Below are 57,549 nucleotides of genomic sequence, written 5' to 3' on the forward strand. Positions count from 1 at the left end.
AGGTCGCTCAGGGTCTCGGCCTTCTGCTTTTGCTGGGCCTGGCGTTGGCGCTCGGCAGGGCTGATGTCGTCTTGCGGCACTTGCAGGCCGCATTGATTGGCAAGCTCCTGCACGGCCTCGACAAAGCCCATGCCGGCATGCTCCATCAGAAAGCCGATGGCGTTGCCGTTCTTGCCGCAGCCAAAGCAGTGAAAAAACTGCTTGCTGGGGCTGACAGTGAAGGAGGGCGACTTCTCGCTGTGGAACGGGCACAGGCCCATGAAGTTGGCGCCGCCCTTTTTGAGCTGCACATAGCGACCCACGATGTCGACCACGTCGACGCGGGACAGCAACTCTTGGATAAACGATTGGGGAATGGCCACCCGCGTATTTTGCCTTGATGAGCAATCCCCGGGCGGCAGGCAAAAAAAAGCCTGCACCCTTGGGTGCAGGCCTGGTCTCCGGTTGTCTGGATCTTGTCCAGACGCTCCTCTAAAACGTCTCCTCCTCCACACCATCCTGAGAGATTCAGGCCGGGCTCCGTGCGGGGAGGGAACCCGACATGTCTGCCTGTGCAGGCAGTCATCGTCTCAAGACATATGCGCATTCTAAGATTGATTCGCGGCTCTTTGCATTGCCATGTCAGATAAATGATGTCTTATAGATGACTTGCATGAAAAGAGAGCATGGATGCCTGCGAGGGTGAGCATGATCTTGTTCTCAAGCCTATGTTTTTAATGGATTTAATGCTTTTTCAGAAACTGCTGAAATGATTGCCGGTGAGCAATGCCCCTGTGGGGTACTTTGCTTTTGCCCGCGAGAGTGGAGCCGGCTCTCAGGGAATCAGAGGCTTGATGCAGATCAGTGACTTGCGCGCCTGTTCCGTGAACAACTGGGGAATCCGCTGGGTTGTAAGCCTGCTGTTCAGCAAACTGCGTTAGAAAAGCTGCAGGAGACAAATATGACGAGTTCTTACGACCTGCACCTGAACCCCAATACCGCCAACTATGCGGCACTGACCCCTTTGCATTTCATTGCGCGCACGGCCGAGGTCTATCCCGAGCGCCTAGCCATCGTCCATGGCGACCTGCGCCAGAGCTGGGGCCAGACCTATGTGCGCTGTCGCCAGCTGGCCAGCAGCCTGCAGAAAATCGGCATTGGCAAGAACGACACCGTGGCCGTGATGCTGCCCAACACGCCGCCCATGGTGGAGGCGCATTTTGGCGTACCCATGTCGGGTGCGGTGCTCAACACGCTCAATACCCGGCTGGATGCCGAAACCCTGGCCTTCATGCTGGATCACGGCGAAGCCAAGGCGCTGATCGTGGACCCGGAGTTCACGGCCGTGATGGCCAAGGCGTTGAAGCTGCGCAAGAGCGGCAAGACCATTCATGTGATTCAGGTCGAAGACGCCGTCTACGGCGCAGCCGCCGAGCAGATTGGAACCATCGACTACGAAAGCTTTGTGGCCCAGGGCGATGCAGATTTCGACTGGCAGCCGCCTGTCAACGAGTGGGATGCCATTGCGCTGAACTACACCAGCGGCACCACGGGCAACCCCAAGGGCGTGGTTTACCACCACCGCGGCGCGCACAACAATGCCATCAGCAATGTGCTGGAGTGGGACATGCCCAAGCATGCCGTCTATCTATGGACGCTGCCCATGTTCCATTGCAATGGCTGGTGCTTCCCCTGGACGGTGGCGGCGCGTGCAGCGGTGAACGTCTGCCTGCGCCGGGTGGATGCGCAGGCGATCTTTGACGCCATCCGCAATCATGGCGTGACGCATTACTGCGGTGCGCCCATCGTGCACAGCCTGCTGGTCAATGCGCCGGCTGCGATGAAGGAGGGGGTGCCCATGGGTGTCAAGGCCATGGTGGCGGGGGCCGCGCCACCGGCCTCGATGATCGAAGGCATGGAAGCCATGGGCTTTGACATCACCCATGTCTACGGCCTGACCGAGACCTATGGTCCGGCCACGGTCTGCGCCAAGCACGAGAGCTGGAATGCACTCGATATCGGCGAGCGCGCACGCCTCAATTCGCGTCAGGGCGTGCGCTACCATCTGCAGCGCTCGGCGGCGGTGCTGGACCCCGAGACCATGCAGCCCGTGCCGCACGACGGCCAGACCATGGGCGAGATCATGTTCCAGGGCAATATCGCCATGAAGGGCTATCTCAAGAACCCGCAGGCGACGGACGAGGCTTTCCGTGGCGGCTGGTTCCATAGCGGCGACCTGGCGGTGCAGCACCCCGATGGCTATATCCAGATCAAGGACCGCAGCAAGGACATCATCATCTCGGGCGGCGAAAACATTTCTTCCATCGAGGTTGAAGATGTGCTGTACCGCCATCCTGCAGTGCTGGCCGCTGCCGTGGTGGCCAAGCCCGACCTCAAGTGGGGCGAGACGCCTTGCGCTTTTGTGGAGCTCAAGGCCGGCGCCGAAACCACGGCAGAGGACATCATTGCCCACTGCAAAAAGCATCTGGCTGGCTACAAGGTGCCGCGCAATGTGGTGTTTGGCGAGCTGCCCAAGACCAGCACGGGCAAGATCCAGAAGTTCGAGCTGCGCAAACAGGCGGGTGAAAACTCGGCTCCTACCGTCTGAGCCGGACACTGTTTGCCCCATGAGAAGTCCGAGTCGTCAAGGCTTGGGCTTTTTATTTCATAGCTGCTTGCGCACATTATTCATAGAGTTTCAAGGGATTCATGGCCAAAATCTATGAATACCAAGCGCAAGCAGCTCTGCTTTGAATAGCGTATCAAACAGTGCCAGCCTGTTCAGGCTTTATGCGCTGCCAGCCTTCGGGCGTCACGCGCAGCACCTCGGCGCGGTGTATGTCTCCATCAATATGCCAGTCGCTGAGCACGATGCGCCACTGCTCGTTGCCCAGCGCATGGTCGGCAGGCTGATGAGTATGGCCATGAATCAGCCAGGGCGCTTGCGCCGCCTGCATCCAGGTGGCGCTCATCTGCGCATCGGCATCCGCGTAGGGCGTGTCGCTTTGCTTGCGTTGCTCGCTTTCGCTTCTGGCGGATTTGCCAATCGCGCGGCGTATGGTCAGTGGCTGGGCCAGCAACTGCTGCTGCCAGGCGGCCGAGCGTGAGACCGCGCGAAACTGCTGGTACTCCACATCGTCCAGGCACAGCGCATCGCCATGGCTGAGCAAGATGTTCGGGCCGGCCCAGTGCAGCACCGTCGGGTCGGACAAGCCTGTCATGCCGCTGCGGCGCAGAAATGCTTGACCGGCCAGAAAGTCGCGGTTGCCGACCATGAAGAACAGCGGGCGCTGCTGCGCCGCCTCGCGTAGCACAGCAGCGCATTCGGCTTCAAAGCTGCCGGACTCATCCAGAGCATCGTCACCCACCCAGACTTCAAACAGATCGCCGAGCATAAAGATGGCGTCGGCGCTGCTGCGCGCCAGATAGTCACGCCAGGCTTCAACCGTCTGTGGCTCCGAAGGCTGCAGATGCAGATCGGAAATAAAGTCGATAGCCCGCCAGTCGGGTGCGCCTTGCAACTGCGCCACCTGAGGGGCAGCCGTACGGGGATCTGAATGAACGGTGGATTCAGTCATTTGAAAAATAAGCGGCTTCTAAAACAACAACGGCCTCGTGCGAGAGACGGCAAGCAAGGGCCGCCCCGCAGCGAGGCCGTCGTCCCCCTCCGCGAAGCAGAGAGGGGGAAGGCGCGTTAGCGCCCCAGGGGGAGATTACAGGGCCACTGCCTTGTCGATCACCACGGCGTCGAAAGGCACGTCGTCATGGAAGCCCTTGCGCGTGGTGCGCACCTTCTTGATGGCGTCCACGACTTCCTCGCCCTTGACCACCTTGCCGAACACGGCATAGCCCCAGCCCTGGCCGGTGGGGGCGGTGTGGTTCAGGAAGCCGTTGTCCACGGTGTTGATGAAGAACTGGGCGGTGGCGCTGTGAGGATCGCTGGTACGAGCCATGGCAATGGTGTACTTGTCGTTCTTCAGGCCGTTCTTGGCTTCGTTTTCGATAGGAGCCTGGGTGTCCTTTTGCTTCATGTCAGCCGCAAAGCCGCCGCCCTGGATCATGAAATTCTTGATCACGCGGTGGAAGATGGTGCCGTTGTAGAAGCCGCTGTTCACATAGTTCAGGAAGTTCTCGGTGGACTTGGGGGCGTTCACGGCGTCCAGTTCCAGGGTGATCACGCCTTGAGTTGCGGTCTCGGCCACGTTGATGGTCACGTGCAGTTCGACTTGGGGGTTGCTCATGTCTGTACTTTCTTGAAGTGTGAGAGGGAGGGGGCGCTGTCATGCATTGCGGCGCCGCCATGGTGGAAGAGGGTTTACTTGACCTCGGTCGCCGAGATGATGGTCACGGGCGTCGTAGGCACATTTTGGTGCATGCCGCGGTTGCCCGTGGCGACAGCGCGGATTTTGTCCACCACATCCATGCCCTTGATGACCTTGCCGAATACGGCATAACCGTAGCCGTCAGGCTTGGGGGCGTTCAGCATGTCGTTGTTCACCACATTGATGAAGAACTGTGAAGTGGCCGAATTGGGGTTGCCGGTGCGTGCCATGGCAATCGTGCCGCGGTCGTTCTTCAGGCCGTTGCTGGCTTCGAGCGGGATGGGCGCGCGAGTGGTTTTTTCCTTCATGTCTGCATCCATGCCGCCGCCCTGGATCATGAAGCCATCGATGACGCGGTGGAACACCGTGCCGTCGTAGTGCTTGTCACGCACATATTGCAAGAAATTGGCCGTGCTCTTGGGCGCCTTGGCTTCATTGAGCTCGACCACGATGTCGCCCATGCTGGTCTTGAGCTGCACCTTGGACTGCGCCTGGGCAAAACTGGGGGCAGCAAAAATAGTAGCTGTCAGCGCAATGGCTGAAAGGGCTTTAAGGCTGTTTCGGCGAATTTTCAGCATGGTCTCATCCTTGTTGGGAAGCCTGGACATCCATGGAATTATGAAAGTGCAGGCTCGGAGCTGAGGGCGCCAGCCTGCTTTCGCAAGAGGCGTAACTAGAAATGAAAAGAAACGGAAGCGCAGAGAGCGGGGTTTAGTGCTGCGCAGGTGCTGCAGGTGCTAAAGGGGCTGGGGTGGGCGCCGCAGCTGTCGGCTGCAGCAACTCCTTGAGCTGCTTGAGCTTGGGGTTCAGGGCCGCAGGGCGGCCGCCCTTGGCCCGGGATTGGGCATAGGCCTGATAAGCCAGGCGCGCATAGATATCGCCCAGGTTTTCGTAGGCCACCGCGTAGTTCGGGTTGTTGCGCACCGCAGACTCCAGTGCTGCGCGGGCTTTGTCCAGCTCACCCTGGCGGGCATAGATCACGGCCAGGTTGTTATAGGGCTCGGGTAGCTCCGGATATTCCTCGGTCAGCTGGCGAAAGGCGGTGATGGCGTCTTCCGTCTTGTTGTCATTGGTCAGGGCAATAGCCCGCAAAAAGCGCATTTGCGGATCGCGGGAATTCTTGGCCAGATATTCGTCGGCTTTTTTCAGCGCCTGCGGTGCTTTGCCAGTTTTGAGCAGTTGGGAGACATCTGCGTAAGCATCGGCGTAGGCGCTACCGGCAGCCAGCATGACAGCAATTGCTGCCACCCGTGCTGCCGAACTCAACAAGTTGCGTACAGGCATGTAGGTGCTTTCTATATGCCGCAAGAGAGCTCTGCGGCACGGGCTTATACTGGCGGGAATTGTAGCTGAGGGGTGTATGGAGCCTGGGCGTCGGTAAGGGCCGTTGTGTGTCCGGATGCTTGTGCGCATTTTTCAGCCTCAGGGTATGGCAGGCACGGTTGATGCAAAGCAGCATGCCGGTGCGGCTGGTGGCCACCCTCTCTCCCTATTTCAAGATTCATGAGTTTGCGTATCTACAACACGCTGTCGCGTGCATTGGAATCGTTTTCGCCCATCGAACCGGGCCATGTGCGCATGTATGTATGCGGCATGACGGTGTACGACCTCTGCCATCTGGGTCATGCCAGATCCATGGTGGCTTTCGATGTGGTTCAGCGCTGGCTGCGTGCCAGCGGCTATCGCGTGACCTATGTGCGCAACATCACCGACATCGATGACAAGATCATCAGGCGTGCGGTGGAGAACGGCGAGACCATTCGCAGCCTGACCGATCGAATGATCGACGCGCTGCACCAGGATGCCGATGCACTGGGTATCGAGCGTCCCACGATGGAGCCACGCGCCACCGAATATGTGCCGCAGATGCTCTCCATGATTGGCATGCTGCAGACCAAGGGACTGGCCTATCAGGCCGGCAATGGCGACGTGAACTATGCTGTGCGCAAGTTCCCTGGTTACGGCAAGCTCTCGGGCAAGTCGCTGGACGAGCTCAACGCCGGCGAACGCGTAGCCGTGGCCGATGGCAAGCATGATCCGCTGGACTTTGTGCTGTGGAAATCCGCCAAGGCCGAGGAGCCTGCCGATGTGAAATGGCAAAGCCCGTTCGGCGAGGGGCGTCCCGGCTGGCATATCGAATGCTCGGCCATGGGCTGCGAGTTGCTGGGTGAGAGCTTTGACATCCACGGTGGCGGTGCGGACCTGCAGTTCCCCCATCATGAGAACGAGATTGCCCAGAGCGAAGGTGCTACCGGCAAACCGTTTGCTGCGACCTGGATGCACAACGGCTTCATCAACGTGGACAACGAGAAAATGTCCAAGTCGCTGGGCAACTTCTTCACCATCCGCGACGTGCTCAAGGAATACGACGCCGAGACCGTGCGTTTCTTCGTCGTGCGCAGCCATTACCGCAGCCCGCTCAACTATTCGAACGTGCACCTGGACGATGCTCGCAGTGCCTTGAAACGTCTGTACACGGCACTGAGTCTGGTGGCGGCTGATGAGGTGCAGGTGGATTGGAGCAATCCTTATGCGGCTCGCTTCAAGGCGGCCATGGACGAAGACTTCGGCACGCCCGAAGCGGTCGCCGTGCTGTTCGAGCTGGCTGCTGAAGTCAACCGCAGCAAGTCTCCTGCTGTGGCGGGTCTGCTCAAGGCGCTGGGCGCAAGCCTGGGTCTGCTGCAGGATGATCCGCAGAAGTTTCTGCAGGCTGGTACCGCAGGCGTGGATGCTGCCGCCGTTGAGGCGCAGATTGCCGCACGTGCTGCAGCCAAGGCTGACAAGAACTGGGCCGAGGCCGACCGCATCCGCAAGGAGCTGCTGGAGCAGGGCATCGTGCTCAAGGATTCGGCCTCCGGCACGACCTGGGAAGCGGCGGCCAAGGGTTGATCTTGATGCATAACCCTGTCAACCGTCGCTGCGGTGCTGGAGGCCTCGCATGAGCGCGGCCAAACACCTGGACACCATGGAGTACGAGCAGCTGCCGCTGGTGGCTGATCTGCCCGTGCTCGTCGGGCCCAAGGCTCCTCTGCCAGTGGCTCCGATGGGAGTTGCGGCGCACGTAGAAGCTCCTGCGGGGATGAGCAAGGACACGGCGCCTGCAAAAGCCATTGTGGCTGCCAAGCCGGCTGCTCCCAAGGTGCAACTGACATTGCCTGAGGGCGTTCCTGCTTACTGGGCAGAAGCCTGTCGCCAGCTGATGCGACGCGACCGCGTGCTCAAGCGGCTGATTCCTCTGCTCAGCAGTCAGGCGCTGCCGCCGCGCGAGCAGTGTCGGGATGAAGCCTTTGCCACGCTGGCACGTTCCATCGTGGGTCAGCAGATTGCCGTCAAATCGGCCAAGACGCTGTGGAACAAGTTTTCCAGGCTGCTGGCCGAGATAAAGCCCGAGCTAGTGCTCAAGCTCAAGGTGGACGATATGCGTGCTGCGGGGCTGTCGGCGCGCAAGGTGGACTATCTGGTCGATCTGGCGCTGCACTTCACGGAAAACCGTTTGCGCATGGACGAGTGGGAGCAGATGGGGGACGACGCCATCATTGCCGAGCTCATGGCCATCCGTGGTCTGAGCCGTTGGACGGCTGAAAATTTTCTGATCTACTACCTGGCGCGGCCCAATGTGCTGCCGCTCGATGATGCCGGTTTGATACAGGGCATCTCTCTCAATTATTTTTCGGGTGATCCTGTCAGTCGCAGTGATGCCCGAGAGGTTGCCGAGGCTTGGAAACCGTGGTGTACGGTTGCAACTTGGTATATTTGGCGCTCGCTCGAGGCGCAGCCTGTGGCTGGATGACATCTGTCCACTGGCCGATTGCAAGCGTTGCAACAGGCTGGCACAAGGAGAAATACGTTGGCGAAAAAGAACTTTCTGGATTTTGAGCAGCCCATCGCCGAGCTCGAATCCAAAATTGAAGAACTGCGTTATGTGCAAACGGAAAGCGCAGTCGATATCTCGGAAGAAATCGATCAGCTCAGCAAAAAAAGCCTGCAGCTGACTAAGGATATCTACAGCGATCTGACCCCCTGGCAGATCACCAAGATTGCCCGCCATATCGAGCGTCCCTACACGCTCGACTATTTGCGCGAGTGCTTTACCGACTTTGTCGAGATGCATGGCGATCGTCACTTTGCGGATGATCAGTCCATCGTCGGCGGTCTGGCTCGTTTCAACGGCCAGCCCTGCATGGTGATCGGCCATCAAAAGGGCCGCGATACCAAGGAGCGCACGCTGCGCAACTTCGGTATGACGCGCCCCGAAGGCTATCGCAAGGCCTTGCGTCTGATGAAGACGGCCGAGAAGTTCAAGCTGCCTGTGTTCACCTTTGTGGATACGCCCGGTGCCTTCCCCGGTATCGACGCCGAAGAGCGCGGTCAGTCCGAAGCCATTGGTCGCAACATCTATGAAATGTCGCAGCTGCAGACTCCCATCATCACCACCATCATCGGTGAGGGTGGCTCGGGCGGTGCACTGGCGATTGCCGTGGCTGACCAGGTTCTGATGCTGCAGTACTCCGTGTACTCGGTGATCAGCCCCGAAGGCTGCGCTTCCATTCTGTGGAAGACGGGCGAAAAGGCACAGGAAGCAGCGGATGCCATGGGCATCACCGCTCATCGCCTGAAGGCTCTGGGGCTGGTCGACAAGATAGTCAGCGAACCTGTAGGTGGTGCTCATCGCGATCCCAAGCAAATGGGTGCCTTCCTCAAGCGTGCGCTGGGCGATGCCTTGCGTCAGCTGTCGGATCTCAAGCCCAAGGAGCTGCAGGATCGCCGCTACGAGCGCATCCAGAGCTACGGCAAGTTTGCCGATACCAAGGCGGACAATCGCTGATCGCGGCGCTCTAATGCCCCTTGTACACAATGGCTCCTTAGGGAGCCATTTGTATTTGAGCAACGGCAAACCAGTCTGGCTTTCAATGAAAAAGGCCTCAAGCCCTTTGCTGAAAAGCGGTGATAGCTATGAAATGTGACTATTGAGGAGTGGTGGCGTATGTCAGGCAAATCTAAGGCGCTTGTGAATGTGGTGGATCAGGCCGTCGCGGCATTCGATCCTCCTTTGCCTCTGGCGATTGCCTTCAGCGGCGGAGCGGATTCGTCGGCTTTGCTGCTGGCCTGCCATGCGCGTTGGCCCGGGCTGGTGAGGGCCATTCATGTGCACCATGGCTTGCAGGAGGCAGCGGATGGCTTCCAGCTGCACTGCGAGCATCTTTGTGCTCAACATGCCATACCGCTCAAGGTCTGCAAGATTGATGCTCGTCACGAGCCGGGGCAAAGCCCCGAAGATGCGGCGCGGCAAGGACGTTATCAGGCGCTGATCGATGCGACGACCCAAAGCTGGGTGGATGACGAGGGGCGAGAGCTGGAGCCCGTGTGCTCCATCGCGCTGGCCCAGCATGCGGACGACCAGGTGGAGACCTTGCTGCTCGCGCTCTCGCGTGGTGCCGGTGTGGCGGGGTTGGCGGCCATGCCGTTTCAGTGGCAGAGGGCGGGACTGCAATGGTTCAGGCCTTTGCTGGCGGTGCCTGGCCAGGCATTGAGAGATTGGTTGGTGCAGAAAGAGGTGGCTTGGGTGGAAGACCCGTCCAATAACGACCAAGGCTATACCCGCAACCGCATTCGCGCCCAGTTGCTGCCGGTTCTGGAGCAGGTGTTTCCTCAATTTCGCAGCACCTTCGCACGCAGCAGTGCGAACTGTGCCCAGGCGGCTGATCTGCTGAGTGACCTGGCTGCATCAGACCTGCTGGCTGTGGGCGTGCCGCCGCGTATCCGCGACCTGCAGGCCTTGCCGCTGGCGCGTCAGTCCAATGTCCTGCGTCATTGGCTGCTCAGTGCATATCACACGACACCCACCGCGGCCCAGCTTGCGCAGCTCGTTGCGCAGGTCGGCGTTTGCACTACGCGAGGGCACCGCATCCATATCAAGGTGGGACGGGGTTTTGTGGAACGCCAGGGGGCAAGTCTCGGTTGGTACAATTCCTAGGTTTTGGTTTTTTTACCTGTACGAAAACCGCCGGCGCGCCAAAACCTTTGTGATCTGCGCCGTGGCTGCTGTTTCGTCACCCTTTAGTATCCAATGGCACTGATCGTTCATAAATACGGCGGCACCTCGATGGGCTCGACAGAGCGCATCCGCAACGTCGCCAAGCGCGTGGCCAAGTGGGCTCGGGCAGGTCACCAGATGGTGGTTGTGCCCAGCGCCATGAGTGGCGAAACCAACCGTTTGCTGGGTCTGGCCAGCGAGCTGGCACCCAGTCACGCACAGACTTCGTACTACCGTGAGCTGGACATGCTGGCCGCCACTGGCGAGCAGGCATCGTCTGCACTGCTGGCCATTGCGCTGCAGGGCGAAGGCGTGGAGTCGGTCAGCTACGCTGGCTGGCAAGTGCCGGTGCGCACCGACAGCAGCTACACCAAGGCGCGCATCGAATCGATTGACGACAAGCGCGTGCGTGCCGATCTCGAGGCCGGCCGTGTGGTCATCGTCACGGGCTTCCAGGGTATCGATCCTGACGGCAACATCACCACCCTGGGTCGAGGCGGCTCGGACACCTCTGCCGTGGCCGTGGCTGCTGCCATGAAGGCGGCTGAATGCCTGATCTATACCGATGTGGATGGCGTCTACACCACCGACCCTCGCGTGGTGCCCGCTGCCAAGCGCCTGGGTACGGTGAGCTTTGAAGAGATGCTGGAAATGGCCAGCCTCGGCTCCAAGGTGCTGCAGATCCGTTCCGTGGAATTTGCCGGCAAATACAAGGTGCCCATGCGCGTGCTCTCCAGCTTCACGCCCTGGGACATCGATCTGGAAGAAGAAGCCAAGTCCGGCACGCTGATTACTTTTGAGGAAGACGAAAAAATGGAAAAGGCTGTCGTATCCGGCATCGCTTTCAACCGCGGCGAAGCCAAGATCTCCGTGCTCGGCGTGCCCGACACCCCCGGCGTGGCTGCTGCCATCCTGGGCCCTGTGGCCGATGCCAACATCGAAGTCGATGTGATCATCCAGAACATCTCCAAGGATGGCAAGACAGACTTCTCCTTCACCGTCAGCCAAGGTGACTACCAGCGCGCTATGGATTTGCTGCGTGAAAAGGTTGTGCCTGCCCTGGGTGCTTCCGAAGTGGTGGGCAATCCCAATATCGCCAAGGTCAGCATCGTTGGCATCGGCATGCGCAGCCATGTGGGCGTGGCTTCCACCATGTTCCGCACGCTGAGCAAGGAAGGCGTGAACATCCAGATGATCTCCACCTCCGAGATCAAGACCTCTGTCGTGATCGACGAGAAGTACCTGGAACTGGCTGTACGTGCCTTGCACACGGCCTTCGGTTTGGATAAAAGCGAATAATTTTCGCGACTTTCCAAAAACAGCTCAAAAAGCTGTTTACAATAACGTCATTCCGGAAACGTGACCGAGTGGCCGAAGGTGCTCCCCTGCTAAGGGAGTATGGGGTGTAGAGCCTCATCGAGGGTTCGAATCCCTCCGTTTCCGCCAAATCAAAGAAAAAGCCGAAAGGCTTTTTCTTTTTGTCAAGGTCTCTTGGGTTTTGACAAAAGGTTTCAAAACTTTGGTTTGAGTACAGAAAACTGTGCTACAATGCAAGGCTTCGCTGATCGCAGCAAGCAACGGGATTTGAAATTGGTTTTGGCTGATTTTGTCTCGGTTCCTTAAAAAAATACAGCCGATAAGCGTGGGCGTTTGGTGGCAAGCAGCCAGTTCTACGGAACAAACTCTTCGGAGTTATCAAACGTTCACAAAAACAGTAATAAAGAAGATTTATCTTCTGATTTCCGTCAAGTGAATGAGCAGTCGAAAGACTTTAAATTCAAGATCGAACTATAGAGTTTGATCCTGGCTCAGATTGAACGCTGGCGGCATGCTTTACACATGCAAGTCGAACGGCAGCACGGACTTCGGTCTGGTGGCGAGTGGCGAACGGGTGAGTAATACATCGGAACGTGCCTAGTAGTGGGGGATAACTACTCGAAAGAGTGGCTAATACCGCATGAGATCTACGGATGAAAGCAGGGGACCTTCGGGCCTTGTGCTACTAGAGCGGCTGATGGCAGATTAGGTAGTTGGTGGGGTAAAGGCTTACCAAGCCTGCGATCTGTAGCTGGTCTGAGAGGACGACCAGCCACACTGGGACTGAGACACGGCCCAGACTCCTACGGGAGGCAGCAGTGGGGAATTTTGGACAATGGGCGCAAGCCTGATCCAGCAATGCCGCGTGCAGGATGAAGGCCCTCGGGTTGTAAACTGCTTTTGTACGGAACGAAAAGCCTGAGGCTAATATCCTCGGGTCATGACGGTACCGTAAGAATAAGCACCGGCTAACTACGTGCCAGCAGCCGCGGTAATACGTAGGGTGCAAGCGTTAATCGGAATTACTGGGCGTAAAGCGTGCGCAGGCGGTTTTGTAAGACAGTGGTGAAATCCCCGGGCTCAACCTGGGAACTGCCATTGTGACTGCAAGGCTAGAGTGCGGCAGAGGGGGATGGAATTCCGCGTGTAGCAGTGAAATGCGTAGATATGCGGAGGAACACCGATGGCGAAGGCAATCCCCTGGGCCTGCACTGACGCTCATGCACGAAAGCGTGGGGAGCAAACAGGATTAGATACCCTGGTAGTCCACGCCCTAAACGATGTCAACTGGTTGTTGGGTCTTAACTGACTCAGTAACGAAGCTAACGCGTGAAGTTGACCGCCTGGGGAGTACGGCCGCAAGGTTGAAACTCAAAGGAATTGACGGGGACCCGCACAAGCGGTGGATGATGTGGTTTAATTCGATGCAACGCGAAAAACCTTACCCACCTTTGACATGTACGGAAGTTACCAGAGATGGTTTCGTGCTCGAAAGAGAACCGTAACACAGGTGCTGCATGGCTGTCGTCAGCTCGTGTCGTGAGATGTTGGGTTAAGTCCCGCAACGAGCGCAACCCTTGCCATTAGTTGCTACATTCAGTTGAGCACTCTAATGGGACTGCCGGTGACAAACCGGAGGAAGGTGGGGATGACGTCAAGTCCTCATGGCCCTTATAGGTGGGGCTACACACGTCATACAATGGCTGGTACAAAGGGTTGCCAACCCGCGAGGGGGAGCTAATCCCATAAAGCCAGTCGTAGTCCGGATCGCAGTCTGCAACTCGACTGCGTGAAGTCGGAATCGCTAGTAATCGTGGATCAGAATGTCACGGTGAATACGTTCCCGGGTCTTGTACACACCGCCCGTCACACCATGGGAGCGGGTCTCGCCAGAAGTAGGTAGCCTAACCGCAAGGAGGGCGCTTACCACGGCGGGGTTCGTGACTGGGGTGAAGTCGTAACAAGGTAGCCGTATCGGAAGGTGCGGCTGGATCACCTCCTTTCTGGAAAAACGCTGCTTAAAATTGAACGTCCACACTTATCGGTTGTTGGAACAAGCCAAGGCCTGGCACTGATCGAAGCAATTCGAGAGGGGCGAGGAATTGGAATGGGTCTGTAGCTCAGCTGGTTAGAGCACTGTGTTGATAACGCAGGGGTCGTTGGTTCGAGCCCAACTAGACCCACCAAAAATTCCAATGTCTGGTGAGAAGGATCCCGGGGGATTAGCTCAGCTGGGAGAGCACCTGCTTTGCAAGCAGGGGGTCGTCGGTTCGATCCCGTCATCCTCCACCAAAAACGGCGCACTAAAAGTGCTACAATCGAAGGCTTCCCAATACAAAAGCAGTCTGCGTCAGACTGCTTTTGTATTGAGATACATCTCAATAGGCTGTTCTTTAAAAATTCATAGAGTCGAAATCAGCGTTGCTGGTGGAAAGCGAAATCGAAAGATATTCGCACCGTGCCGCCAGCAACATTTTGATTGCGTCAAAACAGATATTTTGCGAATGCGAAATTATCTAGTAATGACGAATATTCTCTAAGCTGCATTGAAAGATGCAGCCAAAGATATTCACATTACGGCATAACGCGTGAGGTGCAAGACCTCACCAGTCTTTGAAATCTAGAGCTTTGTGCTTCGCAAGAGGCATCAAAGTTATAGGGTCAAGTGACTAAGAGCATATGGTGGATGCCTTGGCGATGATAGGCGACGAAAGACGTGATAGCCTGCGATAAGCTTCGGGGAGCTGGCAAATAAGCTTTGATCCGGAGATTTCTGAATGGGGGAACCCACCTCGCAAGAGGTATCGCATACTGAATACATAGGTATGCGAAGCGAACCTGGAGAACTGAAACATCTAAGTACCCAGAGGAAAAGACATCAACCGAGATTCCGATAGTAGTGGCGAGCGAATTCGGAAGAGCCTTGCAGTGATAGTCGATCGGTTAACAAAACGGCATGGAAAGGCCGACCATAGTGGGTGATAGTCCCGTATGTGAAAACCGATCGGTGGTACTAGGCTGCAGACAAGTAGGGCGGGGCACGAGAAACCCTGTCTGAATATGGGGGGACCATCCTCCAAGGCTAAATACTCATCATCGACCGATAGTGAACCAGTACCGTGAGGGAAAGGCGAAAAGAACCCCGGGAGGGGAGTGAAATAGATCCTGAAACCGTATGCTTACAAAAAGTCGGAGCCCTTCGGGGTGACGGCGTACCTTTTGTATAATGGGTCAGCGACTTACATTCAGTGGCAAGCTTAACCGAATAGGGGAGGCGAAGAGAAATCGAGTCCGAATAGGGCGACTAGTCGCTGGGTGTAGACCCGAAACCAAGTGATCTATCCATGGCCAGGATGAAGGTGCCGTAACAGGTACTGGAGGTCCGAACCCACTAATGTTGCAAAATTAGGGGATGAGCTGTGGATAGGGGTGAAAGGCTAAACAAACTTGGAAATAGCTGGTTCTCTCCGAAAACTATTTAGGTAGTGCCTCAAGTATTACCGTCGGGGGTAGAGCACTGTTTAGGCTAGGGGGTCATGGCGACTTACCAAACCTATGCAAACTCCGAATACCGACGAGTACAGCTTGGGAGACAGAGCACCGGGTGCTAACGTCCGGACTCAAGAGGGAAACAACCCAGACCGCCAGCTAAGGTCCCTAAAATTGGCTAAGTGGGAAACGAAGTGGGAAGGCTAAAACAGTCAGGATGTTGGCTTAGAAGCAGCCATCATTTAAAGAAAGCGTAATAGCTCACTGATCGAGTCGTCCTGCGCGGAAGATGTAACGGGGCTAAGCCAGTTACCGAAGCTGCGGATGCACAGTTTACTGTGCGTGGTAGGAGAGCGTTCTGTAAGCCTGTGAAGGTGTCTGGTAACGGATGCTGGAGGTATCAGAAGTGCGAATGCTGACATGAGTAGCGTTAAAGGGGGTGAAAAGCCCCCTCGCCGTAAGCGCAAGGTTTCCTACGCAACGTTCATCGGCGTAGGGTGAGTCGGCCCCTAAGGCGAGGCAGAGATGCGTAGCTGATGGGAAACAGGTCAATATTCCTGTACCGATCAATAGTGCGATGTGGGGACGGAGAAGGTTAGCTCAGCCAACTGTTGGATATGTTGGTTCAAGCCTGTAGTCGTGCCTGGTAGGCAAATCCGCCAGGCTGAGATGAGGGGTGATAACGAGTCTGCTTGCAGACGAAGTGAGTGATACCCTGCTTCCAGGAAAAGCCACTAAGCTTCAGCTATTGACGACCGTACCGCAAACCGACACTGGTGCGCGAGATGAGTATTCTAAGGCGCTTGAGAGAACTCAGGAGAAGGAACTCGGCAAATTGACACCGTAACTTCGGGAGAAGGTGTACCCCAAGTCAGTGAAGTTGAACAAACGGAGCTAAAAGGGGTTGCAAAAAATTGGTGGCTGCGACTGTTTAATAAAAACACAGCACTCTGCAAACACGAAAGTGGACGTATAGGGTGTGACGCCTGCCCGGTGCTGGAAGATTAAATGATGGGGTGCAAGCTCTTGATTGAAGTCCCAGTAAACGGCGGCCGTAACTATAACGGTCCTAAGGTAGCGAAATTCCTTGTCGGGTAAGTTCCGACCTGCACGAATGGCGTAACGATGGCCACACTGTCTCCTCCTGAGACTCAGCGAAGTTGAAATGTTTGTGATGATGCAATCTCCCCGCGGAAAGACGGAAAGACCCCATGAACCTTTACTGTAGCTTTGTATTGGACTTTGAACGGATCTGTGTAGGATAGGTGGGAGGCTTTGAAGTGCGGTCGCTAGATCGCATGGAGCCAACGTTGAAATACCACCCTGGTGCGTTTGAGGTTCTAACCTAGGTCCATTATCTGGATCGGGGACAGTGCATGGTAGGCAGTTTGACTGGGGCGGTCTCCTCCCAAAGCGTAACGGAGGAGTTCGAAGGTACGCTAGTTACGGTCGGACATCGTGACGATAGTGCAATGGCATAAGCGTGCTTAACTGCGAGACTGACAAGTCGAGCAGATGCGAAAGCAGGACATAGTGATCCGGTGGTTCTGTATGGAAGGGCCATCGCTCAACGGATAAAAGGTACTCTGGGGATAACAGGCTGATACCGCCCAAGAGTTCATATCGACGGCGGTGTTTGGCACCTCGATGTCGGCTCATCTCATCCTGGGGCTGTAGTCGGTCCCAAGGGTATGGCTGTTCGCCATTTAAAGAGGTACGTGAGCTGGGTTTAAAACGTCGTGAGACAGTTTGGTCCCTATCTTCCGTGGGCGCTGCAGATTTGAGGAAGCCTGCTCCTAGTACGAGAGGACCGGAGTGGACACACCTCTGGTGTACCTGTTGTCACGCCAGTGGCATCGCAGGGTAGCTAAGTGTGGAAGAGATAACCGCTGAAAGCATCTAAGCGGGAAACTCGTTTCAAGATGAGATCTGCCGGGGCCTTGAGCCCCCTGAAGGGTCGTTGTAGACCACGACGTTGATAGGCTGGGTGTGGAAGCGCAGTAATGCGTTAAGCTAACCAGTACTAATTGCCCGTGCGGCTTGACCCTATAACTTTGGGTTGAAGCTCAGAAAATGAAGACGGAATGGATCGAAAGATCGTTCAAGTTATGCCAAGTGATGGCGCAATCGAAAAGCTGATAGAAGACTCTATGAATTCGTTGGAGAGAGAGTAAGGGATTAAGAAGTTAATGCCCAAGCGATCGATCCGACAAAAAGTTTATGCCTGATGACCATAGCGATTTGGTACCACTCCTTCCCATCCCGAACAGGACAGTGAAACGAATTTGCGCCGATGATAGTGCGGGTTCCCGTGTGAAAGTAGGTCATCGTCAGGCTCTTACAGAGAAAAACCCCGTAGTCATATGACTACGGGGTTTTTTATTTGATGAATCGGTATTCATGATATTGCTTGCGCAGTAGTGGACAGGGAAGGAGTCAGGTATGCAGTTGCAGGACATGTTGTATTCACAGGGCTTTGGCATTCGCCGCGTCTGTTCCGGTCTGGTGCAGCAGGGCTGGGTGGAGCTGTGGAATACGGAAACCGAGTCCTGGGAAAAAGTGCTCGACTCAACCCTGGACATTGATCCTGAAGGCATGAGCTTCAGGGTTCAAGGTGTGGAGTGGGAATATCACGCCCTGGGCTATGTATTGCTGCACAAGCCCGCAGGGACCGAGTGCTCGCAAAAACCGTCGGCTTACCCCAGCATCTATACCTTGCTGCCTTCTCCTTTGCGTTTGCGTCCCAACAAGGGGGCCGTGCAGGGTGTTCAGGCCGTGGGTCGCCTGGATCAGGATACGACGGGCATGTTGCTGCTCAGCGATGATGGCCAGTTCATTCACCGCATGTCTTCGCCCAAGAAGCATGTATCCAAGGTGTACCGGGTGACTTGCAAGCATGAGGTGGATGCTAAGCAGATCCAGAAGTTGCTGGATGGCGTGGTGCTTGATGACGATCCCAAGCCCGTCAAGGCTGCCGCTTGCGAACAGGTTGCTAGCCATGTGCTGGATCTGACCTTGACCGAAGGCAAGTACCACCAGGTCAAACGCATGATTGCGGCGGTGAGCAACCGGGTTGAGGGGCTGCATCGCCGACGCATCGGTGGCCTGGAGTTGCCAGCAGATCTGGCGCCTGGCCAATGGCGTTGGCTGACGGCCGATGAGCTGGATTTGCTAAAACCGGGCAAATAATCAAAGCGCTGATGAAAAAAAGCCTGCTGGTGGATGCCTGCAGGCTTTTTTGCTGGATGGGCTGGGTTAATGTGTGCGTGCTGAGCCTGGCAGAGACGCCTGCTGCAGCTTGCCAGCAGTTTGAGGCATGGAGCCAGGCAGGAAATCAATGCCGGTGCGGCGTACCAGCTCCTCATAGCTGATGGGCTGGGTGACGCGGGCTGCATCATCGTTGGCCTGCCAATGAGCCCAGGCTCGCTGGCTTTGGGCGTCATAGACCAGCTTGTACAAAAAGCTGGGCACTCTAACCTGATTAGCACCGACGGTGCCGGCATCGCTGGCGAAGACCGGGCCGGTGATGACATAGACATCGCCCGAGGCGCGTTGGGCATAGCTGCGCGTATCTTTTTCGATGCGAGCCCAGGGGCCACCGTTTTGCTTGATGGACTGGGGCACCATGTTTGCCAGCGAGAAGCTCTGAGCCATGGCTTGTGCGGTCGGCATATCGCCCGCCGGCGCCATATGGCCGCGCGAGTAGCCGGAGCGCTTGTAGTCATCAAGTTCCGCGCGCTCGTCACGGGGTAGGCGTGCATCGCTGTAGAACCGGTTGGTGCGCTTCTCGTCGGCATCATCGACCAGTGCCTTGTTTAGTCGCTGGGCGACAAAGACAGGTGTCTTGCTCTGGCCGCTGTGCAGCACGGCAAATGCGTCATAGCAAAGAGCACGCAGCTTGGGCTGATCGTTGAGCACGGGTGGCTTGCCATTGGCAAAAAACTGCGGGCATTGACTGAAGCCCTGGGTGCTGCGCGTGGGATTCTTGACCTGAGTATTGACTGGCTGAGAGCCGGATGCAGCGGGCAAAGGGATCTTGGCTGTGCAGGCGGCGCTGCTCAAAGCCAGAAAGGCGATGCCGGCGAGTTGTCGCCAATGGGCAAACAGCGGAGAGAAGGGGGAGGACTGTGCAGGAAAAGCGGAACGCATGCGCAAAAAAGGCGGAGGAAGATAAAGGAGGGGGCGGCAGCCGGGCTATCTCTGGCGCAGGCGCGACGCTTGATGCGTCGTTGCCAGCCTTGTTGTACTTTTGTATCGCTGTGGCTTTACCGGAGAGGTGATCTGGCGCGGGGCATCTAGCGCAAATCGTCGAGCTGAGGTGATATCAGCCGTGCTTCACTGATGAATAGCTATCCAAATGAGAGCTGTCTGCGCAATATTTGAAAGCATTTAAAGGAGAAAGAATTCCTCAAATGCTTTGCCGGAAGGCGCTAGATGCTCATATTTTATGAGCTCAATCTTGCATTGATGAATGTGCAGGTTTGCATGCGACAAATTCCGGAATCCAGAGGCAGACTTCGGCCAGCAGCTGGGTGGCCAGGGCCGGGTTGTGAATCTGCAGAATTTGCTGGGCAATTTCCAGGCTGGAAAGCTCACCACGCAAGGGCTGCAGCGGGTCAATGCCCGGCGCGCCTGATTCGATGGGAACCCAGGTCACGCGCAGCTTGCGTATCAGCTGCAGGTGCCAAGGTGTCAGCGGAGGCAGAGGGCTGGAAAAAACCGTTTGGACAATGTCGTGGCGATCGGCGCCGCTCCCGCGTTTGTGTTGCCATAGCCAGCCCAGGGAAGCTGTTGCAGCCACGGCAGCAAGCGTCGAGAGCAGCGCCCTGCGCTTCATGAGCGATGGCGTTCAGTCGTCAATGGAGGCGCTCCAGCGATCGCCCCAGCCGCTGTTGCCGGAATCCTTGCGCAAGCGATCCATCTCGCGCCTGTCGCGCTTGGTGGGGCGGCCCGTGTGCTGTGCGGCCAAGGTATCGGAAGGCTCCGGAGCCAGGCGGCGCTGTTCGGCCAGCTCTGCGCGCAGGGCAAGGCTTTGAGGCGTTTCCTCATACAGTTGCTGAGCCACAGGGGCCGGGCCACGCATGCCGCTGAGGCCGCGCACCACGACTTCCCTGGGAACATTGCCCTGGCGCAGCTGGATGATGTCGCCCACACGTATTTCCCTGGAGGCTTTGGCGTTGGCCTTGTTGATGGTGACGCGGCCTTTGCCGATTTCCTCCACGGCCAAGCTGCGCGTTTTGTAAAAACGTGCGCACCACAGCCATTTGTCCAGACGCATGGATTCAATATCGCTCATGCCAATATTTTGCCCCTGTGCGAGCTGGAAGCAGCCATTAGTCTACGTGCCGAAGAGGGGCTGGTCGCTGCCTGCCGGCTTCATGGGCAGCAGAACCCTGGCTTGCAGGCCTCTGATCTTGCCGTGCGCGTCATACTGGTTGCTCAGCTTGATCTGTCCGCCCAGGGTCTGAACGATTTCCTGGCAGATGGCCAGCCCCAGGCCTGAACCGCTGCGGGCGTTGCCTGCCGAAAAGGGCTGAAACAGGCGCTGGGCCAGTTCTTCATCGATGCCGCTGCCGCTGTCTTCAATGCTCAGCAGAGCCTGATCCTGCTCGGGCTTCACACAGATGAACAGATGGCCGCGGTGCGGGGTGTGGCGTATGGCGTTATGCAGCAGATTGCGGGTCAGTTCGCGCAGCATCCATTCGTGGGCAGGCACGGGGCAGGACTCGGTTTCGATGCCAAAGTCCATATCGTGCTCAGCAATCAAGGGTGACAGCTCCAGTGCCACATCGCGCACGACCTCGTCGAGCGCACTGATGGTCTCTTCGGGCTGGGCCGTGTCTTCCTGGCGCAGCTGTTCGACCTTGGCCAGGGCCAGCATCTGGTTGGCAAGGCGGGTGGCGCGGTCGACGGTGTCGTCGATTTCTTCAAAGGCAAGAGCTGCCGGAATATCGCCGCGCTTGGCCGATTGAACCTGTACCTTGAGCACGGCCAGCGGCGTGCGCAGCTGGTGTGAAGCATCGCGCACAAAGCGCTTTTGATCGTTGAGCAGGCGGCTTAGGCGCTGCATGGTGTGGTTGGTGGCATCCAGCAGGGGCTGGATTTCACGCGGGGCTTCCGAGGCGTCCAGCGGACTCAGATCGCCCTGGGCGCGCCCCTGCAAATCATGGCTGAGCTGGCGTATGGGCTGGGTGGCGCGCTGCACCACGATGATGACGATCAGGGCCACCACCAGCACCAGCAAAGCCTGCCGGATCAGCGTGTCACGCAGAATCTGCAGGGCCAGTGATTCACGCAGCTCCAGGGTTTCAGCGACCTGAATCACGGCCATGCCGCGACCCGTGGCGCTGGCCACGGGCTGCAGCAACACGGCCACGCGCACGGGGTGGTCGCGGAACTCGGCATCGTAAAAATCCACCAGAGCTGCATAGGGCGGGCGCTGCGGAATACGGCCATGCCACATGGGCAGCTCGTCAAAGCCCGAGATCAGCTTGCCGTCCAGCGTGGAGACACGGTAGAACATGCGGCTTTGGTTGTCGGCCTCGAAAATTTCCAGCGCCGAGTAGGGGACGATGGCATGCAGCTCAGCCTGGTCATCGTAGCCAACCACACCGATTTGCTCGCTGATGCTCTTGGCCGATGCCAGCAGGGTGCGGTCATAAGCCGTGTGCAGGGACGACAGCGTCTGTTCATACAGGCTCCAGGCATTGAGTGCAATCAGTGCCAGAACCGGCAGCAATATGCCCGTCAGCAGCAGGCGGCGCAGTGACCACGCGGGTTTGCGCGTGCCGCTCTGGGCTGCCGGCTCCATCATGCGGCGGCCTCTGCTTTGATGAGATAGCCCAGGCCGCGCAACGTGACCAGCTGCAGGCCTGTGCCGGCCAGTTTCTTGCGCAGCCGATAGGCCACGACTTCGACCGCTTCATATTGAACGTCGGATTCGCCAGGAAAGACCAGGCTGAACAGCCGTTCCTTGGCCACGGCATGGCCGGGGCGGGCCAGCAGGGCATGCATCATGGCCAGCTCACGTGGTGTCAGCTCGAAAATCTGTTCATTCAGATAGATGGCGCCGCTTTCTTTTTCATAGCGCAAGGCGCCTATCTGAACGGCCTCAGTGGCCGTTTTGGGTGTGAAGCTCTCCTGGCTGCGCCGCAGCAGGGCCCGGAGCCTGGCCTCCAGCTCGTCGAGGTCGAAAGGTTTGGCCAGATAGTCGTCGGCTCCCGCGTTGAGGCCCAGCACGCGATCACCGACCGTGCCGCGGGCCGTCAGGATTAGCACTGGTGTGCGCAGGCCCTGAGCGCGGGCGCGTTCCAGCACCTGAAGCCCGTCGAGGCCGGGCAGGCTCAGGTCCAGCACCACGGCATCGGGTTCGCGTGTTTGCCAGTGGGCCAGGGCGCTGGGCCCATCGGCGGCTACTTCCACATGCAGGCCGCGGCGCATCAGCGTGCGCTGCAATGTGGTGCGCATGGCAGAGTCATCTTCAACAAGCAGTAATTGCATGGCGCAGAACATAGCACTGCGCTGCGATCTTGCCTGCGACCGGGGAAAACGCCGTATCGCTTTAAGGGATAGCCCTAGTCGTTTGGACAGCTGATTGACAGGCAGGCTGTCCATGATTCGCTCTACCAACTACATAAGGAGTACACCATGCGTCGTGATACGTTTCTGAAGTCTCTGGCAGCCTTGGCGGCGGCCGGTGCTTTGCCTCTGTCGGCCCAGGCCGCAGCAGCCATCAAGATGATGCTGCCTGCCAACCCCGGTGGCGGCTGGGACACCACGGGTCGCGCCCTGGGCAAGGCTTTGCAGGACGCAGGTGTGGCTTCTTCCGTGACCTATGACAACAAGGGCGGTGCAGCCGGTGCCATCGGTCTGGCTCAGTTCGTCAACGGCAGCAAGGGTGATCCCAACTCCATGATGGTGATGGGCGCCGTGATGCTGGGCGGCATCATCACCGGCAAGCCTCCGGTCAACCTGAGCCAGGCCACGCCTCTGGCGCGTCTGACCAGCGAGTACAACGTCTTTGTGCTGCCTGCCAACTCGCCCTACAAGAGCATGGCCGAAGTGGTGGCCCAGCTCAAGAAGGACCCAGGTTCCATCAAATGGGGCGGTGGCTCGCGCGGCTCTACCGAACATATCGCTGCGGCCATGATTGCCCGTGAAGTGGGCGTGGACCCTGCCAAGATCAACTACGTGGCTTTCCGTGGGGGCGGTGAGGCCATCTCCGCCATCCTGGGCGGCAACGTGACCGTGGGTGGTAGCGGCTTCAGCGAGTTCGCCGAGTACATCTCCACCGGCAAGATGAAGCCCATTGGTGTGACATCAGGTCAGCGCCTCAAGGGTGCAGCTTCGAGCATTCCCACGCTCAAGGAGCAGGGCATCAATGTGGAGATCGGCAACTGGCGCGGTGTGTACGGTGCGCCGGGCATCTCCAAGGCCCAGCGCGACGAGCTGGCTGCCCAGATCGAAAAGGCCACCAAGAGCAAGGCATGGGCCGAGGCCCTGCAGAAGAACGACTGGACGCCTGCATGGCTGGCCGGCGATGCCTTCGCCAAGTTTGTGGACGACGAGTTCGCCAGCTTGCGCGCCACGATGATCAAGTCGGGCATGGTCTGATGAATCAAGGCCGCAGCATGACGCTGCGGCCTTTTCAGGGACAGTGCCACCAACCCAGGCAGCCTCACTGAATCCCGTTTGCATGCATTGATGGCTTGGCCTTCGGGGCAGGCCATCAATGCATGCAGCCTCCTCATCTGCGAAGCAGCACTGGCGCAAGGGGTTGAAAGCTCCGGAACCGCTCAAAAAACTCTGAAACCCAACTATTGATCATGTCTGAATCACTCCAGAATCTGGCTCAGGCTGCGGAGGCCGCACAGGTTTCGGCCTATGCAGACCCTGACGAGCCACAAAGCCCGAACGTACCGTCCAAAAGAGCCCAAACCATTGTCGGTGCCGGTGTGCTGCTGGTCGCTGCAGGCCTGGCTTTCGGTGCTCTGCAAATCCCCTCGGACTCCGGCTATGGCGGTGTGGGCCCCAATTTCCTGCCCTGGGTTTGCGCAGCAATCCTGGGCATCTGCGGCGCTCTACTGATCTGGGAAGCGCAGACCGGCGGCTTTCGCCATGCAGCCGATCCGGGTGGTAGCCCCAAGGCCGACATCCTGCCCTTTGTCTGGGTTTCTGCGGGCCTGCTGGTGAATGCGGCGTTGATCGGCACCCTGGGTTTCATCCTGAGCTGCACGGTCTGCTATGTGCTGGCCGTGCAGGGCTTGCGCCGCGCGGCGCACCAGTCTGAGGCTTCGGCTGTCGGTACCTGGGTCAAGGATGTGATCACCGGCTTGCTGATCTCGGCACCCGTGTTCTGGATGTTTACGCAATTCCTGGCGATCAATCTGCCGGGCCTGACTCAGACGGGGTGGCTGTAATGGATATCTTCAACGCATTGATGGCGGGCTTCGCCACGGCCATCACACCTGTCAATCTGCTCTGGGCCCTGGTCGGCTGCGCACTGGGTACGGCCGTGGGCGTGCTGCCCGGCATCGGCCCGGCCGTGGCGGTGGCCATGCTGCTGCCCATCACCGCCAAGGTCGATGTCACTGCTTCGATGATCTTCTTTGCCGGTATCTACTACGGCGCCATGTATGGCGGCTCGACCACCTCGATTCTGCTGAACACGCCCGGCGAAACGGCGTCCATGGTCACGGCCATGGAGGGCAACAAGATGGCCAAGAGCGGCCGCGCCGGTGCGGCGCTGGCCACGGCTGCCATCGGCTCGTTTGTGGCCGGTACCTTTGCCACCGTGGTGGTGACGCTGTTTGCTCCCTATGTGGCCGACTTCGCCGTGAAGCTGGGCCCGCCCGAGTACTTCATGCTCATGGTGCTGGCCTTCACCACCGTGAGTGCGGTGCTGGGTCAAAGCTCGCTGCGCGGCATGACGGCGCTGTTTGTCGGCCTGGCGGCCGGCTGCATTGGCATGGATCAGATCTCCGGTGCTGCGCGCTATACCGGCGGTAAGATGGAACTGCTGGACGGCATCGACATCGTGCTGGTGGCCGTGGGTCTGTTTGCCGTGGCCGAAGTGCTGTATGCCGCCATGTATGAGGGCAAGGTCGAAGAGTCCCAGAACAAGCTGACCCGTGTGCACATGACCAAGCGTGACTGGAAGCGTTCCTGGCCCGCCTGGATGCGCGGTACGCTGCTGGGCACACCGTTCGGCTGCATTCCTGCCGGCGGCACCGAGATCCCGACCTTCCTGAGCTATGCGACCGAGAAGAAGCTGGCCAAGGGCGAGGACAGGGCCGAGTTCGGCGGCAAGGGCGCTATCGAAGGCGTGGCCGGCCCCGAAGCCGCCAATAACGCCACGGTGACGGCAGCGCTGATTCCTCTGCTGACGCTGGGCATTCCCACCAGCAACACCACGGCCGTGCTGTTGGGCGCCTTCCAGAACTACGGCATCAACCCCGGCCCCCAACTGTTCACCAGCTCGGCAGCCCTGGTCTGGGCGCTGATCGCCTCGCTGTACATCGGCAACGTGATGCTGCTGGTGCTGAACCTGCCCATGGTGGGCCTGTGGGTCAAGCTGCTGAAGATTCCCCGTCCCCAGCTCTATGCGGGCATTCTGATCTTCGCGACCGTCGGTGCCTATGGCATGCGCCAGAGCGCCTTCGATTTGTTCCTGCTCTATGGCATCGGCGTGCTGGGCGTGATCATGCGTCGCTTCGACTTCCCCACGGCTCCCGTGGTGGTGGGCATGATCCTCGGCCCTCTGGCCGAAGCCCAGATGCGCAATGCCGTGTCTATCGGCGAAGGCAGCTGGTGGATCTTCTTGCAGCGCCCCATGTCGCTGACGCTGATCATCATCGTGCTGGCGGTGCTGATCGTGCCCCGTGTGCTCAAGCGCATGTCGGCCTCCAAATCGACAGAGGTTTTGGCAACAAGCTGAGTCCGGGTTCTGATTGCCTAGTCTGCTGCGGGTGCGACGCATGGTGCCCGTTGCATTTCTCTCCCCTGCCTGGGTTGCCAGGCAGGGGATTTTTTTATGAGTTTCCGGCTTGTAGCCATTGCCCATCAAGCGCAGGCTGCTATCAGATGGAGAGCTTGCTTGGTCGAGGCTGCAGGTCTGCCCTGATGTCGTGTGGCAGTGCAGCAACTACCATCGCTCCATGATGGAAATGCGCGTCGAACCAATCACCACCGTGCCCGGCAAAGGACTGCCTGCGGATGCCGACGGTATTTATGCGCTGGCAGCGCGCTCCATGTTTCAGCTGTTTTCGTCCATGAGCCAGGGCATGTTCCTGGCCGATCGCACGGGGCGCATCGTCTGGGTGAATGAGGGCTACGAGCGCTTTTTGCCCCGGCTGGGCGTGATGTCGGTCGATGATTTTCTGGGCCATATGGTCGAAGAAGTCATCCCCAATACCCAGATGCGCCGGGTGCTGGAAACCGGCCAGCCTGTACTCATTGACCTGCTGACCAATAGCGCGGGCACTTTTGTGGTTAGCCGCCTGCCGCTGCGTGATGAAGAGGGCGCGGTGATCGGCGCCATAGGCATTGTGTTGTTCGATCAACCCGAAACCACGCTGCAGCCGCTGATCAGCAAGTTTGCGCTGCTGCAGCGCGACCTCGATGAAGCCAGGCGCGAGCTGGCGGCCCAGCGCAATCGCAGCCTGCGTGCGGCAGCCCATGGGGAGAGGCGGGCCAAATACAGTTTCGCTAGCTTTGTGGGCAGCAGCCCGGCCGCCGTTGAAGTCAAGCGCCAGGCCCGGCGCGCAGCCCAATCCATGAGCCCGGTCTTGCTACTGGGCGAGACCGGTACGGGCAAGGAGCTGCTGGCCCATGCGATTCATGCAGCCTCGGCGCGCGCCAGCGGCCCGTTTGTGTCCGTCAATATCGCGGCCATCCCCGAGAGCCTGCTGGAGGCCGAGTTCTTCGGCGTGGCGCCCGGTGCATTCACCGGGGCCGAGCGCAAGCCGCGCGACGGCAAGTTCAAGCTGGCCGACGGCGGCACTCTGTTTCTCGACGAAATCGGCGACATGCCCGCCAGCCTGCAGGCCAAGCTGCTGCGGGCGCTGCAGGAAGGCGAGATCGAGCCGCTGGGCTCCAATCAGATCGTGCACTTCAATGCGCGCGTGGTAGCTGCCACCTCGCGTGATCTGCCGCAGATGGTGCGCGACGGCCAGTTCCGCGAGGACCTGTTTTATCGCCTGCATGTGCTGCCGATACGCGTGCCGCCGCTGCGCGAACGCCGCAGCGATATCGCCGCCCTGGTGGAAGTGCTGGGCGAGGACCTGGCCCTGCGCAACGATATGCCGCCACCGGAGCTGGGAGTCGACGCGCTGGAACTGCTGGCCGCCCAGGCCTGGCGCGGCAATATCCGTGAACTGCGCAATGTGCTGGAGCAGGCCGCCATGCGCAGCGACGAGACGCGCATCACGGCCGACCTGCTGGCCGAGGTGCTGCGATCCTCGGGCGTGGAGCCTCTGCGCTTGCCCCAGATCATGGGCGCGCTCTCCAGGACCTCTGAGGCGGCCGGGACGATCACGGCAGGCGAGGCTGATCTGCTCAGGCCGTTGTCCGAGCAGATCGCCGAGCTGGAGACGCGTGCCATTCGTGCTGCGCTGAAGGCGCATGATGGCAACAAGCTGGCCGTGGCCCGGGCGCTGGGCATCTCCAGGGCCAAGCTTTATGACAGGCTGGCACAGCTGAATCTTTGAGCAGGGCAGCAAAATCCAGGGATTTCCCTTGATCTGCCGGACTTGATTTGTTTTTATAGTTATAAAAAATATCTAATTTGAGTCCGGAGACAGCATGGCAGTGGAACAAGGGCAGGAGTTGTGGAGGCCTACGCAGCAACAGCAGGAGCAAAGCGGTCTGTGGCATTACATGAGCTGGCTGCGCGAAAGCCGGGGCCGTGACTTCCCCGACTACGAGGCGCTGTGGCAGTGGTCGGCGACGGATATCGAAGGCTTCTGGCGCTCCGTCTGGGACTACTTCGAGATCCAGGCCGACGGCGATCCTGGCCGGGTGCTGAGCACGCACCAAATGCCCGGTGCGCAATGGTTTCCGGACACTTCTCTCAACTACGCCGAACATATCTTTCGCAACGCCAGCGATGCACGCCCCGCCATCATTGCGCGTTGCGAAGGGAATGCACCTGTAGAGGTTTCCTGGCAACAGCTGCAGCGTGACGTGGGAGCACTGGCGGCCACGCTGCGCAAGCTGGACATAGGGCCCGGCGATCGCGTGGTGGCCTATCTGCCCAATGTGCCGCAGACCGTGGTGGCGTTTCTGGCCTGCGTCAGCATCGGCGCCATCTGGTCCAGCTGTGCGCCGGAGATGGGGGTCTCCGTGGTGCTGGACCGTTTCCAGCAGATTGCTCCCAAGCTGATTTTCGCGACCGACAGCTATACCTATGCCAGCAGGCAGTTTGACCGCCGTGAGGTGCTGGACGAGGTGCTCCAGGGTCTGCCTGATATCGCCCGGGTGATTCATGTGCCGGGGCCCTTGTTCGGCAGCGATGCAGAACATGCCGCCGTGCCCTGGCGTGACTGCATGCGCTGGGACGAGGCAACGCGTCATGCAGCGCCGCTGCAGTTCGAGCGCGTGCCGTTCTCCCATCCGCTGTGGGTGGTGTACTCATCGGGCACCACCGGCCTGCCCAAGGCCATGGTGCACAGTCATGGCGGCATCGTGCTCACCCATCTCAAGACCAATCGCCTGCAGCACGATGTGTTGCCCGGCGACCGCTTCATGTTCCTGGGCAGCACGGGCTGGATTGTCTGGAACCTGATGATAGGCAGCCTGCTGGCCGGCGCGACCGTGGTGCTGTCCGATGGCAATCCGACGACGCCCAATGACGATGCGCTCTGGGACTTCATCGACCAATACCAGGTCAGCATCTTTGGTTGCGGTGCGGCCTTCCTCACCAGGAGCATGAAGGATGGCGTCTCGCCGAAGAAGGGGCGCCAGTTCGAAAAGCTGCGTGCCATCAACTCCACGGGCTCGCCGCTGCCTCTCGATGCCTATGCCTGGGTCTACGAGAACGTCAAAAATGATCTCTGGCTGGCCTCGATCAGCGGCGGCACGGATATCGCCTCGGGCTTTGTGGCCTGCGCGCCCATACTGCCGGTCAATGCGGGCGAGATCCAGTGCCGCGAACTGGGCGTGGCCGCCTATGCCTTTAACGAACAAGGCCAGAAGGTGATTGCCGAAGTCGGCGAGCTGGTGATTACCGAGCCCATGCCCTCCATGCCCGTGTTCTTCTGGAACGACGAGAGCGGGGCGCGCTACCACGACAGCTATTTCGATGTGTTTGCCGGCTGCTGGCGCCATGGCGACTGGATCGAGTTCAGCGAGCGCGGCACGGCCGTGATCTACGGGCGCTCGGACAGCACCATCAACCGCTTCGGCATACGCATGGGCACGGCGGAGATCTACCGTGTCGTCGAGGAGCTCGACGCCGTCAAGGACAGCCTGGTGGTCGACCTCGAATACCTGGGCCGGCCCTCCTTCATGCCGCTGTTCGTGACTCTGGCCGAAGGCCAGGCATTGACGGACGAGCTGACTGCCCAGATCAAGAACGCCATCAAGACCAAGGCTTCGGCACGCCATGTGCCCAATGTGGTGGTCCAGGTGACCGAGATTCCGCGTACCCTCACCGGCAAGAAGATGGAGGTGCCGGTGCGCAAGCTGCTGTTGGGGGCGGATGCCGCCAAGGTGGCCAGCCCCGATGCCATGGCCAATCCGTCGAGCATTGATTTCTTCATTCAATTTCGAGAGCAGGTGCCGCAGGCGTGACAAGCGCTTGAGGCTGATCTGACTCATATCTCACAAAAGCAGGGCTACCCATGAACCATCAAGACCTGATCGCCATCGACTTCCACACCCATGCCGAAGTCAGCTGCCGCAATCCCTTTGACAGCTATGGCGAGGAGTACGACCGCGCGGCCGACAAATACTTCGGCAGCTCGCTGCGCCCCACGATTGCCGAGACCATCGCCTATTACCGCGAGCGCAAGATCGGTCTGGTGATGTTCACCGTGGACAGCGAGGCGCAGCTGGGCCGCCGCCGCATTCCCAACGAGGAGATTGCCGATGCCGCGCGCGAGAACAGCGACATGATGATTGCCTTCGCCAGCATCGACCCCCACAAGGGCAAGATGGGTGCGCGTGAGGCCGAGCGCCTGATCACCGAATGTGGGGTCAAGGGCTTCAAGTTTCACCCCACGGTCCAGGGCTTCCATCCCTACGACCGCATGGCCTGGCCCATCTACGAAGTCATCAACCATTACAAGCTGCCCGCCATCTTCCATACCGGCCACAGCGGCATTGGCAGTGGCATGAAGTGCGGCGGCGGCCTGCGCCTGGCCTACAGCAACCCCATGCTGCTCGACGATGTGGCCGTGGACTTCGGCGACATGCAGATCGTCATGGCCCACCCCAGCTTTCCCTGGCAGGACGAGGCGATCTCGGTGGCGCTGCACAAGCCCAATGTCTGGATAGACCTCTCGGGCTGGAGCCCCAAGTATTTCCCCAAACAGCTGGTGCAGTACGCCAACAGCTTGCTCAAGGACCGCGTGCTGTTCGGCAGCGACTTCCCGCTGATCACGCCCGACCGCTGGATGAAGGATTTCGAGGTCGCGGGCTTCAAGCCCGAGGTCATGCCCGGCATTCTCAAGGGCAACGCCGTGCGGCTGCTGGAGCTCGACAAAAAGCGCGATGCAGCGTGAAGAACACAAGGATCACCTCGGTGATCCTTTTTTCATGGCGAATTGAGCAAGGCCTGAGGCGGGCAGCAGGTTGGCTGTTGATGTGTATTGAAATCAGTCAGTGTATGAATTAAAGACATATGTTGTCTGATTTTCAGTCAATCCCGATCTGCGTATGGCGGCTCCTCAGAGGAAAACCAGACTGGCACGAAGACTGCTATCTGCACACCATAGAAAGACAAGCGGACACACCGCATCCATCCTCAAGGAGACAACACATGCACAAGCGCAGCCTGCTGCAGGCGGCCGTTCTGGCGGCCATGGTGGTTCATGTTCCCGGCGCCCTGGCGCAATCCGAAATCCGCATTGCCCATGTCTACAGCAAGACCGGCCCTCTGGAAGCCTATGGCAAGCAGACCCAGGCGGGACTGATGATGGGCCTGGAATACGCGACGGGTGGCAGCATGACGGTGGCAGGCAAGAAGCTGGTGGTGATAGAGAAGGACGATCAGGGCAAGCCCGACCTCGGCAAGAGCCAGCTGGCCACCGCGTATTCGGACGACAAGGCCGATCTGGCCGTGGGCCCCAGCGCCTCGGGCGTGGCGCTGGCCATGCTGCCCGTGGCCGAGGAGTACAAGAAGATCCTGATCGTGGAGCCCGCCGTGGCCGACTCGATCACGGGCGACAAGTGGAACAAGTACATCTTCCGCACGGGCCGCAATTCCAGCCAGGATGCAATCAGCAATGCCGTGGCCATAGACAAGCCCGGCGTGACCATTGCCACGCTGGCCCAGGACAACGCCTTCGGGCGCGACGGCGTCAAGGCCTTCAAGGAGGCCGTCAAGAAGGGCAAGCTGGTGCATGAGGAGTACCTGCCCGCAGCCACGACCGACTTCACGGCCGGCGCCCAGCGCCTGATCGACAAGCTCAAGGACCAGCCGGGCAAGAAGATCATCTGGATCGTCTGGGCCGGTGCCGGCAATCCGTTCAAGATCGCCGACATGGACCTCAAGCGCTACGGCATCGAGATCGCCACGGGCGGCAACATCCTGCCCGCCATGGCGGCCTACAAGAACCTGCCGGGCATGGAAGGCGCGACCTATTACTACTACGGCATTCCCAAGAATCCGGTCAACGAAGCGCTGGTGTCCATGAACTACAAGCAGTTCAAGGCACCGCCGGACTTCTTCACGGCGGGCGGTTTCTCGGCGGCCATGGCCATCGTCACGGCGCTCAAGAAGACCAATGGCGACACCAAGGCCAATGCGCTGATCAAGGCCATGGAAGGCATGAGCTTCGATACGCCCAAGGGACCGATGACCTTCCGCAAGCAGGACCACCAGGCCATGCAGAGCATGTACCACTTCAGGATCAAGAACGACCCGGCCTTTGCCTGGGGCGTGCCCGAGCTGGTGCGCGAGATCAAGCCTGAAGAGATGGATGTTCCCGTCCGGAACGGACGGTAACCACCCCCTGAGGCGCTTTGCGCCTTCCCCCTCTCTCTTCGGGAGGGGGACAACACCTTCGCTGCGGGGCGGCCCTTGCTCGGTGTTTCTCGCATGGGTCACGCCCATTTTTGAGACTGTTCACTTTTTGATAGCTGCATGCGCTTGTGTGTAGGGCGCTAGGGGCTGATTTGCCTATTTCTCATGCTGACCACTGACAAGCTCACCATTCGCTTTGGCGGCCATGTGGCGGTCAACGGCGTGACCTGCTCCTTCGAGCCGGGCACGCTGACGGCCATCGTCGGCCCCAACGGCGCGGGCAAGACCACCTACTTCAATCTGATCTCGGGGCAGTTGCGGGCCACGGAGGGCCGGGTGTCGCTGCAGGGGCGCGACCTTACGGGTCTGGCACCCTCGGCGCGCACGCGCGCAGGCCTGGGGCGGGCCTTCCAGCTCACGAATCTGTTCCCGGCCCTGTCGGTGCTGGAGAACGTGCGCCTGGCCGTGCAGGCCACGCGCCAGGGCGCGCACCGGCGCGGCATGAACCTCTGGAGCATCTGGAGCGACCACGGCATGCTGCTGGCGCGTGCGCAGCAGATCCTGGAGCAGGTGGCGCTGTGGGCGCGGCGCGACGAACCGGTCTCGGCCCTGCCGCATGGCGACCAGCGCAAGCTGGAGGTGGCGCTGCTCATGGCGCTGGAGCCGCAGGTCTATATGTTCGACGAGCCCACGGCGGGCATGAGCCATGACGAGGCGCCGGTGATCCTCGATCTGATCCGCGAGCTCAAGAAGGACCGCAGCAAGACCATTTTGCTGGTGGAGCACAAGATGGACGTGGTGCGCGAGCTGGCCGACCGCATCATCGTGCTGACCAACGGCACGCTGGTGGCCGATGGGCTGCCGGCCGAGGTGATCGCTTCGCCCGTCGTGCAGCAAGCCTATCTGGGCAATGTCGCAGGCGCCGCCAAGGAGGCCGCATGAGCAACGCTTTGCTTGAACTCCAGGGCGTGCACACGCATATCGGTGCCTATCACATCCTCCACGGCGTTCACCTCGCCGTGCCGCGCGGCGAGGTCACCATGCTGCTGGGCCGCAATGGCGCGGGCAAGACCACCACGCTGCGCACCATCATGGGCCTGTGGCAGGCCAGCCAGGGCAGCATCCGTTTCGGCCAGCAGGACATCACGCGCCTGTCCACGCCGGCGATAGCCCGGCTCAACATCGCCTATGTGCCCGAGAACATGGGCATCTTCGCCGACCTCACGGTCAAGGAAAACCTGTTGCTGGCCGCACGCTCGGCCTCGAACGCCGCACGCATGGACCGCCAGCGCCTGGACTGGATCTGCGAGCTGTTCCCGGCCGTGCAGAAGTTCTGGGACCACCCGGCCGGCAAGCTCAGCGGCGGTCAAAAGCAGATGGTGGCCGTGGCGCGCGCCATCGTCGAGCCGCGCGACCTGCTCATCGTGGACGAGCCCAGCAAGGGCCTGGCTCCGGCCATCATCAACAACATGATCGACGCCTTCGCCCAGCTCAAGGCCAGCGGCGTGAGCATTCTGCTGGTGGAGCAGAACATCGCCTTTGCCAAGCGACTGGGCGACGGTGTGGCCGTGATGGACAACGGCCGTGTCGTGCATGCGGGCCGCATGGCCGATCTTGCGGCCGACGAGGAACTGCAGCAGTCGCTGCTGGGGCTGGCGCTATGAGGTCACAAAAATCAAAGCAAAAAGCAGCTCAAGCGCTTGCTGATCAAGCGCTGGCAGCTATGGATATGAAAGTTGGCGCCGAGGTAAAGACATGATGCGCAAGGACCTGGACTACAAGCCGCTGCTGCTGGTGCCGCTGCTGGCGCTGGCTACCTTGCCCCTGGTGGGCTCTCCCAGCACCTGGCTCACGCTGACGGTGGCGGGCCTGGCCATGGGCATGATCATCTTCGTCATCGCCTCGGGCCTGACCCTGGTATTCGGCCTCATGGACGTGCTCAACTTCGGTCACGGCGTGTTCATTGCGCTGGGCGCCTTCGTCGCCACCAGCGTGCTCGGCGCCATGGGCGACTGGACGGGCTCGGCACAGCTGTGGCGCAATCTGGTGGCCGTGCTGCCGGCCATGGTCGTGGCCATGCTGGTGGCGGGGGCCCTGGGCCTGGCCTTCGAGCGCTTCATCGTGCGGCCCGTCTACGGCCAGCATCTCAAGCAGATTCTCATCACCATGGGCGGCATGATCATCGGCGAGGAGCTGATCAAGGTCATCTGGGGTCCGCAGCAGATTCCGCTGCCGCTGCCCGAAGCCATGAAGGGCGCCTGGCTGCTGGGCGACGCGGCCGTGGAGAAATACCGGGTCTTCGCCGTGCTGGTGGGGGCTGCCGTGTTCGCCGTGCTGGCCTGGACGCTGGCACGCACCAAGATCGGCCTGCTGATCCGCGCCGGCGTGCAGGACCGCGAGATGGTCGAGTCCCTGGGCTACCGCGTGCGCCGATTGTTCGTGGCCGTGTTCGTCGCGGGCTCGGCCCTGGCCGGCCTGGGCGGCGTGATGTGGGGCCTGTACCAGCAGAACGTGGTGGCGCAGATGGGCGCCCAGGTCAATGTGCTGATCTTCATCGTCATCATCATCGGCGGTCTGGGCAGCACGGGCGGCGCGCTGATCGGTGCGCTGCTGGTAGGGCTGATGGCCAACTACACGGGCTTTCTGGTGCCCAAGGCGGCGCTGTTTTCCAATATCGCGCTCATGGTGGCCGTCTTGCTGTGGCGTCCCCAAGGCATCTATCCGGTCGCCAACCGCTGAGGGAGAACAGAATGCTCAATCGTTTGCTCTCCGGCGACCTGCCGCGCAGCCGCGTGCTGGCCGTGATGCTGTTGCTCATCTTCGCGGGCCTGGCCGTGGTGCCGTTCCTCTTTCCCGGCGTCAAGGCACTCAATGTGGCGGCCAAGGTGCTGATCTTCGTGGTGCTGGTGGCCAGCTTCGACCTGCTGCTCGGCTATACCGGCATCGTGAGCTTTGCCCACACCATGTTCTTCGGCATAGGCGCCTATGGCGTGGCCATTGCCTCCACGCGCCTGGGCGTGGGCTGGGGCGCGCTGGCCGCGGGGCTGGGTGGCGCGCTCGCGGTCTCGCTGCTGCTGTCGCTGGCCATAGGCCTGTTCTCGCTGCGCGTGCGGGCCATCTTCTTCGCCATGATCACGCTGGCCGTGGCTGCGGCCTTCCAGACTCTGGCATCTCAGCTGTCGGACTGGACCGGGGGCGAGGACGGCCTGACCTTCAAGATGCCCGAATGGCTGTCGCCCAGCTTCGAGCCGTTCGAGAACGATATCTTCGGCGTGACCATCGACGGCAAGATCCTCAGCTACTACCTGCTGTTTGTCGTGGCCGTGGCCTTGGTGCTGATGCTGCTGCGCATCGTCAATTCGCCGTTCGGCCGCGTGCTGCAGGCCATACGCGAGAACGAATTCCGTGCCGAGGCCATCGGCTACCGCGTGGTGGTCTACCGCACTACCTCCAGCGTGCTGTCGGCCCTGTTCGCCTGCGTGGCGGGCGCCATGCTGGCTGTCTGGCTGCGCTACAACGGGCCCGATACCTCGCTCTCGTTCGAGATCATGATGGACTGCCTGCTCATCGTGGTGATCGGCGGCATGGGCACCGTCTACGGCGCGGTGATCGGCTCCGTTGTGTTCCTGATCGCCCAGAGCTATCTGCAGGACCTGCTGCGCCTGGCCAGCGAGACCGCCAGCAGCCTGCCCTGGCTGGCCGCGCTGCTCTCGCCCGACCGCTGGCTGCTATGGCTGGGACTGCTGTTCGTGCTGTCGGTCTACTACTTCCCGACCGGCGTGGTGGGCCGGCTGCGCGCGGCAGCGGCGCGCAAGGCCTGATCCCGAAGTTCCCATTCTTTCCCCGGCATCCCTTCCCTGACTGCTTTCACTACGACAGGAGACAAAGCCCATGCAGAAGACCTATGCGATTGCCTTGCCGCCCGCAGCCCTTGCGGTGCTGGCGGCTGCCGTGCTGACCGCCTGCGGGGGAGGCGATGGAGGCGAGCTCAATGCCAAACCTGGCTACCTAGGCACGGTGCGGCAACAGAGCTATGACGGCAGCAGCGATGACCTGCTGACCGCGGGCCTGGGCAAGAGCGGCCTGGCTGCGGCCACCGCACCGGGCTTTGCCATTGCGCTTCAGCCCACGGCGGCCGAGTTGCGCCGCCTGGCCATCTACACCAACTACCGCGCCATGCTGGACATGACGGCCGCGGGTGGCTACGGCACGCTCTACGGCCCCAATGTGGATGCGCAGGGCCGGGTGACGGCCGGCGAAGGCAGGATTGCCGGCACCGAGTACATCGCGTTCTCGGACGACGGCACGGGCCGCAAGAACGTCACGCTCATGGTGCAGGTGCCGGACAGCTTCGATCCCAGGAAGGCCTGCATCATCACCGCCACGGCTTCGGGCTCGCGCGGCGTGTACGGCGCCATCACCACGGGCGAATGGGGGCTCAAGCGCGGCTGCGCGGTGGCCTATTCAGACAAGGGCACGGGCGCCGCGCCACATGACCTCATGAACGACACCGTGCCGCTGATCGACGGCACGCGCAGCACGGCTGCCGCAGCGGGCAAGCAGGCTGCATTCAATGCGGGGCTCACGGCTGGCGAACTGGCCGTCTTCAACACGGCCACGCCCAACCGCTTTGCCTTCAAGCATGCGCACTCGGGCCAGAACCCCGAGAAGGACTGGGGACGTACCACGCTGCAGGCCGTAGAGTTCGCCTACTACTTGCTCAACGAGCGCTATGGGGAGCGCAACATTCTGGGCGAACGTCTGCGGACACTCAAGCCGAGCAACACCATCGTCATTGCATCAAGCATCTCCAACGGCGGTGGCGCGGCGATTGCCGCCGCCGAGCAGGACTCGCAGGGGCTGATCAACGGCGTGGCCGTGTCCGAGCCAGCGGTTGAATTGCCCGTCAACCCCGGTGTGAGCGTGCAGCGCGGTGGCACGACACTGCCTGTGGTGGGCAAGACGCTGGTGGACTTCACGAGCTATGCCAACCTCTATCAACCCTGCGCCTCGCTGGCGGCATCGGTCAGCGGCTCGCCCTATGCGGCGGCGTTCGCCGCGGGTTTTGCGAGTGCTGCGCTGCCGATTGCGCCCAACCGCTGCGCGGCGCTCAGGACTGCCGGTTTGCTGAGCGCCACGACCACAGCGGCCCAGGCCGAGGAAGCCTTGCAGAAGCTGCGCGACTATGGCTGGGAGCCGGAGTCCAGCGAGCTGCATGCCTCGCTGGCCGCCTTCGAGGTGGCGCCCGCCGTGTCGGTCACTTTTGCCAATTCGCTCTCGCGCGCCAGCGTGAAGGACAGCCTCTGCGGCTACAGTTATGCCGGTGCGACGGCTGCGGGTGCAGTGATGCCGCTGGCCCCCGGGGCGCTGGCCAGCATGTTCTCCACGGGCAACGGCGTGCCGCCATCGAGCGGCGTGCAGCTCATCAACAACAAGGGCAAGTTCGGTGCCGCGCGCGATTTCCTCTCCGTCTCGGTGAACTCAGGCGTGGCCGACTGGAACACGCCGGGTGCGCTGTGCCTGCGCAATCTCGTCACAGGCAACGATGGCTCCGCCAGGGCGCTACAGGCCGGTATTGACGAGACAAGGCGCAACGGCAATCTGCAGGGCAAGCCGGCCATCATCGTCCATGGCCGTGCGGATGCGCTGCTGCCCGTGAACCACACGACGCGGCCCTATGTGGCGCTCAACCGGAAAGTGGAAGGCGCAGCCAGCAAGCTCAGCTATGTGGAGGTCACGAATGCCCAGCACTTCGACAGCTTCATCGGCCTGCCCACCGTGCTGCCGGGCTACGACACGCGTTACATCCCGCTGCATGTCTATCTGAACCGCGCGCTCGATGCCATGTATGACCACCTTGCCAGCGGCAAGGCGCTGCCTCCCAGCCAGGTGGTGCGCACCGTGCCGCGTGGTGGCAACCCGGGTCAGGCACCGGCCATACAGCCGGCCAATCTGCCGCTGATTGCCGGCACGCCGGCAGCGGCCGACAGGATAGAGGTCGGTGCCGGATCCATCCGCGTTCCGGACTGATACGCATGACCGGCCGGCGGCTACGGCTGCCGGCCGACTACCGAAGTTGATAGCTGATAGCGCTTATCACATATGCGCTAGAGGCCTTTTTGATGCTGAAACCTGCCATGCCCAACAACTGCGCTTCTGCGGCCATCGTGCCGGCATCCCGCTATGCGAACTGCGCTGGCTACGAGATTCATTACCTGGATTGGCTGCCGCAAGGCCCGACCAAGGCCACGGTGATCGCCTGGCATGGCCTGGCCCGCACGGGCCGTGACATGGATGCGCTGGCGCAGTTCCTGGCCGGCCAGGGCTATCGCGTGATCTGCCCCGACATGCTGGGCCGGGGCCTGAGCCAGTGGAGCCGGGCGCCGCAAGAGGAATACAACCTGCGCTTTTACGCGCGGCTGGCACGCGAGCTGATGGATGCGCTGGCGCTGCAGAAGGTGCACTGGGTGGGCACCAGCATGGGCGGAGCGATAGGCACGGTCTGCGCCTCGGGCCTGTTCGAGCCAGCGCTCAGGCAGCGCATCCTCACGCTCACGCTCAACGACAACGCACCCGAACTTGCCGATGCAGCGCTGGCGCGCATCAGGGCCTATGCGGGACAGCCGCCGGTGTTTGACACCGTGGCCGAGCTGGAGGCTTTTTTCCGCCAGGCCTACAAACCCTATGGCTGGCTCAGCGAAGCCGAGTGGCGCAAGCTCACCGAGACCAGCACGCGCCGCACCGACGACGGCCGCGTGACGCCGCACTACGACCCGGCCATGATCCAGCAGTTCACCGCGCACGATGACGACTACCTGATCTGGGAGCACTACGATGCGCTGGCGATTCCGGTGCTGCTATTGCGCGGCGTGGATTCGGACCTGGTGCTCAAACCCGTGGCCGAGCGCATGCAGCAGCGCGGGCCCGGCGCCCTGGGGCTGCTGACCTGGCTGGAGATCGAAGGCTGCGGCCATGCGCCGGCCCTGAACGTACCGGCGCACTTCGACGCCGTGCTGGCCTGCCTGAACAGAGCCTGATTGCCCTCAGCTCAGCACAGGTGCGGCGCCAGCGCTAGCATGGCGCGCATGCGGCAACGGTGGTTGCAATCAGCCTGGAGTTGAGACCATGGGTTTTCTGGTGGATCTGATTCGGGAATACGGCCTGGGCATCGTGTTCCTCAATGTATTCGTGGAGCAGCTGGGGGCGCCGGTGCCGGCCTATCCGGTGCTGGTTGTCACGGGCGCGCTCGAAGGCGCAAGCTGGGGCCGGCTGGGCTGGCTCACTGCCGTGGCCGTGGCTGCGGCCCTGGCTGCGGATGTGATCTGGTACCAGGCCGGCAAGGCCTATGGTCACCGTGTGCTGGGCCGCATCTGCCGTATTTCGCTGTCGCCCGATGCCTGCATACGTCAGACCGAATCTGTCTACGGCCGCTGGGGTGCCAAGTCCCTGCTGGTGGCCAAGTTCGTGCCTGGCTTTGCCTCCATTGCCAGCGCACTGGCCGGTGTGGTGGGCACGCCGCTGCGTACCTTTGTGCTGTTCGACATGCTGGGCGCGCTGATCTGGGTGGGCTCGGCCGTGTTCCTGGGATCGCTGTTCGCCTCGACCGTGGAAAGCCTGCTGGATGTGCTCACGGCGCTGGGCAAATGGGGTCTGCTGCTGATTTCGGTCGTCTTTGTTGTGTTCGTGGCGCGCAAATGGTGGCAGCGCCAGCGCGTGGTGCGCTCGCTCAAGATGCCGCGCATCTCCGTGCAGGAGCTGGCCGGGCTGAATGCACAAGGCATTCATCCCACGGTGATCGATGTGCGCGAGCCCATGCTCTATGACATGGGGCATATCCCGGGCGCACATTCCTGGAGCAACCAGGTGGAGAAAGGCAAACCTGTTTATGACGGGCTGCTGCCGCGAGAGCAGCACAAGCATGGCTTGGTGGTGTACTGCGACTGCCCCAATGAGGTCTCGGCTGCGCGTGTGGCCAAGCAGTTGCAGCGGGCGGGCTTTACCAATGTCCGGCCTCTGGTGGGTGGGCTGACCGCCTGGGAGGCCGCTGGCTTGAATGTGGAAGCCGACCCCGATCCGGTGGTCGACGCCCAGACATGAAAGAGCGACAAGCCTTATGCCCTTGCCCTGCATCGTGCTCATGAAGACCCGCAGCCTGATGCCGTAATCCAGTAAAAAAGCCCCATGCATGATGGCAACGGGGCTTTTTTGATGAAGGGCTTGCTGTTATTTGCCGGAGGGCATGGAGCAATGTCCACCCTGGATGGCCTGGCCCGAGCCGGCCGCGATCAGCGGCGCTTCAAAGCGCAGATCCACAGGCGGTGACTGCCAGTAGTCCCAGCTCAGGAAAAGGACCAGCACGGTCCAGAAAATGCCGCGCAAGAGGGTTTGCTGTGTCATGAGTTTTCTCTCCTGCTTCAAAAGCCAAAGTGGCGGCGGATGCGCAGGCCGAAGATCGTGCCTGCAAAGGCCAGGGGCACCCAGATCCAGCCATGAATCGAGCCGGTGGAGATGCCAGACAGCATGGCGCCCACATTGCAGCCAAAAGCCAGGCGCGAGCTATAGCCGAGCACCAGGCCTGCGACGAGAGCCACGACCCATTGCGTGCCTGTGAGTGTCTTGGCCGCCGCGGGCTTGCCGGCTGCAATCCACAGCGCACCGCCCAGAATGCCGATATTGGTGATGCTGGTCACATCCAGCAGCACGGTCTCATGCAGGCGCGCCGCATTGCCGGGCTGGCTCCAGAACCAGTTGCTGGTCAGATCGACGGCGCCCGCGGCATTGGCCACCTTGGCGGCCCAGAGACCGAAGCCATAGACTACGCCCCAGGGCTGTCCGGCGATGATGAGGTTGAGCGTGGCAAAAACGGCCAACAGCACGGCACCCACCAGCCATTTGCGCACCAGCAGCGGCTTGGCCGGGCGGTTCAGGGCGGCATTGGCCTTTTTCACATACAGGGCCACGCCCGCAGCGATGATGGCCAAAGCAGCCAATGTGGCGATCAGCGCAGGAGCCCAGCCCCATTGCGTGACCAGGCCCACCGGCGCGGTATTGCCCAGGTCCAGCCACCAGCCCAGGTGCAGGCTGCCCAGAAAGCTGCCGATGGCAAACAGGGGCAGGATGGCCGTATTCATGGGAATGCCCATGCCTGCCTTGTAGAGCGTGCCGCTGCCGCAGCCGTCGGCAATCTGCATGCACAGCCCGAAGACAAAGGCGCCAACCAGCAGGCTGATGCTGGGCGGGCCCAGAGCTGCCGTCAGCTCAGGGAAGTGACCGAGCAAAGGCATGGCCAGGGCTGCGGCCAGCGCCAGCAGCAGCAACTGGCCAAAGATGCCGCTGCCGTCTTTTTCCTCGACCAGCATGCGCCAGCCCGTGGTGAAACCAAAGCGCTTGCCGGCCAGCACGGCGCCCAGGCCTATGCCTACGGCAAACAGCGCCGCCTGACGCACCGAGACCGACCATAGCAGCCAGCCAAAGAAAACGGCCAGCAGGACCGTTATGGGAAGTCGTTTCATTGTTCTATGAATTTGATAGCTATCAGCGCTGTATGAATAAGCGCTGTAGGCTGTTTTTATTTAAAGGTTTTTTCCCACCATTTTTGCGCGTCATAGGCCAGCGACTGGGCGCGGCCAGGCTGATTGGCCATGCGCGGTGCGTCCTTGGACTGGGTCCAGTCCACCATGGAGCCCGCATATAGCTTCACATTGGGCAGGCCCGCCATTTCCGAGAGGCCGAACCAGTCGGTCGCGGCCCAGTGCCCGGTGTTGCAGAAAGCGACCATGTCCTGGCCCTGCTGGCGCTGGACCCGGGTGGCAATGTCCTTGGCCTTGCCGGCATCCACAAACAAGGCCGTTCCAGGCACAAACCACTGGTTGAAGTCGAGCTGCTGGGCGCCGGGCAGCGTGCCCGAGAGCTTGGCCGCGGGTGCGCGGGTCTTGCCCTGGTAGAAGGCATCGGGACGTGAATCGACCAAGGCTGCATTGGACAGATCGATATGCTTGCCCACATCTTGCTGGGTGGCCAGCCAGTTGGCATCGAACGTGGGCGCGTAGTTGCTGGCCACAATCTGCGTCTGGGTCTTGCCCACGGGCTTGCCTGCCGCTTCCCAGGCCTTCATGCCACCGTTGACGATGGACAGCTCCTTGAGCCCCAGGCTCTTGAGCGTCCAGTACACGCGGGCCATGGCACCAAAGTCCGTGGCGTCGACACCGCTGGAGATGACGATGGCGTGGGTGGAGGGCGTCAGGCCCAGTGACTGCACCAGAGCCACCAGCTTGGCGGTATCAGGCAGCTCGCCAGGGTTGGTGGCCGGGCCGCGCCATTTGCCGTAGGGGGCGTTGGCGGCCTTGTCGATATGGCTGGCCTCGAAGGCCTTGGGGTCGCGAATATCGATCAGGCGCACATCGGTTTGCTGCAGCAGGGGCTGCAGCTGATCGGGTGTGAGCAAGGGCTGGGCGGCAAGGCTGGCACCACAGATGCCCAGGCCCAAGCCCAGCCCCAATGCGTAAGATTTGAAGGTGGTTTTCATGGCAGAAGTCGGCTATGCCGAGAAGACAGGAGGGACGGCAGCGCCCAAGGCCTCTATTGTCCGACCTTGAGCCCTGCCATCCAAATGCGAAAAAGTCGTTCGCTTATTGCGCAGGCTCATAAAAATTCTGGACCTGCTCGGACTTTGTAGATGCCGCAATGAAAATGGTCTGCAGCGCTTGTTGATCAAGCGGAAGCAGCTATCAATTCAGGAATTGACCCGTGACCGCACAGGGCTTGCGGCAGGGCATGGCAGATGCTTAACCCGCCCGTCAACCCAGGCTTTGCGGCGAGAACCCCGCATAGCGAGGCTTGATATGCTTTTACTGCGTGGAGCCCGCAGCTCTGGCGCGCTGGGCGCGGGCCTTGAGTTCGGCCTCGTCCTCGCGCTGCGTGGGCCAGCCCTGCAGATGCTGCTGGGCGATGTCGCTGAGCGCCGTGATCCAGGACGCGCTGTCGTTGAGGCAGGCAATGTATTCAAACTGCTGGCCGCCTGCGTGCAAAAAGGCTTCGCGCGCTTCCTGGTTGATTTCTTCCAGGGTTTCCAGGCAGTCGCTGGTAAAGCCGGGGCAGACCACGTCGACGCGCCTAGTGCCAGCCTGGGCCAGGGCGATCAGCGATGGCTCGGTATAGGGCTCCAGCCACTTGGCCTTGCCAAAGCGCGACTGGAAGGTGAGCAGATACTGGTCTGCATTGAGCTTGAGCCGCTGGGCCAGCAAACGCGCCGTCTTGTGTGATTCGCAGTGATAGGGGTCGCCCAGATGCAGGGTGCGTTCGGGCACGCCGTGAAAGCTCATGACCAGCTTCTCGCCACGGCCATGGCCGCGCCAGTGCGCCTCTATGCGCTGGGCCAGGGCTTCGATATAGCCGGCATCGTCGTGGTAGCGGTTGACAAAGCGCAGTTCGGGAATATGGCGCTGGGTTCTGGCCCAGTCATAGACAGCATCGAACACGCTGGCCGTGGTCGTACCCGAGTACTGGGGGTAGAGCGGCAGAATCAGAATGCGCGTCACGCCTTCTTTCTTGAGCGCATCGAGCTGGGCTGCAATCGCGGGCTTGCCATAGCGCATGGCGGGCAGCACCAGCACATTGTGGCCGCGCTCGCCCAGCCAGCCACGCAGCAGCGTGGCCTGGCGCTGCGTCCAGTGCAGCAGCGGAGAGCCGTCTTTCTCATGCCAGACCGTGGCGTATTTGGCGGCGGACTTGGCCGGCCGCGTGCGCAGGATGATGCCGTGCAGAATCGGCCACCAGGCGAGTTTGGGAATCTCCACCACACGGTCGTCACCGAGAAACTCGGCCAGATAAGGGCGCACGGCCGCAGCCGTGGGAGCGTCGGGTGTGCCCAGATTGCACAGCAGGATGCCGGTGCGGGCGGATTGATCGTGACGGAAGCTGGGTTCGGGCGCAAAACGTGATGGCATGGCCGCGATTGTGGCAGCTTGTGGCCGAGTGCATGCGTGGCCGGGCTGCATCCTATATTCTCGGGCCATGCACTCTTCTTCCCCTGTCCGGCCTGGCGAGGCCGAAGCGGCTTCTCTCGAAGCCTTGCAGCAATTGCGTCACTCGGGCCGCATCCGCGCCATCTCCATCGATCTGGATGACACTTTGTGGCCCATCTGGCCCACGATTGCCAGGGCCGAGGCTGTTTTGCTGGACTGGCTGGGCGAGCATGCGCAGTCTACTGCCGCCTACCTGGGCGATACGGACCGGGTGCGCGCGCTGCGCCACGAAATCAATGCGCTGCGCCCGGACCTAGCCGGCGACCCTGCCAGCCTGCGCCGTGAGTCCATCCGCCTGGCCCTGACGCGTGCGGACGAGGATACGGCGCTGGCGGAGCCAGCGTTCGAGGTCTTCATGGCCGAGCGCCAGCGTGTGCAGCTGTACGACGATGCCCTGCCGGCGCTGGAGTTCCTGGCCCGGCGCTGGCCGGTGGTGGCGCTGTCCAACGGCAATGCCGACGTGCAGATCATTGGCATAGGCCGGCACTTCCAGGCCGCCCTGAGCGCCACCGGCTCCGGCATGGCCAAGCCCGATGCGCGCTTCTTCCGCGCGGCGGCCGAGGCGGTTGGCGTGGCGCCGGAGCATGTGCTGCATATCGGTGATGACGCCGAACTCGATGCCAAAGGCGCCATGGATGCGGGTATGCACGCAGTCTGGCTCAACCGCGGGCAGTTAGCATGGCCTTGCGTGGGGGCTGAACCCCATGTCACAGTCGCCAGCCTTTGGCAGTTGTGTCAGGGGCTGGCAGATCGCTGATTCGAAGAGGCTTTGCTTTTTCGGGCTGCGAACGAGGAGCCGCCCATGCCCGCTTGCCTGTCTGCCCGTCTGCTGACCCCGCCCCCTCTGGCTCCTGTGCGCGAGGTTCCCTGGACCCAGCCCTTTGTCTGGCTGGGCCGCGCCTTTCAGGATCTGGCTAACGCTGCCTTAATCAGCCTGGCTCATGGTCTGGTCTTGGTCCTGATCGGTGCTGCGATCTGGGGCGTGGGGCACAATCGCTTCTGGTTGATGGCGGGGGCCTTGTCGGGCTTTCTGGTGATGGGGCCGATGGTGGCCACCAGTCTCTACGCCATCAGCCGTGCGCTGGAGAGAGGAGAGGCGACAGACTTGGGTCTGATCCGCAGAACCTGGAGTCAGTGGCAAAGCTGCCATGCAGCCGGCCGGGGAGGGTACTGGTGCATGGTGAAGTTCGGGATGCTGCTGGCGCTGGCTGCAACGGGCTGGGTGGTTGTTTCTGCCTCGCTGATCACAGTGATGTCGCCCGTGCCAGTGCACACCCTGCAGGATTTCATTCAGCACATCGTGCTGGCCCGTGACGGCCAGCTCTTTGTGCAGTGGATGGCATTGGGCAGCTTTCTGGCTGCTCCGATTTTTGCGTCCAGCGTGGTGGCCATGCCGCTGATGCTGGACAGGCGAGTCACCGTACGCCAGGCCGTGCTGACCAGTTGGTCCGTGGTGCTGGCCAACCCGGGCCCCATGGCCTTGTGGGCGGTGCTGATTGTGTTGTTGACTTTGCTGGGCCTTGGCAGCTATCTGCTGGGGCTGGTGATTGTGATGCCCCTGCTTGGCCATGCCAGCTGGCATGCCTATCGTGACCTGGTGGACGCTTCGGCCTTTCCCGCCAGAGATGAAGCGATGAAGCCTGCCGACTGAGCCTGCCTCCAACCAGGGCCTGGCAAAGGTGGTAAGGACCTGGTTGTCGTGATATTTGGCTATACGGAAGAGCAGATTGCCCACTTTTTCCTAACCTGGGGCGTGGGCGCCTTCATCTTGTTCATGGTGTTCATCATCTTGCAGCTGGCGCGCCAGTCCAAGGCCGGCAAGTTCGGCACCTTTGTGATTTTTCTGGGCCTGGGCGTCGGCTTTGTCGGCTATCTGGCCAAGATCATCATTCAGTGGTGGATAGAGAAATAGACACCCCCTGAGCGGCTGCGCCGCTTCCCCCTCTCTCTACGGGAGGGGGACGACAGCCTCGCTGCGGGGCGGCCCTTGCTTGCTGTCCCTCGCTTGGAGTGCGCCAGTTTTGTGGCTTAGCTTGGCTTGACTTGCGCGCGCTTGAGCACTTTTTGCCAGCGGCCCTGCTCGACGGCAATGAACTGCGCAAACTGCTCGGGTGTGCTGCCAATGGGCTCGGCTGCATCACCCTGCAGGCGCTTGAGCGCATCGGGTGCCTTGACGGCCTTGGCACAGGCAGCGGCCAGTTTGTCCACATGGGGGCGGGGCATGGAGGCCGGGGCCAGCATGCCGTACCACTGGGTCATTTCAAAGCCCGCAAAACCTTGCTCGGCCACGGTGGGTACATCGGGCAGCTGTGGCAGACGTGCGGTGGAGCCCGTGGCAATGCAGCGCACCTTGCCCGCCTTGATGAAGGGCAGCAGCGCCGAGGCGCCGACTGACGCCGCATCGAGCCGGCCAGCAAGCAGGTCCTGCATCATGGGGCCGGTGCCGCGATAGGGCACATGCAGCATGAAGATATCGGCCGTCATCTTCAGATATTCGAACGCCAGATGCCCGGCGCTGCCATTGCCGGCCGAGCCGTAGCTGAGCCGGCCGGGGTTCTTTTTGGCATAGGCCACCAGTTCGGCAATATTCTTGACCGGCAGATCGGGGTGCACCACATAGAGGCTCGGTACCTTGGCCAGCAGGCTCACGGGCACGAAGTCCTTCTTGGGGTCATAGGGCAGCTTGTCGAAGATATAGGGGTTGACGGCCAGCGTGCCGATATGGCCGAGGATGATGGTGTGCTGGTCGTCGGCCCGCGCCACATCCTGCATGGCGATATTGCCGGCCGCGCCAGGCTTGTTTTCGACGAACACGTTCTGGCCCATCAGCTTGGACAGCTCGGCCGCCGTGGAGCGGGCCACGATTTCGGAGCTGCCGCCCGGTGCAAACGGCACGACAAAGCGTACGGGCTTGCCGGGCCAGCTGTCATCGGCAGCCTGCGCGCGCCCGGCCAGCAGACCGGTGCAGGCCGCCGCGCCAGCGCCCAGCAAAAGATGGCGGCGCGAAATGTTCAGGACTTCACTGGTGGATTGCTCGAAGATGTTTGCCATGCGGTTCTTTCTTGCTTTGGACTTCGGAGTCTGTGGGGGCGTCATGTTCTTGCGCCTCGCTGCATGGTTGCAACTGTGGCTGTCAAACGGCTGTCAAACCTGGCTCGGCAGGATCAGGATTGCCCTGATAGGGCTTGCCCCAGGGGCGCTGATCCTGGGTCAATCCTGGCCCGGATTGGCTATGGCCCGGGCCGCTGCCGTCCCGCTGCGCGCTGCACCTTCGAGCGTGGCGGGGTAGGGCCCTTCAAGATAATCGCCACAGGCCCAGAGTCCGTGGCCCAGCTCCATGGCGGGGCGCTTCAGGGCTGGAGTGCAGGCAAAGGTGGCGCGTTTTTCGATCACGGTCTGTACGGGGGTGATATCGCTCCAGTTCAGCTGTACGCAGGCCTGCTGCAGCACCTGCTGCTGCAGCGTCTGGCGGTCCAGGCGACAGTCGCTGATGACAAAGGCCATCAGTCCCTGCTGATGGGCATCGTCAGCATGCAGATGCCCGCGGTCGAAGACGAACTGGGCCGGTGCATGCTCCCCGGGGCGCAGGGCCAGCCAGGGCAGGTCGCGGCTCAGGCGGTGACTGGTATGGGCATAGACCGTGGCGATGGCGGTGTGCTCCAGCGCTTGCGCTTCGCTGGCCCAGCGCTGAAAGTGCACGCCATCTCTGGCGGGCAGGCGCTCGTCTTCGGAGGCCGCCAGAGCCAGTCGCGCGGCCTCCTGAGGCGGGCAGGCCAGCAACACGGCATCGAAGCGGCTTTGTTCCAGAAGCGGCGACAGTTCGGCATGCTGCACATGCAGCCGCCATTGCGGGCCCTGGGGTATCAGCTCCTGCACACGGCAGCCGGTATGCACGGCATGACCCTGGCGGCGCAGCCACTGCGCGGCAGGCATGGGGAACAGCTCGCCCAGGCTACATTGGGGCACGAGAAAGTGAGAGCCTCCGGTACCCGCAAACAGTGCGTCATGAAGCACTTGCAGAAACACGCTGCCGCTGGCCTGAGCGGCAGGCAGATTGAGGGCCGAGACGCACAATGGCTCGATGAACTCATCCATCAGCCGCTGCGGCAGGCCCTGGCAGACATCGGCCACGGTAGCCGTCTCTGCGCAGCGAAAGCCCTGCAGTCGCCAGCGTACGGCGCGGGCCAAAAGAGCGGCGCGCTCGCCCAGGGTCCAGCCGCTGGCGCAGGCGATGCCGAGCAGTGCATCCAGCGGCGCGGGCAGTCGCGGAAAGGCCAGGCCGCTGCCATCGGCATGGCGCATCGTCAAAGGCTTGCGCAGCATCAGCTGCTCTGACTGCAGATCGATGGCTTGCATCAGCTGCAGGCATTCGCTGTAGGCACCGATCAGAATATGCTGGCCGTTGTCGGCCTCAATCCGGGCTCCGCCGGGCAGCTCCAGCGTCAAGGCCCGGGCACGGCCGCCCAGGTAGCGGCTGGCTTCAAAAACCTGGGGCTGGTGGCCGAGCCGGGCCAGTTGCACGGCGGCGGCCATGCCGGCCCAGCCGCCACCAATAATCGCAATATTCATCGAGACCGGGGAAGACTGCGGCACAGATCGGCCTGCTCCGCCTGCCAGGTGGCTGCGGGCTTGTTGCGGCAATAGCTCTGCAGCTCTTGCTGGGCTGTCTGGTTATGCGAGCCATGGGCCGCATGCGACAGCAGGCGCAGCGCGTGAAAGCTCAGCTCGGCAGCGGGAAGTCGCTGTTCTGCTGCAATTGTTGTAGCGACTGGCGCTTGTGAGTTATGCGGTTGAACCTGCTTTGAGGCTTGAAGCGACGGCATGCGCTCCACCACGGTGAAGTCGCCGCTATGGCCGGCCTGGCGCATCATTTGCTGGTAGAGACTGAGTATTTGCGTGCTGTCGGCCTGGCTTAGTGTGTCGGCCGGGCGAATCAGATAGCGGGCGACTTCGGGCGGCGTGGCAGCCATCATGGCCTTGTCCGCGACGGCCAGCGGCGCCTTGCCTGCCAGGTGAGCGGCGTCATCGGCTGCAAAGATCAGGCCGTGGCGGGTGCTGGCGGCGGCCAGCTCTGCACCGCCGGCGGCAACAGTGCCAACGGCTGCGGCCTTGCCTGCGCTGCCGGCCGCCTCGGCGGCTTTGCCTGCCTTGCCCGCAGCAGCAGCGGCCTTACCCGCCTTGCCCAGCAAGCCCAGAAATGCATGGCTGGGCATAGCCGTGCCCAGGCCCCATGCGCAGACCAGCGCCAAAGCGGCGACGCGCCAGGGAGAGCAGCGAGAGCGGTGGCTTGATGCGGAACTCATGCCGGCACTGTAGCAGCCTAGCCTAAGCGGGGACGCTGGCGGATCACATCCGGCCCAGAGCCTGCATCTTCCACACGCGCCAGAGCTTGCGCAGCGGTGTGAGGCTGATGCGCTGGTGCAGCACCTGGAAGTTCTCGGACTCGATCTCGCGCAGCAGCGTGCGGTAGATGCTGGCCATCATCAGGCCGGGCTTTTGCGCGCGGCGGTCGGCGTCGGGCAGCAAGGCCAGGGCCTTGTCGTAGAGGCCGTGGGCGCGCTCGGCCTGAAAGCGCATCAGCGCCGTGAAGCGGTCCGAGTATTCGCGCTTGTTGATCTCATGGGCCTTGACATCGAACTGCTGCAGCTCGCTGATGGGCAGGTAGATGCGGCCGCGCATGGCGTCCTCGCCCACGTCGCGGATGATGTTGGTGAGCTGCAGGGCCTGGCCCAGTGTGTGGGCGTATTCGGTGGTGCGCTCGTCGGTCTGGCCGAAGATGCGCGCCGCCACTTCGCCCACGATGCCGGCGACCAGATGACAGTAGCGCTGCAGGCCCGCATAGTCCAGATAGCGGGTCTGCTCCAGATCCATCTGGCAGCCCTCGATGACGGCCTGCAGATGGCGCTCTTCGATGCCATAGGTCTTGGCATGCGGCATCAGTGCCTGCATGACGGGGTGGGTGGTCTGGCCGGCAAAGGCTTTGTGCACCTCGGTTTTCCACCAGGCCAGCTTGGTGGCGGCGACGCCGGGGTCCGAGACCTCGTCAACTACGTCGTCCACTTCGCGGCAGAACGCATAGAAAGCCGTGATGGCGGCGCGGCGCTCCTGCGGCAAAAAGAGGAAGGCGTAGTAGAAGCTGCTGCCCGAGGACGCGGCCTTGTCTTGGACGTACTGATCCGGATTCATAGGGGCGTGATTGTCCCATGGCGCAGGCGTCCGGTCGGCGCAACAGTGATAGGACTTACGCAAACAAGGATGCTCAAGGAGCATTTCCATGGGGAGAATGTCTTGCTTGAACCTGAATTGCGTCAGCGTTGTGCTGTTGCCGCGACGAGCACTATCAACTTTGATAGCTGCTGGCGCTTGACAGTCAATCGAAACAGGAATGTTTACATCCGGATGGCACGCCAGAGCAGCGTTGGAAGCTCCTGTTTGCGTAGCTTGATGCGCTGGTACAGATTACGCCCCTGCATGGATTCCAGGTGTTCCAGCACCCGCAGACCGCCCTGAACGACCAGGCGCAGCTCCCAGCCTGCGCGGCCCGGCAGTTGGTGCACCAGTGGTGCGCCTTGCTCCATCAGGCTGCGGGCCTGCTGGTGCAGTTCGGCCAGCAGGTTTTGCAGCGCGGGCGTCAGCGCCGAGGCCTGTGCCCGGACAGCGCTGCGCGCAATGCCGTGGCGAGCCAGATCGGCATCGGGCAGATAGTGGCGCTGGCGCGGCAGGTCCTGGCTCAGGTCCTGCCAGAAATTGATCAGCTGCAGGGCGGTGCAGATGGCATCGCTCTGGGTCAGTGCCTGGGCATGGTCCACGCCATACAGATGCAGCAACAGCCGGCCCACGGGGTTGGCCGAGCGGCGGCAATAGTCGATCAACTGGGCCATGTCGGCATAAGGCGTCTGGCTGGCGGTCATGCGCACATCCTGCTCGAAGGCGCTGAGCAGATCGGCCATCAGCGGCTTGGGCAACTGATGGGTCTGCATCTGCCGGGCCAGCGGTGCAAAGACCTGGGGCCATGCGCTGCAGGCCAGCATTTCGGCCTCTGCGTCCGTACCCAGTTGCTGCAGGTCGTGGCCGTAGCGCTGTAGCTGTTCCAGGCGCTGCTCGGCGCTGAAGTCGCCCTCGTCGGCGATATCGTCGGCCGTGCGGGCAAAGTGGTAGAGCGCCGCAATGGGCGCGCGCAGCCTTGGCGGGCACAGCCAGGAGGCCACGGGAAAGTTCTCGTAATGCGTAATCGAGGGTGATTGCGCAGGTGCTTGTGCAGCGGCTGAGGTGGCTGGGTGCAGATCGTTCACGGCCCGTATTGTGAACTGCGGCGCCTGCGCTTGAGGCCTGGCGAAAAATGTACGAAAAATCGCACGAGCGTGCACAATCGCGTCTGTCTTGGTTGCGGCCGCCTGCCCGGCGGCTGCGCTTTCTTTTAAGGACTTACCAAGCCAAGGTGCGCCAGGACTGTTTCCTTGGGACAAAGCTCTTGTCTGAACCGGATTTGCGTAAGTCGTTTTTATTTCTACAAGCCCAGAACACCATGGCTGTTTCGTCTTCCCGTCGTTTTGCTGCAGGCCTGCGCGGCCGACCTGCCAGATCCTTGCTGGCCTTATCCGTGGTGGCTGCCGCTGCCATGCTGTCGGCCTGCTCCAAGAAGGAGGCCTTGCCCGAGCCGATACGTGCCGTCAAGCTGCTGACCGTGGGCGAGGGGAAGATCGAGGCGGCGCAGGAATTTACCGGTGATGTGCGCGCGAGAGTGGAGTCGCGCCTGGGCTTTCGCGTCGGTGGCAAGATCATCAAGCGCGAGGTGGAACTGGGCCAGCGCGTGAAGGCCGGCCAAGTGCTGGCGCGTCTGGATGCGCGAGACTATCAGCTCAGCGCCGATGCAGCGCGTGCACAGGTCGCTTCGGCCACCACCCAGCGCGATCTGGCGCAGGCCAATGCGCAGCGCTTTCGCGCTTTGCGAGCCCAGAATTTCATCAGCGCTGCCGAGATGGAGCGCTACGAGGCCAATCTGAAGGCGGCGCAGGCGTCGCTGGACCAGGCCAAGGCCCAGTTGTCCAGCCAGTCCAATCAGGAAAACTACACCCAGCTGCTGGCCGATGTGGACGGCGTGATCACCAGCGTGGATGCCGAGCCCGGCCAGGTCGTGGCCGCAGGCACGCCGGTGGTGCGCATTGCGCAGGATGGCGCGCGCGATGCGGTGTTTGCCGTACCCGAAGACCGCCGTGCCTCCATCCGCATGGGCCAGGGTGTGCAGGTCAAGCCCTGGTCTGACGAAAGCCAGGTGGTGCGCGGTCTGGTGCGCGAAGTCGCGGCCAGTGCCGACCCTGCCACGCGCACCTATCAGATCAAGGCCGCGCTGCAGGGAACGGATCTGCCTGCGCTGGGGGCTACCGTGCGCGTCGTGCCCGAAGGCATGAGTGTGGCCAACACGGCCGTGGGCGGCAGTGTCATCAAGCTGCCCACCACGGCGCTGCGCCAGGATGGTGGTGGCGGCCAGGGCACGGCGGTATGGCTGTTCGACCCTGCAAGCAGCACCGTGCAACTGCAAAGCGTGCAGGTGGCCACGGCGGACGGCAACGAGGCGGTGATTGCCTCGGGCCTCAAGCCCGGCATGCAGGTGGTGGCAACAGGCGTGCATGTGCTCAACCCTGGGCAGAAGGTCACCGTCTATCGTGACAAATATGCCAAGCCGCAAGAGAAACCTGCATCGAATCAGCCTCAAGCGCAGGACAGTAAAGCGCCAGCAGCTACAGAAGGCGTAGCGCCTGCAGCACCCGTGACGGCGGAGGGTGGCAAATGAGCGCCAGCGGACACAAGCCGGGTGGCGGCGCGCATTTCAATCTCTCACGCTGGGCACTCGATCATGTGGCGCTGACACGCTACTTCATGGTCGTGCTCATGCTGCTGGGCTTTGCGGCCTATTTCCAGCTGGGGCAGGATGAAGACCCGCCGTTCACCTTCCGCGCCATGGTCATCCGCACCTACTGGCCGGGTGCCACGGCCGAGCAGGTGGCCCAGCAGGTGACGGACAAGATAGAGCGCACCCTGCAGGAGGTGCCTTATGCGGACAAGATCAGCAGTTACTCCAAGCCGGGAGAGTCGCAGGTCATCTTCCAGCTCAAGGACACCTCGCCCGCCAAGGAGGTGCCCCAGCTCTGGTACACGGTGCGCAAGAAAGTCGGCGATATGCGCTACACCCTGCCTCAGGGTGTGCAAGGACCGTTTTTCAATGACGACTTCGGCGATGTCTATGGCGTGATCTACGCGCTGCAGGCCGAAGGTTTCAGCAATGCCGAGCTCAAGGTGCTGGCCGATGATGTGCGCCAGCAACTGCTGCGCGTGCCCGATGTGGCCAAGGTCGAGCAGTTTGGCGTGCAGGACGAGAAAGTCTATGTCGAGCTGTCGCAGCGTGCCACGCAGATGGGGCTGAACCTCAAGCAGGTGCTCGATCAGCTCAACCAGCAAAACGCCGTGACCTCTGCCGGCACGCTGCAAACGCCCGCCGAGATGCTGGTGCTGCGCGTGCAGGGGCAGTTCAGCGATCTGGCGCAGCTGCGTGAAATGCCGATTCGCGGCCCTTCGGGGGTGCAGATTCGCCTGGGCGATATTGCCGAGATTCACCGTGGCTACGCCGACCCTGCCAATGTGAAGGTGCGCTTCCAGGGCGAGGGAACGATTGCCCTGGGTGTTTCCATGGTCAAGGGCGGGGACATCATTGCCCTGGGCAAGGCGCTCAAGCAAACGACGGACCGTATCAGCAAGAGCCTGCCCGTGGGCGTGGTGCTCAAAAACATGCAGGACCAGCCCAAGGCCGTGGCCGATTCGGTCAGCGAATTCGTCCAGGTGCTGGTCGAGGCCGTGGTCGTGGTGCTGGCCGTGAGCTTCATCAGCCTGGGCTTGCACCGACGCGAAGGTCAGCAGCCGCTGTACAAGCGCTGGTACATAGACCCCCGTCCCGGTCTGGTGGTGGGCATCACGATTCCTCTGGTGCTGGCGGCCACCTTCCTGGCCATGTGGTACTGGAATATCGGCCTGCACAAGGTGTCGCTGGGCTCGCTCATCATCGCCTTGGGCCTGTTGGTGGATGACGCCATCATTGCCGTGGAGATGATGGTGCGCAAGATGGAGGAGGGCTACGACAAGTACCGCGCCGCCACCTTCGCCTACGAGATCACTGCCAAGCCCATGCTGACTGGCACCTTGATCACGGCCACGGGCTTTTTGCCTATCGGCATGGCCAAGTCCATGACGGGGGAGTACACCTTTGCCATTTTCGCGGTGACGGTCATTGCGCTGGTGCTGAGCTGGTTTGCTTCGGTCTATTTCGTGCCCTATCTGGGCACGCTGCTGCTCAAGAAACCGCCGCATGCGGCCAAGCTGCCGCCCGAGGTGGCTTCGGGCGAGGTGTCGGCCGAAGAGGCCGGCATCAACATCGACAACAGCGAGCATGAGCTGTTCAACACGCCGTTCTACAACCGCTTTCGCACCATGGTGAACTGGTGCGTCAAGCACCGCTGGCTGACGATTGGCGCGACAGCGCTGATTTTTGCGCTGGGGTTGGTCGGCATGGGCCGTGTGCAGCAGCAGTTTTTCCCGGACTCCAGCCGCCCCGAGGTGCTGGTGGACATCTGGTTCCCCGAAGGCACGGCGCTGCGGGCCAACGAAGAGGTGACGCTGCGGGTCGAACAGCGCTTTCTGAAACTCGAAGGCGTGGAAACCGTCAGCGAATGGATTGGCTCCGGCGTGCCGCGTTTTTATCTGCCGCTGGATCAAGTCTTCCCGCAGAACAACGTCTCGCAGTTCATCATCGTGGCCAAGGATCTGAAGGCCCGTGAGGAAATTCGTAAAAAGCTGCCGGCCTTGATGGCCGAGGAATTCCCGGAAGTGCGGGCTCGCGTCAAGCTGCTGCCCAACGGCCCGCCCGTGCCCTATCCGGTGCAGTTCCGCGTCATGGGTACGGATGCGGCCAAGCTGCGCGCCTATGCCGACGATGTGAAAAAGCTCATGCAGGACAACGCGAACATGCGCGGTGTCAACGACAACTGGAACGAGTCCATCAAGGTCATCCGCCTCAAGGTCGACCAGGACAAGGCTCGTGCGCTGGGAGTGACAAGTCAATCGATTGCCGATGCCACCAGCATGCAGTTCTCGGGCACGACGGTGGGCCAGTACCGCGAGGGAGACAAGCTTATTGATATCGTCATGCGTCCGCCCAAGCAGGATCGCGATGCGATTTCCGATATTGCCGACGTCTATGTGACTACTGGCGGAGGTCAGTCCATTCCGCTGACCCAGATCGCCAAGCCCGTCATGGTCTGGGAGCCAGGCGTGATGTGGCGTGAAAAGCGCAACTTCGCCATTACCGTGCAGGGTGATGTCCGCGAAGGCCTGCAGGGCGCGACGGTGACCAACGAGCTGCTGCCTGCGCTGCGCAAGATGGAAGAAGGCTGGCATGCAGCCGGCGATACCGCATACCGCATCGAGGTGGCTGGTGCCGTGGAGGAGAGCTCCAAGGGCTCGGGGGCCATCGTGGCGGGCATTCCCGTGCTGCTGTTCATTACCTTCACGCTGCTCATGCTGCAGCTGCGCAGTGTCAGCCGTTCGCTGCTGGTGTTCATCACCGGGCCGCTGGGTATTCCTGGCGTGGCGGCAGCCTTGCTGCTGCTGAACCGTCCCTTTGGCTTTGTCGCGCTGCTGGGTGTGGTGGCACTGATGGGCATGATTCAGCGCAACTCGGTGATCCTGATCGACCAGATCGAGGCGGGTCGTGCCCGCGGTGTTCCGGCCTGGGAAGCCATTGTGGAAGCTGCCGTGCACCGGCTGCGCCCCATTGTGCTGACGGCCGCCGCCGCCGTGCTGGCCATGATCCCGCTGTCGCGCAGCGTGTTCTGGGGGCCCATGGCCGTGGCCATTATGGGGGGATTGATCGTGGCGACGTTCCTGACACTGCTGGCGCTGCCCGCCATGTATGCAGCGGCATTCAGGATCCGGCAGCCGCAGTGATGCGGCGTTTGTTCTGGATGGCGCCGATTTGCGGCTAGAATCTGCGTCTTGACCCCAGTCTGTGCCGAGGTGCACAAGATTGGACCGCGCGGGTGGCGAAATTGGTAGACGCACCAGGTTTAGGTCCTGACGGTGGCAACACCGTGCCGGTTCGAGTCCGGCTCCGCGCACCAGATTTGGCAGTCCTCTGCCCAGGCCCGTTCCCTTGTGAGGTACGGGCTTTTTCTTTTTTGCCGCCTTTTCAGGCAAACCCCTGATATCCGATGACGGAGGCCACGCAGCGCCTCGTTATAATGGTCGGCTTCGCCTGTTCCTGATTTGTGCAGATGCCCGGTGCGAGCCGCAGGGATATTGCATTGCTGCCGGGAACCCCGGTGCATGGGAGCAGGCTTCGGAAAATTTGTGGTGCCGCATGCCGCGATGAGTTCGCCAAGCGTGCGCGCACTGTGACTTTGCGCAATACGGTGCGGGTTGCACGGCAATCTGCACGGTCCTCATCCCTCTTAGGAAAAATCATGGCCGTTAACGTTGAAACTCTTGAAAAGCTCGAGCGCAAGATCACGCTGAGCGTGCCCCTGTCCTCTATCCAGTCCGAAGTGGATGCCCGCCTGAAGAAGGTGGCTCGCACTGTGAAGATGGACGGCTTCCGTCCCGGCAAGGTGCCCATGAGCGTTGTGGCCCAGCGCTATGGCTACTCCGTGCAGTACGAAGTGCTGAACGACAAGGTGGGTGAGGCTTTTGCTGCTGCCGTGAACGAAGCTGACCTGCGTGTTGCCGGTCAGCCCAAGATCAGCGAAAAGGAAGGCGCCCCCGAAGGCGAAGCCCAGTTCGAAGCTGTGTTCGAAGTGATGCCCGAAGTCAAGATCGGTGATCTGACTGCCGCCGAAGTGGAAAAGCTGTCCGCCGAAGTGGACGACGCTGCCATCGACAAGACCGTGGACATCCTGCGCAAGCAGCGCCGCACTTTCACCGAGCGTGCCGCCGGTGAAGCCGCCGCTGACGGCGACCGCGTGACCGTGGACTTCGAAGGCAAGATCGACGGCGAAACTTTCGCTGGCGGCAAGGCTGAAGACTTCCAGTTCCTGGTTGGCGAAGGCCAGATGCTCAAGGAATTCGAAGACGCAACCCGCGGCATGAAGGCTGGCGAGTCCAAGACTTTCCCCCTGGCTTTCCCCGCTGACTACCACGGTGAAGATGTGGCCGGCA

Annotated in this window: 46 protein-coding genes, 4 tRNA genes and 3 rRNA genes (2 of these 53 only partly in view); 34 read left to right on the top strand and 19 right to left on the bottom strand. The window is 61.2% G+C overall.

Features of this window, described 5'->3' with window-relative positions:
- Positions 1-362, bottom strand: partial view of a DNA primase gene (gene dnaG / locus QMY55_RS06470; protein WP_283487855.1) — the beginning only. Its footprint begins 1,621 nt before the window's first position; 362 of the gene's 1,983 nt are visible here — the first part of the coding sequence; its start codon is at positions 360-362; its stop codon lies beyond the left edge, outside the window.
- A gap of 578 nt (positions 363-940) precedes the next feature.
- Between dnaG and QMY55_RS06475 the strand changes: the two genes are divergently transcribed.
- Positions 941-2,587: an acyl-CoA synthetase gene (locus QMY55_RS06475; RefSeq protein WP_283487856.1), complete on the top strand. Its 1,647-nt coding sequence runs from the start codon at positions 941-943 to the stop codon at positions 2,585-2,587.
- A 154-nt stretch (positions 2,588-2,741) separates the two neighbouring features.
- Here QMY55_RS06475 and QMY55_RS06480 read toward each other — a convergent pair whose 3' ends face one another.
- The 4 genes from QMY55_RS06480 to QMY55_RS06495 form a co-directional block, all read right to left on the bottom strand.
- Entirely contained in the window at positions 2,742-3,557 is an 816-nt protein-coding gene (locus QMY55_RS06480; RefSeq protein WP_283487857.1) for a UDP-2,3-diacylglucosamine diphosphatase, read from the bottom strand.
- 135 nt (positions 3,558-3,692) lie between these two features.
- Entirely contained in the window at positions 3,693-4,220 is a 528-nt protein-coding gene (locus QMY55_RS06485) for a peptidylprolyl isomerase (RefSeq protein ID WP_283487858.1), read from the bottom strand.
- A gap of 74 nt (positions 4,221-4,294) precedes the next feature.
- A complete protein-coding gene (locus QMY55_RS06490) occupies positions 4,295-4,879 on the bottom strand; it encodes a peptidylprolyl isomerase (RefSeq protein WP_283487859.1) in 585 nt (194 codons plus the stop codon).
- Positions 4,880-5,012: 133 nt separating this feature from the next.
- On the bottom strand, positions 5,013-5,585 hold the full coding sequence (locus tag QMY55_RS06495) for a tetratricopeptide repeat protein (RefSeq protein WP_283487860.1): 573 nt from the start codon (positions 5,583-5,585) through the stop codon (positions 5,013-5,015).
- A gap of 219 nt (positions 5,586-5,804) precedes the next feature.
- On the opposite strand from QMY55_RS06495, the gene cysS reads away from it, so the two are divergent.
- The 12 genes from cysS to QMY55_RS06555 all read left to right on the top strand — a co-directional run bounded on the left by cysS (position 5,805) and on the right by QMY55_RS06555 (position 18,330).
- Entirely contained in the window at positions 5,805-7,190 is a 1,386-nt protein-coding gene (gene cysS, locus QMY55_RS06500) for a cysteine--tRNA ligase (RefSeq protein WP_283487861.1), read from the top strand.
- Positions 7,191-7,239: 49 nt separating this feature from the next.
- A complete protein-coding gene (locus tag QMY55_RS06505) occupies positions 7,240-8,091 on the top strand; it encodes a DNA-3-methyladenine glycosylase family protein (RefSeq protein WP_283487862.1) in 852 nt (283 codons plus the stop codon).
- A gap of 57 nt (positions 8,092-8,148) precedes the next feature.
- A complete protein-coding gene (locus tag QMY55_RS06510; protein ID WP_283487863.1) occupies positions 8,149-9,126 on the top strand; it encodes an acetyl-CoA carboxylase carboxyltransferase subunit alpha in 978 nt (325 codons plus the stop codon).
- A 159-nt stretch (positions 9,127-9,285) separates the two neighbouring features.
- Positions 9,286-10,275 carry a tRNA lysidine(34) synthetase TilS gene (tilS, locus tag QMY55_RS06515; protein ID WP_283487864.1) on the top strand — a complete coding sequence of 330 codons (990 nt, stop codon included), beginning with the start codon at positions 9,286-9,288 and terminating at the stop codon, positions 10,273-10,275.
- A 93-nt stretch (positions 10,276-10,368) separates the two neighbouring features.
- A complete protein-coding gene (locus QMY55_RS06520; protein WP_283487865.1) occupies positions 10,369-11,634 on the top strand; it encodes an aspartate kinase in 1,266 nt (421 codons plus the stop codon).
- A 54-nt stretch (positions 11,635-11,688) separates the two neighbouring features.
- Positions 11,689-11,781: transfer RNA gene (locus QMY55_RS06525), tRNA-Ser, on the top strand.
- A 339-nt stretch (positions 11,782-12,120) separates the two neighbouring features.
- Positions 12,121-13,655: ribosomal RNA gene (locus QMY55_RS06530) — 16S ribosomal RNA — on the top strand.
- Positions 13,656-13,761: 106 nt separating this feature from the next.
- A tRNA-Ile gene (locus tag QMY55_RS06535) sits at positions 13,762-13,838 on the top strand.
- Positions 13,839-13,868: 30 nt separating this feature from the next.
- Positions 13,869-13,944: transfer RNA gene (locus tag QMY55_RS06540), tRNA-Ala, on the top strand.
- Positions 13,945-14,311: 367 nt separating this feature from the next.
- Positions 14,312-17,189, top strand: a 23S ribosomal RNA gene (locus QMY55_RS06545).
- A 175-nt stretch (positions 17,190-17,364) separates the two neighbouring features.
- Positions 17,365-17,477, top strand: a 5S ribosomal RNA gene (gene rrf, locus QMY55_RS06550).
- Together the 16S, 23S and 5S rRNA genes with 3 tRNA genes alongside form the textbook arrangement of a ribosomal RNA operon.
- 106 nt (positions 17,478-17,583) lie before the next feature.
- Complete coding sequence (locus QMY55_RS06555; RefSeq protein ID WP_283487866.1) at positions 17,584-18,330, top strand: 16S rRNA pseudouridine(516) synthase; 747 nt, start codon at positions 17,584-17,586, stop codon at positions 18,328-18,330.
- Between the two features lie 66 nt (positions 18,331-18,396).
- On the opposite strand, the gene QMY55_RS06560 is transcribed toward QMY55_RS06555, so the two are convergent.
- The 5 genes from QMY55_RS06560 to QMY55_RS06580 all read right to left on the bottom strand — a co-directional run bounded on the left by QMY55_RS06560 (position 18,397) and on the right by QMY55_RS06580 (position 22,653).
- On the bottom strand, positions 18,397-19,290 hold the full coding sequence (locus QMY55_RS06560; protein ID WP_283487867.1) for a DNA/RNA non-specific endonuclease: 894 nt from the start codon (positions 19,288-19,290) through the stop codon (positions 18,397-18,399).
- A gap of 304 nt (positions 19,291-19,594) precedes the next feature.
- Complete coding sequence (locus QMY55_RS06565; RefSeq protein WP_283487868.1) at positions 19,595-19,978, bottom strand: hypothetical protein; 384 nt, start codon at positions 19,976-19,978, stop codon at positions 19,595-19,597.
- Between the two features lie 12 nt (positions 19,979-19,990).
- A complete protein-coding gene (locus QMY55_RS06570) occupies positions 19,991-20,437 on the bottom strand; it encodes an RNA-binding S4 domain-containing protein (protein WP_283487869.1) in 447 nt (148 codons plus the stop codon).
- A 42-nt stretch (positions 20,438-20,479) separates the two neighbouring features.
- Positions 20,480-21,955, bottom strand: a complete 1,476-nt coding sequence (locus QMY55_RS06575; RefSeq protein ID WP_283487870.1) for a sensor histidine kinase — start codon at positions 21,953-21,955, stop codon at positions 20,480-20,482.
- On the bottom strand, positions 21,952-22,653 hold the full coding sequence (locus QMY55_RS06580) for a response regulator (protein WP_283487871.1): 702 nt from the start codon (positions 22,651-22,653) through the stop codon (positions 21,952-21,954). The genes QMY55_RS06575 and QMY55_RS06580 overlap by 4 nt, the downstream gene beginning before the upstream one ends.
- A gap of 135 nt (positions 22,654-22,788) precedes the next feature.
- Between QMY55_RS06580 and QMY55_RS06585 the strand changes: the two genes are divergently transcribed.
- The 14 genes from QMY55_RS06585 (at position 22,789) to QMY55_RS06650 (ending at position 40,423) form a co-directional block, all read left to right on the top strand.
- Complete coding sequence (locus tag QMY55_RS06585; RefSeq protein WP_283487872.1) at positions 22,789-23,754, top strand: Bug family tripartite tricarboxylate transporter substrate binding protein; 966 nt, start codon at positions 22,789-22,791, stop codon at positions 23,752-23,754.
- A gap of 212 nt (positions 23,755-23,966) precedes the next feature.
- Entirely contained in the window at positions 23,967-24,560 is a 594-nt protein-coding gene (locus tag QMY55_RS06590) for a tripartite tricarboxylate transporter TctB family protein (protein ID WP_283487873.1), read from the top strand.
- A complete protein-coding gene (locus QMY55_RS06595) occupies positions 24,560-26,077 on the top strand; it encodes a tripartite tricarboxylate transporter permease (protein ID WP_283487874.1) in 1,518 nt (505 codons plus the stop codon). Before QMY55_RS06590 ends, QMY55_RS06595 begins: the two co-directional genes overlap by 1 nt.
- A gap of 229 nt (positions 26,078-26,306) precedes the next feature.
- Positions 26,307-27,848 (top strand): sigma-54 interaction domain-containing protein, encoded by a 1,542-nt coding sequence (locus tag QMY55_RS06600; RefSeq protein WP_283487875.1) that lies wholly within the window; start codon positions 26,307-26,309, stop codon positions 27,846-27,848.
- 94 nt (positions 27,849-27,942) lie between these two features.
- Entirely contained in the window at positions 27,943-29,931 is a 1,989-nt protein-coding gene (locus QMY55_RS06605; protein WP_283487876.1) for an acetoacetate--CoA ligase, read from the top strand.
- Between the two features lie 50 nt (positions 29,932-29,981).
- Positions 29,982-30,863, top strand: coding sequence for an amidohydrolase family protein (locus QMY55_RS06610; RefSeq protein ID WP_283487877.1), 882 nt, complete (start codon positions 29,982-29,984; stop codon positions 30,861-30,863).
- A 257-nt stretch (positions 30,864-31,120) separates the two neighbouring features.
- On the top strand, positions 31,121-32,308 hold the full coding sequence (locus QMY55_RS06615) for a substrate-binding domain-containing protein (protein WP_283487878.1): 1,188 nt from the start codon (positions 31,121-31,123) through the stop codon (positions 32,306-32,308).
- A 183-nt stretch (positions 32,309-32,491) separates the two neighbouring features.
- Entirely contained in the window at positions 32,492-33,268 is a 777-nt protein-coding gene (locus QMY55_RS06620) for an ABC transporter ATP-binding protein (protein WP_283487879.1), read from the top strand.
- Positions 33,265-33,990, top strand: a complete 726-nt coding sequence (locus tag QMY55_RS06625; RefSeq protein ID WP_283487880.1) for an ABC transporter ATP-binding protein — start codon at positions 33,265-33,267, stop codon at positions 33,988-33,990. Before QMY55_RS06620 ends, QMY55_RS06625 begins: the two co-directional genes overlap by 4 nt.
- A gap of 91 nt (positions 33,991-34,081) precedes the next feature.
- Positions 34,082-35,065 carry a branched-chain amino acid ABC transporter permease gene (locus QMY55_RS06630; protein WP_283487881.1) on the top strand — a complete coding sequence of 328 codons (984 nt, stop codon included), beginning with the start codon at positions 34,082-34,084 and terminating at the stop codon, positions 35,063-35,065.
- Positions 35,066-35,076: 11 nt separating this feature from the next.
- Positions 35,077-36,147, top strand: coding sequence for a branched-chain amino acid ABC transporter permease (locus tag QMY55_RS06635; RefSeq protein ID WP_283487882.1), 1,071 nt, complete (start codon positions 35,077-35,079; stop codon positions 36,145-36,147).
- A gap of 70 nt (positions 36,148-36,217) precedes the next feature.
- On the top strand, positions 36,218-38,356 hold the full coding sequence (locus QMY55_RS06640) for a D-(-)-3-hydroxybutyrate oligomer hydrolase (RefSeq protein WP_283487883.1): 2,139 nt from the start codon (positions 36,218-36,220) through the stop codon (positions 38,354-38,356).
- A gap of 92 nt (positions 38,357-38,448) precedes the next feature.
- Positions 38,449-39,363: an alpha/beta fold hydrolase gene (locus QMY55_RS06645; protein ID WP_283487884.1), complete on the top strand. Its 915-nt coding sequence runs from the start codon at positions 38,449-38,451 to the stop codon at positions 39,361-39,363.
- Between the two features lie 88 nt (positions 39,364-39,451).
- Complete coding sequence (locus QMY55_RS06650; RefSeq protein WP_283487885.1) at positions 39,452-40,423, top strand: rhodanese-like domain-containing protein; 972 nt, start codon at positions 39,452-39,454, stop codon at positions 40,421-40,423.
- A gap of 126 nt (positions 40,424-40,549) precedes the next feature.
- Here the strand turns inward: QMY55_RS06650 and QMY55_RS06655 are convergent, their stop codons facing one another.
- The 4 genes from QMY55_RS06655 to hemH all read right to left on the bottom strand — a co-directional run bounded on the left by QMY55_RS06655 (position 40,550) and on the right by hemH (position 44,271).
- A complete protein-coding gene (locus QMY55_RS06655; RefSeq protein ID WP_283487886.1) occupies positions 40,550-40,723 on the bottom strand; it encodes a hypothetical protein in 174 nt (57 codons plus the stop codon).
- A 17-nt stretch (positions 40,724-40,740) separates the two neighbouring features.
- On the bottom strand, positions 40,741-41,838 hold the full coding sequence (locus tag QMY55_RS06660; protein WP_283487887.1) for a YeeE/YedE thiosulfate transporter family protein: 1,098 nt from the start codon (positions 41,836-41,838) through the stop codon (positions 40,741-40,743).
- A gap of 56 nt (positions 41,839-41,894) precedes the next feature.
- Positions 41,895-42,851 carry a sulfurtransferase gene (locus QMY55_RS06665; RefSeq protein ID WP_283487888.1) on the bottom strand — a complete coding sequence of 319 codons (957 nt, stop codon included), beginning with the start codon at positions 42,849-42,851 and terminating at the stop codon, positions 41,895-41,897.
- Between the two features lie 322 nt (positions 42,852-43,173).
- Complete coding sequence (hemH, locus tag QMY55_RS06670) at positions 43,174-44,271, bottom strand: ferrochelatase (RefSeq protein WP_283487889.1); 1,098 nt, start codon at positions 44,269-44,271, stop codon at positions 43,174-43,176.
- A 67-nt stretch (positions 44,272-44,338) separates the two neighbouring features.
- Here hemH and QMY55_RS06675 point away from each other — a divergent pair, with 67 nt between their 5' ends.
- From QMY55_RS06675 to QMY55_RS06685, 3 genes are read left to right on the top strand one after another with little or no spacing between them, the layout of a single operon-like run.
- Positions 44,339-45,106, top strand: coding sequence for an HAD family hydrolase (locus QMY55_RS06675; RefSeq protein ID WP_283487890.1), 768 nt, complete (start codon positions 44,339-44,341; stop codon positions 45,104-45,106).
- Positions 45,107-45,151: 45 nt separating this feature from the next.
- Positions 45,152-46,000 carry a DUF2189 domain-containing protein gene (locus QMY55_RS06680; RefSeq protein WP_283487891.1) on the top strand — a complete coding sequence of 283 codons (849 nt, stop codon included), beginning with the start codon at positions 45,152-45,154 and terminating at the stop codon, positions 45,998-46,000.
- Between the two features lie 48 nt (positions 46,001-46,048).
- Positions 46,049-46,261, top strand: a complete 213-nt coding sequence (locus QMY55_RS06685; RefSeq protein ID WP_283487892.1) for a DUF2788 domain-containing protein — start codon at positions 46,049-46,051, stop codon at positions 46,259-46,261.
- A gap of 116 nt (positions 46,262-46,377) precedes the next feature.
- On the opposite strand, the gene QMY55_RS06690 is transcribed toward QMY55_RS06685, so the two are convergent.
- The 5 genes from QMY55_RS06690 to hpnC all read right to left on the bottom strand — a co-directional run bounded on the left by QMY55_RS06690 (position 46,378) and on the right by hpnC (position 51,632).
- Positions 46,378-47,400: a Bug family tripartite tricarboxylate transporter substrate binding protein gene (locus tag QMY55_RS06690; RefSeq protein WP_283487893.1), complete on the bottom strand. Its 1,023-nt coding sequence runs from the start codon at positions 47,398-47,400 to the stop codon at positions 46,378-46,380.
- A 159-nt stretch (positions 47,401-47,559) separates the two neighbouring features.
- Complete coding sequence (gene hpnE, locus QMY55_RS06695; RefSeq protein WP_283487894.1) at positions 47,560-48,918, bottom strand: hydroxysqualene dehydroxylase HpnE; 1,359 nt, start codon at positions 48,916-48,918, stop codon at positions 47,560-47,562.
- Positions 48,915-49,652: a hypothetical protein gene (locus QMY55_RS06700; protein ID WP_283487895.1), complete on the bottom strand. Its 738-nt coding sequence runs from the start codon at positions 49,650-49,652 to the stop codon at positions 48,915-48,917. The genes hpnE and QMY55_RS06700 overlap by 4 nt, the downstream gene beginning before the upstream one ends.
- 43 nt (positions 49,653-49,695) lie before the next feature.
- Complete coding sequence (hpnD, locus tag QMY55_RS06705) at positions 49,696-50,535, bottom strand: presqualene diphosphate synthase HpnD (RefSeq protein ID WP_283487896.1); 840 nt, start codon at positions 50,533-50,535, stop codon at positions 49,696-49,698.
- Between the two features lie 203 nt (positions 50,536-50,738).
- A complete protein-coding gene (gene hpnC, locus QMY55_RS06710; protein WP_283488898.1) occupies positions 50,739-51,632 on the bottom strand; it encodes a squalene synthase HpnC in 894 nt (297 codons plus the stop codon).
- Between the two features lie 242 nt (positions 51,633-51,874).
- On the opposite strand from hpnC, the gene QMY55_RS06715 reads away from it, so the two are divergent.
- The 4 genes from QMY55_RS06715 to tig all read left to right on the top strand — a co-directional run.
- Positions 51,875-53,140, top strand: a complete 1,266-nt coding sequence (locus tag QMY55_RS06715) for an efflux RND transporter periplasmic adaptor subunit (protein WP_407650637.1) — start codon at positions 51,875-51,877, stop codon at positions 53,138-53,140.
- The gene (locus QMY55_RS06720; protein WP_283487897.1) at positions 53,137-56,343 is read left to right on the top strand and encodes an efflux RND transporter permease subunit; all 3,207 of its coding nucleotides are present in this window, start codon (positions 53,137-53,139) and stop codon (positions 56,341-56,343) included. Before QMY55_RS06715 ends, QMY55_RS06720 begins: the two co-directional genes overlap by 4 nt.
- A gap of 86 nt (positions 56,344-56,429) precedes the next feature.
- A tRNA-Leu gene (locus QMY55_RS06725) sits at positions 56,430-56,516 on the top strand.
- Between the two features lie 342 nt (positions 56,517-56,858).
- On the top strand, positions 56,859-57,549 hold the 5' portion of the coding sequence (gene tig, locus QMY55_RS06730; protein ID WP_283487898.1) for a trigger factor. Its footprint extends 620 nt past the window's final position; only the first 691 of its 1,311 coding nucleotides appear in the window; it begins with the start codon at positions 56,859-56,861; its stop codon lies off the right edge, out of view.

The sequence above is a fragment of the Comamonas resistens genome (assembly GCF_030064165.1).
GTDB classification, from domain to species: domain Bacteria; phylum Pseudomonadota; class Gammaproteobacteria; order Burkholderiales; family Burkholderiaceae_C; genus Comamonas; species Comamonas resistens.

Bases quoted from the DNA above. Each gene is read 5' to 3' on its own strand.
- cysS (WP_283487861.1), top strand. From the start codon at position 5,805: ATGAGTTTGCGTATCTACAACACGCTGTCGCGTGCATTGGAATCGTTT.
- hemH (WP_283487889.1), bottom strand. From the start codon at position 44,271: ATGCCATCACGTTTTGCGCCCGAACCCAGCTTCCGTCACGATCAATCC.
- QMY55_RS06605 (WP_283487876.1), top strand. From the start codon at position 27,943: ATGGCAGTGGAACAAGGGCAGGAGTTGTGGAGGCCTACGCAGCAACAG.
- QMY55_RS06575 (WP_283487870.1), bottom strand. From the start codon at position 21,955: ATGATGGAGCCGGCAGCCCAGAGCGGCACGCGCAAACCCGCGTGGTCA.
- QMY55_RS06700 (WP_283487895.1), bottom strand. From the start codon at position 49,652: ATGAGTTCCGCATCAAGCCACCGCTCTCGCTGCTCTCCCTGGCGCGTC.
- QMY55_RS06585 (WP_283487872.1), top strand. From the start codon at position 22,789: ATGCGTCGTGATACGTTTCTGAAGTCTCTGGCAGCCTTGGCGGCGGCC.
- QMY55_RS06495 (WP_283487860.1), bottom strand. From the start codon at position 5,585: ATGCCTGTACGCAACTTGTTGAGTTCGGCAGCACGGGTGGCAGCAATT.
- QMY55_RS06560 (WP_283487867.1), bottom strand. From the start codon at position 19,290: ATGCGTTCCGCTTTTCCTGCACAGTCCTCCCCCTTCTCTCCGCTGTTT.
- QMY55_RS06620 (WP_283487879.1), top strand. From the start codon at position 32,492: ATGCTGACCACTGACAAGCTCACCATTCGCTTTGGCGGCCATGTGGCG.
- QMY55_RS06505 (WP_283487862.1), top strand. From the start codon at position 7,240: ATGAGCGCGGCCAAACACCTGGACACCATGGAGTACGAGCAGCTGCCG.
- QMY55_RS06655 (WP_283487886.1), bottom strand. From the start codon at position 40,723: ATGACACAGCAAACCCTCTTGCGCGGCATTTTCTGGACCGTGCTGGTC.
- QMY55_RS06590 (WP_283487873.1), top strand. From the start codon at position 23,967: ATGTCTGAATCACTCCAGAATCTGGCTCAGGCTGCGGAGGCCGCACAG.
- QMY55_RS06565 (WP_283487868.1), bottom strand. From the start codon at position 19,978: ATGAAGCGCAGGGCGCTGCTCTCGACGCTTGCTGCCGTGGCTGCAACA.
- QMY55_RS06715 (WP_407650637.1), top strand. From the start codon at position 51,875: ATGGCTGTTTCGTCTTCCCGTCGTTTTGCTGCAGGCCTGCGCGGCCGA.
- hpnD (WP_283487896.1), bottom strand. From the start codon at position 50,535: ATGAATCCGGATCAGTACGTCCAAGACAAGGCCGCGTCCTCGGGCAGC.
- QMY55_RS06615 (WP_283487878.1), top strand. From the start codon at position 31,121: ATGCACAAGCGCAGCCTGCTGCAGGCGGCCGTTCTGGCGGCCATGGTG.
- QMY55_RS06520 (WP_283487865.1), top strand. From the start codon at position 10,369: ATGGCACTGATCGTTCATAAATACGGCGGCACCTCGATGGGCTCGACA.
- QMY55_RS06485 (WP_283487858.1), bottom strand. From the start codon at position 4,220: ATGAGCAACCCCCAAGTCGAACTGCACGTGACCATCAACGTGGCCGAG.
- QMY55_RS06595 (WP_283487874.1), top strand. From the start codon at position 24,560: ATGGATATCTTCAACGCATTGATGGCGGGCTTCGCCACGGCCATCACA.
- QMY55_RS06690 (WP_283487893.1), bottom strand. From the start codon at position 47,400: ATGGCAAACATCTTCGAGCAATCCACCAGTGAAGTCCTGAACATTTCG.
- QMY55_RS06610 (WP_283487877.1), top strand. From the start codon at position 29,982: ATGAACCATCAAGACCTGATCGCCATCGACTTCCACACCCATGCCGAA.
- QMY55_RS06570 (WP_283487869.1), bottom strand. From the start codon at position 20,437: ATGAGCGATATTGAATCCATGCGTCTGGACAAATGGCTGTGGTGCGCA.
- QMY55_RS06720 (WP_283487897.1), top strand. From the start codon at position 53,137: ATGAGCGCCAGCGGACACAAGCCGGGTGGCGGCGCGCATTTCAATCTC.
- QMY55_RS06645 (WP_283487884.1), top strand. From the start codon at position 38,449: ATGCTGAAACCTGCCATGCCCAACAACTGCGCTTCTGCGGCCATCGTG.
- QMY55_RS06555 (WP_283487866.1), top strand. From the start codon at position 17,584: ATGCAGTTGCAGGACATGTTGTATTCACAGGGCTTTGGCATTCGCCGC.
- QMY55_RS06625 (WP_283487880.1), top strand. From the start codon at position 33,265: ATGAGCAACGCTTTGCTTGAACTCCAGGGCGTGCACACGCATATCGGT.
- QMY55_RS06650 (WP_283487885.1), top strand. From the start codon at position 39,452: ATGGGTTTTCTGGTGGATCTGATTCGGGAATACGGCCTGGGCATCGTG.
- hpnE (WP_283487894.1), bottom strand. From the start codon at position 48,918: ATGAATATTGCGATTATTGGTGGCGGCTGGGCCGGCATGGCCGCCGCC.
- QMY55_RS06640 (WP_283487883.1), top strand. From the start codon at position 36,218: ATGCAGAAGACCTATGCGATTGCCTTGCCGCCCGCAGCCCTTGCGGTG.
- QMY55_RS06600 (WP_283487875.1), top strand. From the start codon at position 26,307: ATGCGCGTCGAACCAATCACCACCGTGCCCGGCAAAGGACTGCCTGCG.
- QMY55_RS06490 (WP_283487859.1), bottom strand. From the start codon at position 4,879: ATGCTGAAAATTCGCCGAAACAGCCTTAAAGCCCTTTCAGCCATTGCG.
- QMY55_RS06675 (WP_283487890.1), top strand. From the start codon at position 44,339: ATGCACTCTTCTTCCCCTGTCCGGCCTGGCGAGGCCGAAGCGGCTTCT.
- QMY55_RS06630 (WP_283487881.1), top strand. From the start codon at position 34,082: ATGATGCGCAAGGACCTGGACTACAAGCCGCTGCTGCTGGTGCCGCTG.
- QMY55_RS06680 (WP_283487891.1), top strand. From the start codon at position 45,152: ATGCCCGCTTGCCTGTCTGCCCGTCTGCTGACCCCGCCCCCTCTGGCT.
- QMY55_RS06475 (WP_283487856.1), top strand. From the start codon at position 941: ATGACGAGTTCTTACGACCTGCACCTGAACCCCAATACCGCCAACTAT.
- QMY55_RS06665 (WP_283487888.1), bottom strand. From the start codon at position 42,851: ATGAAAACCACCTTCAAATCTTACGCATTGGGGCTGGGCTTGGGCCTG.
- QMY55_RS06580 (WP_283487871.1), bottom strand. From the start codon at position 22,653: ATGTTCTGCGCCATGCAATTACTGCTTGTTGAAGATGACTCTGCCATG.
- QMY55_RS06480 (WP_283487857.1), bottom strand. From the start codon at position 3,557: ATGACTGAATCCACCGTTCATTCAGATCCCCGTACGGCTGCCCCTCAG.
- QMY55_RS06660 (WP_283487887.1), bottom strand. From the start codon at position 41,838: ATGAAACGACTTCCCATAACGGTCCTGCTGGCCGTTTTCTTTGGCTGG.
- QMY55_RS06635 (WP_283487882.1), top strand. From the start codon at position 35,077: ATGCTCAATCGTTTGCTCTCCGGCGACCTGCCGCGCAGCCGCGTGCTG.
- tilS (WP_283487864.1), top strand. From the start codon at position 9,286: ATGTCAGGCAAATCTAAGGCGCTTGTGAATGTGGTGGATCAGGCCGTC.